Genomic DNA, 57,671 nt, shown 5'->3' with positions numbered 1-57,671 from the left:
GGGACATGCGCCAAGCGAAGATGATATCGCCCGCGCATCGGTGGCGGTCGGCGAAGCAAAGGTATTGACCACCGAGATCGCATTGCTCGCCAGTGAAAAGCTGTTCGAACTGGCGGGTACGCAGTCGACGCTTGCTGCGCACAACCTCGACCGCCACTGGCGCAATGCGCGCACGCATACGCTGCACGACCCAGTGCGCTGGAAGTATCACCTCGTGGGCAACTATTACTTGAATGGCATCAAGCCAGCGCGCCATCCGTGGAACTAGAACCAGGCCGTCGATAAACAGCGATGTTACGCATCGTCTGCCAAGTCGTACGGCTGCACGCTTTCAGTCTGACGTTGTCCCCATGCTTTCACCCCACGGAAACGGAAACCATCCTTCATGCTTAAACCTATCGGCCGTTTGTTAGCCGCCGCATTGCTTGCCGGCAGCATCTCCGCTTATGCAGCAGACGGCTTACCCAATGCTCCCGCGCCTTTCAATAAAGGCGGCGTCAGGATCGCGTTGGTCAACTATCTTTCGACCGGCGACTTCTTCCAGGCCTATGAGGCGGGTGCGCAAAAGCAGGCCAAGGCGCTTGGCATCGACTTGCGTATTTACGAGGGTCGCCAGGATGCCGCTCAGCAACGTGACCAGATCCAGCAGGCGATCAATCTGGGCGTTTCCGCGATCATCGTGAATCATGGTTTGCCGGAGTCCTTGAAGGACGTGGTGCAAGTGGCGCTCGATAAAGGCATCAAGGTGGTCGCGTTTGACGTTGACCTCGGCAATCCGAAAGTTCCGCAGATCGAGCAGAGCGACCACGATCTCGCGACATTGTTGCTCGATGAGGCAGTGAAAGATAACGGCGATGCGTTTGCCGCCGCGTATGTCTATGTGCCGGGTTTTGCTCCACTTGACCGGCGCGACGCGGTCTGGAAGGCGTTCAAGACAGCGCATCCGAAGGTCAGGGAGGAGGCGCGGTTCGGCACGGTGGATAATCCGGTTGCGCAGTCCGTGGCCAATCAGGCTGCGGCGGCTTATCGGGCGCATCCCGATGTGCGTGTGGTGTTCGCACCCTATGACGAGTTCGCTCGCGGCGCAAAGCTGGCTGCGGACGAGGCGGGTATTGCTTCGAAGGTCCGGATTTATAGCGCCGATATATCGACGGCTGATATAGAGGCGATCCGGGCGCCCGGGAGTCCGTGGGTTGCCACTGCCGCGACTAATCCGGCCGTAGTGGGAGCGGTGTCGGTGCGAGCCGCTGCGCTGCTGGTGGCGGGCCAGGATCCAGGGCACAGGATCGAAATAAAACCTGCGTTGATCACGCGCGACGACCTGGTCAAGGATGATATCCGCACGATTGCGGATCTTGAGTCCCGGTTTGTGGACTTCAGGCGGGCAGATGTGGCCAAGGCGGCCTGGATCCCCGAGGTTCGCGATTAAAGGATAGTTGATTCGCTATCCTTATGATACCCGGAACGACCTGTGAGCGCTCGCTCACTTGGCATTGGCCTGGCCGAGCGTCTTCTGCGCCTCCGCAGCGTTGTCCTTGCTGACAAGAATCGACGGCACATAGGTGGCAGGAGGTAAGGTGCGATCGCCTGCCAGATAGCGCGCTACGTTATCGACTGCCGTCTTGCCGATCAAATAAGGCTGTTGGGCTACCACAGCGGCAGCGCAGGATCGAGGATTCTTGACGAGCGCGACGAAGTCGGGACTGCCGTCTACCGCATAGGTCCTGATCTCCAGGCGATGCGCTGCATCAACAGCCTGCGTCGCGCCGATCTGCGGTATATCCCACCCTGCCCATATAGCCTGCACAGTGCCGATCGGATACTGGCTCAGTAACACGCTCACCTGCGAGTACGCGTCTTCCACGGTGTCGGGGATCACATCGACCAACTCCGGTTCAATGATCCTGATCTTCGGATACCACTTCAGCACCTCGCGCAGCTGGTCATAGCGCATCGCCATGACCGGCACGCCGTAGAAGCCGTTGAAGACGAGAATATTGCCTTCGCCATGCAGGTCGCTGACGAGCTTCAATGCAAGCTGCTCGCCGATATAGAAATTATCAGAGGTGGTTACGTTGATGCTCGAGGGGCTGGTGGTATCGACGGTAAATAGGGGGATGCCCGCTTCGCGGATTTTCTTGAGCCAGGGCTCGAGCACAGCCGCGGTACCAAGCTGCTCAATGATGGCGTCGGGTTTTTCCGCGATCAGCGCCTGAAGCTGGGCAATCTGCTGGCTATCCTTGCGGCCGCCGTCCAGCGCGATGGGTGTGCCGCCCAGTCGCTTCACTTCATCGATTTGTCCCTTATAGGCCTTCAAGTCCCAGTAGTGTTCGGTTCCTGCGACGGAGATGCCAATCCGCTTGCCCTTAAGCGACGGCACATCGGCCGCCGCCGGGGTACAGAACGCGGCGCTGGTCAGCAGTGCGGCCAGTATGGCGAGCACTTGTCTCCTGAACGCTTCATGCGTTTTCAGGGAAGAACGAAGCCGCTCTGTATTTTCGTCCTTATACATGTCAAATGAAATTCTGCGCAATGAATGAAGGGTGTAAAACCCAGCGTGGACCTTTCAATCCGATCATTGTTTTTTTCCTGGGCGTGCCAGCCTTGCGGAGCTTTGATGCTTCGCAGGGAATACATGTTGAGAATGACAGAAGGTTCGGTTCCGAACCATTGGTGTTGGCGCTGAGAAGCTTGCTGAAAACAGACTGGCCATCCGGGACGGGAGCTGGTTTTCAATCAGCTTATAACCTGACTAATCAGGATACCTTACAGGTCTGGAAGTTTTAAACTTGGGGAAGCCAAGAAAAATCCCGCGCAGGCGGCTCGCCTGCACGGGATTTTGGTCAAACGAACTGCCGTTGTTGTCACCCGGCGTAATAAACCTGCCGGCTTGGTGTGTCCGCGGCTAAACGGTTCGTCCTCGGCTAAAGAGTCGCAGGATCGCCAGCAGGATCACGGCGCCAATCAACGCAGTGATCAGCGACCCTATGATGCCGCCGCCCAGGTGCAGGCCGAGCACGCCTCCCAGCCACCCGCCAATGAACGCGCCGACAATGCCGACAATGATGTCTACAAACATTCCGAAACCGCCTCCATCAACGATTCGGCCAGCGAGCGCACCGGCAATTCCGCCAATGATCAGCCAGAAGATGATTCCGTGCGAAACAGGTTCCATAGCGTTCTCCGTCAGGTTAAATGCGCGTAGCAGGCTACCGGCATGGTGATGACAATATTTACGGGAGGCATCCCCGGTTAGGTGATGTCCATATTCCCCCTGAATCAATGGGCCTCTCGGCTGGAGCAAGCAGCGTGCCCGGAAGGGCCAATGCGGCAAGAACGACCGATTCACCAAGCTTGCACTGAACGCCGCCGGCCGTCATCCGGCTATACCCGAATTCGAACGGTGCCTCTAATGGCTTGAGATCCATTTCCGCAATCGGAATGTCAAATGTTCGATTTTTTGCCATGAAGAGCCCATAAAGAACGTCTATTTGTAAATCAGTATGTGCATAAAACAATAATTCCTCGTAGACACAAAGCGGCCCGATGAATCAGATCGATCTGGCCAGCCGAACTGAATGTCGCTGCGACGCGTTCGGCATCGGGCAACCGGCGCAGAGGCACGGACCGATCGATGGTTTGACGAGCTGCAACCCACGGCTCCTTCTCGAGCAAGCAGGAATATGGGGCCGATGGCGCATGCATGCCGCTGCGCCGTGCTATAAAAATAAGGCATCCTACATATTTATAGAAAATAGACCATTCGCGTTGTTCGCGCAGGTGCATAGATACCGTTAGATCGCATATGTTTTACCCTTGCCTAGACCTGGGTTTCGCTAAGCGGGCACCGCCTTCAGCAATTAAGTGCAGCGTTTCGTCGACAATTATTTACAAAAGTGCACCCCTTGATCTCATATATAAGGATGCCTACAGATAGGTTGACCGAGATTTATCCTGACCGGTAGATTTGTAACTCGATCAGGCAAACCAAAGCGGGCCTGTTGCAAGGGCCGAATACGAAGGTAGAGAGGACCCTGTATCAGTAACTCAGGCAATGCGTGCTTGACCGCAGCCATGCGGTTGCGCACGCGGATCGCCATCCCACCCATATCCCGTACCAGTTTGTTTGAATGTATCGAACCAGACTATTTATATAGAGTCCTAACTAAGTGAACTACGATTATATTATCGTTGGTGGTGGCTCTTCAGGCTGCGTCACTGCAACACGGCTGGTAAGGGAGTTGGGTGCGCGAGTCCTGTTGCTCGAGGCGGGAGGTAGGAAAACAAGTGCGATTATGAGTATGCCCGCGGGGTACATGAAATATTTGAGCCGGGACACTTATCTCACTTTGCACCAAATGGAGCCGCAAAGGCAGATTGATAATCGCGAGATCACCGTTGCGCAAGCAAGAGTGTTGGGCGGAGGGTCCAGTGTCAACGCGATGGTTTATATGCGCGGCCAACCCGCCGACTATGACCGGTGGGTGTCCAGCTACGGTGTAGAGGGATGGGGGTATGCAGATATCCTCCCTCATTTCAAAGCAATGGAGGGCAACGATCATCTGAATGACGCGGCGCATGGGATTGATGGTCCACTGCAGGTTTCATCGCCCTATCATCTTGCTCCCATGACCAATGCTTTCGTCAGTGCTCTGCAGGGAATGGGGGAGGTTTTTAATCCGGACTTCAATAGCGGTCGCCAGCGCGGCGTTGGCTTCATGCAGAGTACGATTGGCTCGAACAGACGGCGATGCAGCGCAGTCGACGCCTACTTGAAACAAGTTTTGGCGGACGTGCGTCTCACCTTGCTGACAGGCGCTACGGTATCTCGCGTATGTATCGAAAACGGCCGGGCGGTCGGGGTGGAATATACATACAAGGGGGAAAGCAGAACTGCCTTCGCAGACGCCGGGGTTATCCTCACCGCGGGAACCTACATCACGCCAAAGCTCCTGATGCTGTCAGGCATAGGCGAGGCGGATACCCTGGCGGCGCATGGCATCAAAACCGTCGCGGACCTTCCCGGCGTCGGGCGAAATCTTCAGGACCATTGCGAAGTGCCGGTCGTCGCAGCCAGTAATGGGCGCCACGGTTATTTTGGCCAGGATCGCGGCTGGAACATGATCCGCAATGGCTTCCAGTATCTGATGTTCAAGTCCGGCCCGGTTTCAACAATTGGTGTGGAAGCATGTGTCTTCACCAATCCCGATTCCGCGACAGATGACGCATCCCTGCAAATTTACTGCGTTCCGACCGTGTATCTCGACCGGGACGTCACCGCCATCAAACCCTGTGACGGCGTGACGTTGACCGTATGCCTGCTGCGACCCCGCTCCCGTGGAACCGTCCGTCTCGCGTCAGCAGATCCATCAGCACCGCCGTTGATTGACGGCGGCTTTCTGCGTGATCCCGAAGACGTCAGGTTGATGGTCGCAGGTCTGCGCTACGCGCGTGAAATTCTTGAATACTCGCCCATGCGCGAAAAAATTGCCCGCGAGATTCTTCCCGGGCCCACGGCGACCCTGGATTCATCACTCCACGACCACTGCAAGCAAACGGTCAAGACCAACTATCACCCCGTGGGAACGGCACGCATGGGTCACGAGAACGATCCGCTGGCCGTAGTCGACTCAAAGTTGCGCGTACGCGGTGTAGAGGGTTTGCGGGTCTTCGACTGCTCGGTGATGCCTGCCATCGTCAGTGGCAACACCAATGCCCCCGCTATGGCGATTGCACATCGCGCCTCTCAGTGGCTGATCAATACGAAGGATTGCAAATGAATTTGTCTAAAGACTCCCCCCTCGCGTGCATGCCCGGTCTGATGCACGTTCAGGATTCCGAGAGGTCAACAGGCGTCACCGATGTCGATCCTCGCTGCAGATCCGGCGACACGCAGACACGAAGCGGTCGGATGGTTCTCGAGATGTCGAATATATCGAAGACCTTCGGTTCGGTAAAAACGTTGAAAGACGTCGAACTCACTGTCTACGCCGGGGAAGTTCACGCAGTCATGGGCGAGAACGGCGCGGGCAAGTCGACCTTGATGAAGATCCTGGCAGGCGCGTACACGGCCGATCCCGGTGGCGAGATACGCATTGACGGTCAACTGGTGTCTATCGACGGGCCCCTATCCGCGAGAAAACATGGCATATCCATCATCTACCAGGAGTTGGCGCTCGCACCCAACCTGACGGTAGCGGCGAACATCTACCTTGGACGTGAAGCATCGCATGGCGGTGTCGTTCTGAAGAAGTGCATGGCGGATCAATGCAGGGACGTGTTGGCGCGGATTGGCGCCGACTTCTATCCCGATACCACGGTTGCTGAGCTCTCTCTTGCGCAACGCCAACTGGTCGAGATCGGCCGAGCCCTACACGCGCGCTCGAAGATAATCATCATGGATGAGCCCACGACCACGCTGTCATCGCGGGAGGCCGACCGGTTGTTCGACCTGATGAGGCAACTGCGCGACGACGGAGTTGCGATCATCTACATCTCGCATCGCATGGCAGAAGTGTACGAACTTGCCGACCACGTTTCCGTGCTGCGTGATGGTCAGTACGTCGGCACGCTCGCGCGCAAGGATGCGACACCCGCAGCGATTGTGCGGATGATGGTTGGGCGTGACCTGTCGTCCCTTTACAAGAAAGAACACAAGCCGGCCCGCGACCCTGTGCCCGCGCTCGAAGTACGCCATATAAGCGACGGTATCCGGGTGCGCGGTTGCTCTTTTGCGCTTCATCGCGGCGAAGTGCTCGGACTTGCGGGACTGATGGGCGCGGGAAGAACCGAACTCGCTTATTTGATCTGCGGCGCACGCACGAGATCGTCGGGGGAGATGCTCGTAGCAGGACGCAGGGTCGATTTCAGGACGCCGCGGCAGTCGCAGGATGCAGGCATTGCCTACCTCACCGAAGATCGAAAGGGTCTTGGCCTGTTTCTCGACATGACGGTTTCCGAGAACATCAATCTCGGGATCTGCGGCCGTGACGCATACGGCGGATGGATCCTCAACCGGAAGAGGGCGCGGCAGCGTGCGGCCCAAGCCATCGATTCCTTGCTCATACGTGTCAAGAGCGCGCGGACCCCAGTTGGAACGCTCTCGGGTGGCAACCAGCAGAAAGTGCTGCTGTCACGCCTTCTGGAGACCCGACCAAAGATCCTGATTCTGGACGAGCCCACGCGCGGCGTCGACATCGGCGCCAAGTCGGAGATCTATCGGATCGTGGACGACCTTGCCAAAGCGGGAGTCGCAGTCCTCGTCATTTCATCCGAGCTGACTGAGGTAATCGGAATGGCAGACCGCGTAATCGTGATGCGCGAGGGCGAGATTGCGGGGTCGCTCGGGCGCGGCAACCGCGCGATCACCGAGGAAAACATCATTGCGCTCGCAACAGGCGCGGGATGCATGCCACAACAGGGGAGGTCGAACTGATGAACCGTGCAATCGAAAGTAACGGCGTCATAAAAGCAGCGTGTGCGAGGTTGAGTCTGCGTGGGTTTGGAATGCTGCCTATTCTGGTCATTCTCGGCGTGCTCATGCAGGTCGTGACACTCTACGTGACGGGAGAAGGCAGCTTTCTCACGAGCCAGAATATGGGGATTGTCGCGCAGCAGGCGGCGATCAATGTCGTTCTCGCAGCAGGAATGACATTTGTCATTATCACAGGCGGCATTGATCTTTCCGTAGGGTCCATCCTCTCCGCCGCCGCGATGGTCGCGCTCATCGTTTCTCTGCATGCGGGACCCATGGCCATTCCCGCTGCGCTTGCAGCGGGCCTGGTTCTTGGTCTTTGCAACGGCGCGCTCATTGCATTCTTCGGCCTTCCCCCCTTTATTGTGACGCTCGGGTCGCTGACGGCCGTACGCGGTATCGCGCGGCTCGTCGGCGGTGACGCAACAGTCTTCAACGCAGAGCTGCCCTTCGCGTTTTTGGGCAACGGTTCCCTGACCATCATACCGGGCGTTTTTTCCGTCCCCTATCTTGCGATCATCGCGCTCGCGGTTGTTCTCGTGAGCTGGTTCATCCTGAAGCGAACGGTGCTTGGCATTCATATTTACGCGGTGGGCGGCAATGCTGATGCGGCGAGGCTCTCCGGGATCCGGCCGTGGGCCGTGCTGCTTTTCGTCTATGCCGTTTCGGGTCTGCTCGCCGGTCTGGGCGGCGCAATGTCCGCCGCTCGTCTCTATGCCGCAAACGGGTTGCAGCTAGGTCAATCCTACGAACTGGATGCGATCACCGCGGTCATTCTTGGCGGAACAAGTTTTGTTGGCGGCGTCGGTTCGATCTGGGGCACGCTTGTGGGGGCGCTGATCATTGCAGTCCTTTCGAACGGCCTGATCCTGATCGGCGTGTCCGACATCTGGCAATACATCATCAAAGGGCTGGTGATCATCGGTGCCGTGACATTGGACCGCTACCGTCTGAGGGAAAACGCGCGTACCTGATCCGCGGCATCAATTTTGCCAAAATCACGCAATAGAGGAAACGTATGATGCTTAAGCAAAAGTCACTGGTTGTTCTTGCTCTGGCGCTGTTTACAAGTGTCGCAGGAGCGCGCGATCTGAAATCGATTGGTGTCACGCTTGGATCGCTTGGTAATCCTTATTTTGTTGCGCTGACTCAAGGCGTAGAGAAGGAAGCAAAATCCATCAACCCTACCGTCAAGGTTATAGCGGTTTCAGCGGATTACGATTTCGCGAAACAGGTGAATCAGATCGACAACTTTATCGCGGCCGGCACGGATCTCATTCTGATCAATGCTGTCGACCCTCAGGTCATTGGCGCGGCGGTCAAGAAAGCGCAGGCGGCCGGTGTCATTGTGATTGCGGTGGATGCCCGCGCCGATCAGGTCGATGCAACAGTCCAGACCGACAACGTCCAGGCGGGGGAAATCGCTTGCGCATATATTGCCGACAAACTCCATGAAAAAGGCAACGTAATCATTCAGAACGGCCCACAACTTTCCGGTGTGACGGATCGTGTGAACGGTTGCAAATCGGTGTTCGCCAAGCATCCCGACATCAAGATCCTATCGGACGACCAGAACGGCAAGGCATCCCGTGAAGGCGGGTTGGCGGTCATGCAAGGCCTTTTAACGCGCTTCAGCAAGATCGACGCGATGTTTGCCATCAACGATCCACAGGCCGTTGGATCGGACCTTGCGATCAAGCAGTTCGGCCGTCGCGGCCTGTTTATCACATCGGTCGATGGATCGCCTGAAGTCGATGCCGCGCTCAGGAGCGGCAATTCGTCTATCGAAGCTTCCGCTAGTCAGAATCCATTTGCTATCGGGCAGCAAGCCGTCAAAGTCGGCTATGACATCATGAACGGAAAAAGGCCGAAGAGCAGCGTCCAGCTCGTGCCTTCAACGCTCGTGACGAAGGCAAATGTCTCCAGTTACAAGGGATGGACGATTCAACCCTGATGTTCGAGCGCGTATCGGACGCAAGCGCTGCGCCCTTAAGCGATTCGCTTTCGCTATCGCACCATCGCATAGTCGGATTGTTATGCTATGGCACGGCCCGTATAGTTCATGCAATAGCAAAATACTCATATAAGGAGACACGATGAACCAGATCGACCTGGCTGGACGGACCGTGGTGATCACCGGTGGCGCACGCGGTATTGGCTATGCAGTGGCGCAACGCGCGCTCGCCTCCGGCGCTGAAGTCGCTCTGTGGGACATCGACGCCGAACGCCTTGAGCGAGCCCGCGGCGAACTCGCAAAGGCCGGCAAGGTCAGCGTCGCCGTGGTCGAGTTGACGGAAGAGGCGTCGGTCGAGCAAGCAACGCAAAAGACGCTGGAAGCGCATCGAAAGATTGATGTGTTGATCAACTGCGCGGGCATCACCGGCGGCAACGGCACGACCTGGGAACTGGCGCCGGACGTATGGCGCCGTGTGATCGACGTGAACCTGATTGGCCCGTATCTCACGTGCCGCGCCGTCGTGCCGCACATGTTGAAGGAAGGCTACGGCCGGATCGTGAATATTGCTTCGGTCGCAGGCAAGGAAGGCAATCCGAATGCCTCGCACTATAGCGCCTCGAAAGCGGGCCTGATCGGGCTCACGAAGTCGCTCGGCAAGGAACTCGCCACGCGTGGCATCCTGGTGAACGCGGTGACGCCGGCTGCAGCGAAAACCGAGATTTTCGATTCCATGGCGCAGCAGCATATCGACTACATGCTCTCCAAGATTCCAATGAACCGCTTCCTGTTGCCGGAGGAAGCGGCGTCGCTCATCCTATGGCTCAGCTCGGAAGACTGCGCTTTCAGCACGGCGTCGGTGTTCGATCTGTCCGGTGGCCGCGCGACCTACTGAAGCCGCTCTGGGTGTTCCAAGAGGCGCGCCCGCCAAATAAAAATATCTGGAGACACGCATGAGCGATACCGCTACTGCGGAGGACGCCGTCGTCGCCCGTGTGATGCGTCGCCTGCTGCCGTTCCTGCTGCTGATGTACATGCTGGCGTTTCTCGATCGGGCAAATATCGGCTTCGCGCAGAAAGCGCTGCAGCACGATACGGGCCTTTCGAATGCGGCCTTTGCGTTCGGGGCGGGCGTGTTTTTCGTCGGCTATGCGCTCTTTGAAGTCCCGAGCAACTTGCTGCTGCATCGCGTGGGGGCAAAACTCTGGATGTGCCGGATCATGGTGACATGGGGAGTTGTTTCCGCCGCCATGGCGTTCGCGCATACGGCGACCACGTTCTATGTCCTGCGTTTCTCGCTCGGTGTGGCTGAGGCAGGTTTTTTCCCAGGTATTGTGTATTACCTCACGCGCTGGTTTCCTCAATCAGCGCGAGCGAGGGCGCTAGGCGTGTTTTATTTCGGCGCGCCGCTCGCTTTCATCTTCGGCAGCCCGTTGTCCGGCGCGTTGCTCGACTTGCATGGCGCGCTTGGTTTTGCAGGCTGGCAGTGGCTCTTCCTGGTGGAAGGCGTTCTTGCCTCCATCGTTGGCGTATGGGCATTCTGGTATCTCGACAACGATCCATCCAAGGCCCGCTGGTTAAGTGCCACCCAACGTGAACTGCTGCTTGCGCGGCTCTCGCAGGATGCACAGGCAGCGTCCGCGCATGGGCCGCGCGGCGTGCTTGCCGCATTGATTGATCCGCGGGTGCTGATCCTGTCGGGGGTGTATTTCCTTATTCAGATGTCCGTGTACGGCGTGATCTTTTATCTGCCGCAACAAGTGGCCGCATTGCTTGGCGCGAACGTGGGTGCGAAGGTCGGTTTTGTCACGGCCATCCCCTGGTTGTGCGCGGTGCTGGTTACGTGGGTGGTACCGCGGTATGCGGATCGTCATGGCCAGCATCGATGGCTCGCCGTGCTGATGCTGGTCGTGGCCGGTGCGGGTATCGCGATATCAGGACTGGCGGGTCAACCCGTGATTTCGCTGATCGCGTTGTGTTTCGCCGCGAGCGGCCTGATCGCAGCACAACCGCTGTTCTGGACCTTTCCCACGCATTACCTGACGGGCGCCGCTGCGGCCGGAGCCATCGCGCTGATCAATTCGCTCGGCAGCCTCGGCGGCTTCGTCGCGCCGATGGTGCGCACGGCCGCGGAACGCGTCTATGTATCGACGAGCGCCGGCCTCGTGTTGCTCGGATTTGTCGCCGTGCTTGCAGCGTTGGCAATCATCGTGTTCGTGCGGCCTGCTCATGCGTCGGTGTTTCCGTATGACAAGCCCCACGACAAGCGTGCCAAAGCGTCCTGAACATTAGAACCTTAACGGAGTCCGATCATGTCCATGCCTACCATCCGCCACGTTCGCGCGTTCACCGTCCGCGGCGGTGGCGCCGATTATCACGACCAGGGCGCCGATCACTGGATCGACGATCATATCTCCACGCCAATGGGGCGTTACCCCGAGTATCGGCAAAGCCGCCAGTCGTTCGGCATCAACGTGCTCGGGTCGCTGGTTGTCGAGATTGAAGCGAGCGATGGCACAGTCGGCTTCGCGGTCACCACCGGCGGCGAGATCGGCGCGTTTATCGTGGAGAAACATCTGGCGCGGTTTCTCGAAGGGCAACGGGTAACCGACATCGAAAAGATGTGGGACCAGATGTATTTCGCCACGCTCTACTACGGGCGCAAAGGCATTGTGCTGAATGCGATCTCGGGCGTTGATCTTGCATTGTGGGATCTGCTCGCGAAGGTTCGCAAGGAGCCGGTGTTTCATCTTTTAGGCGGACCTGTACGCGACGAACTGCAGTTCTATGCAACCGGCGCACGTCCAGACCTGGCGAAGGAGATGGGTTTTATCGGCGGCAAGATGCCGTTGCAGCACGGACCCGCGGAAGGGGAGGAAGGGCTCGCGAAGAACATTGCGAAGCTTGCCGATATGCGTGCGAAAGTAGGCGATGATTTCTGGCTGATGTTCGACTGCTGGATGAGCCTTGACCTGAACTACGCAACGCGGCTTGCGCACGCGGCGAAGGAATACGGTCTGAAGTGGCTCGAAGAAGCGCTGCCGCCGGATGACTATTGGGGTTACGCCGAACTGCGGCGCTCGGTGCCGCGCGGCATGATGGTGACGACCGGTGAACATGAAGCCACGCGCTGGGGTTTTCGCATGCTGTTTGAAATGGGCTGCGCCGATCTGGTTCAGCCTGATGTGGGTTGGTGTGGCGGCATCACGGAACTGATCAAGATCTCCGCGCTCGCTGATGCCCATAACGTGCTGGTCGTGCCGCACGGTTCCTCGGTCTATAGCTATCACTTCGTGGTGACGCGGCACAATTCGCCGTTCGCGGAGTTCCTGATGATGGCGCCGAAAGCCGACGAAGTCGTACCCATGTTCAACCCGCTGCTGCTCGATGAACCCGTGCCCGTGAATGGCCGGATGAAGGTGCCCGAGACGCCGGGTTTTGGCGTACGGCTCAATCCCGAATGCACCCTTGTGCGTCCTTATTCACATTGAGACACTGAAACGCTGAGGTTACCGTGCTGCTCGACAACAAAGTGGTGATTGTCACAGGCGGATCGCGAGGCATTGGCCGCGCGATTGCCGTGGCGTGCGCGAAGGAAGGCGCGGACGTCGTACTGAACTATTGGGGCGATAACGACCGCTCGTATGGAAGGCTGTCGGCCGTGCAAGAGGTGGTCGGCGAGATAGAGACACTCGGCCGGCGAGTGATCGCTGTCGAAGGAAACGTCGCGCAGCGTGAGACAGGGCTAGAACTGGTAAAGCAGGCCGTCGACGCGTTCGGTCACGTTGATGTCCTCGCTAGCAACGCCGGTATCTGTCCTTTCCACTCGTTCCTCGATATGCCGGCGTCGGTGTATGAAGCGACCGTCGGCGTCAACCTGAACGGTGCGTTTTATGTGACGCAGGCCGTTGCAAACCAGATGAAACTGCAAGGAACAGGGGGTGCCATCGTCGCGACGAGTTCGATCAGCGCGCTCGTTGGCGGCGGCATGCAGACGCATTACACGCCGACCAAGGCGGGCGTTCATTCGTTGATGCAGTCGTGTGCGGTCGCGCTTGGGCCTTATGGCATCCGCTGCAACTCGGTGATGCCCGGCACCATTGCGACGGACCTGAACGCTGAAGATCTCGCCGATACCGAGAAGCGCGCGTATTTTGAAAAACGCATTCCGCTTGGACGCCTGGGCGAGCCCGACGACGTCGCGCAGTGCGTGACGTTCCTCGCATCGGATCGGGCACGCTATGTGACCGGTGCGTCGCTTTTGGTGGACGGCGGCCTGTTCGTCAACCTTCAGTGAACGAGCCGGCCGAGTATTTGCGCAGCAGCGCGATGCAGTATTCGGCGGGTTCGCTAAGCGTTTCATGTTTGCGCCGCAACAAGCCGAAGCCCGAAAGGCTTTTGCCGATTTCGATGGGCAGTTCGATCAGCAAATGCGCCCGCAGGTAATCGCGTACGACGGACTCGGGCAGCATGGCGACAGCGTCGCTATTCTGCAGAAGCTGAAGCGTGGCGAAGATCGACGCGCACTCGACCACGTTGGAAGGAGAAGCAAGCCCGGCCCGCGCAAGCTCTTCTTCGAACAGCGCGCGGGCCGGGCTGGTGATTGGTTGCAGGATCCAGGGCCAGGAGATCAGCGCGTCAAGCGATAGCGTGGTTTCATGAGCGAGCGGATGCGCGGCGCGCACGACCAGCCGCATGGCCTCGCGCGAGAGCGGTTCGAAGTCGAAGTCGTTGTGCTGGAGCGGCGTGGTGAGACGGCCGAGCGCGAGATCCACTTCGCGGCGGTGCAGCAATTGCACCACCTGGTCGCTGGTCTCTCCAAGAATACGAACGTTGAGCAACGGCCGCTCGCTTTTAAGTTCGGCGATGGCCATGGCAAGGACGTCGGGCGCCGCGCCCATGATCGCGCCTACAGTCAGCTGACCGTGACCGCCGCGCCGCTTGCTTTCGAGGTCGGCGGCGAAGCGTGTGAGGTCGGCAAGCGAGCGGCGCGCGTAGGCGAGGGTGGCGACTCCGAGCGGCGTGGGCTGCATGCCGCGGGCGTTGCGTTCGAACAAGAGGAAGCCGAACGCTTCTTCGATGTCGCTCAGCATGCGGCTGGCACTGGGCTGGGCGACATTAATGGCCTCGGCTGCCTGGTGCAGGTTGCGGGCGTCGTCGAGGGCGACGAGCAGCGCGAGATGCTTGAATTTCAGGCGATTGACGAGGGCAATCTGGGAGACGTTCTGGGTCATCGGGCGTCCTCGTGTGTCCGTTATGCGATTCGGTTTTGCGATCGGCTGATCCTGACTTCGGATTGTCATGTTATCAGTCGGCGAATTATAGTCGTAGCGCAAAGGCCGGGATTCAACCGGTTTCAACACCTATAAAAGGCAAGCCGCAATGGAGACGATTGCGTTCAGGATGACCCTCAAACCGGGCCAGCGCGATGAATACGAGCGGCGTCATCGCGACATATGGCCCGAGCTGGCCGAGGCGTTAAGTCACGCCGGGATCCGCGATTACTGGATCTTCCTCGACGAAACCACCGGGCACCTGTTCGCCACCCTCAAGCGTGAGCGCGACCACACCATGGACGCCTTGCCCGATCTGCCCATCATGCGCAAATGGTGGGACAGCATGGCCGACCTGATGGAAACAAACCCTGACCGCTCGCCGGTGCAAGCCGCGCTCGTGCCAGTCTTTCATCTACCCTGACGCTTTTGGTTCAGCCTTTGCGGCACGAGGACATATCCATGCAGGTTGTCGATCCGCACATTCACCTTTGGGATCTGAAGACGCATCACTATCCGTGGCTGGCGAACCCGGGTAAGTCGTTCGTCGGCGATGCACGCGAGTTGAAGCACGACTACCTGATCGGTGACTTGCTGCGCGATGCCGGGCCGCTCCAGGTGCTCAAGCTCGTGCATGTGGATGCCAATCACGATCCCGCCGATCCAGTGGAAGAAACGCGCTGGCTGCAAGATGTTGCCGATCACGAGGGCCACGGGTTACCGAATGCGATCGTTGCGGGCGCGGATTTATCGGCGGACAACGCTCACGAAGTGCTCGAAGGGCACGCGGCATTCGCCAACACGCGAGGTATCCGGCAAATACTCAACGTGCACGCCAATCCGCTTTACGACTACGTGGGCCGGCACTACATGCGTGAATCGCAATGGCGCAAGAACTTCGACTTGCTGAAGCGGTATTCGATGTCATTCGATCTGCAGCTCTATCCATCGCAGATGAAAGAAGCGGCTGAGCTTGCGCAGGAACACCCCGACACGCAGTTCATCGTGAATCATGCCGGCATGTTCGTGGATCGTTCCTCGGTGGAGGGGTTTCGAGCATGGCGTGACGGGCTGCGTGCGCTTGCTGCATGTCCGAATGTAGCGGTGAAGATCAGCGGGCTCGCCATGTTCGATCATCAATGGAGCATCGAAAGTTTTCGGCCATATGTGCTGGAGACCATCGATACGTTTGGTTGCGAGCGCGCCATGTTCGCGTCGAACTTTCCGGTCGATCGTTTGTTCGCCACGTATGGAGGGTTGTGGAACGCGTATGCATCGATTGTCAAAGACCTGAGAGATACAGAAAAAGAAGCCCTCTTCAAAAGCAACGCAGAACGTATATATCGCATCTGAAGGAGACAGTATGGGCAATAACAATCCGCCTCGGCTTGAGCTAAGGCACGCGAGCAAGTCGTTTGGCCGCGTGCGTGCGCTCGGGGACGGCAGCCTCGCGCTATGGCCGGGTGAAGTGCATGCGTTGCTCGGCGAGAACGGCGCAGGCAAGTCGACCCTCGTCAAGCTGCTTGCGGGTGTTTACCAGCCGGACGCGGGCGAATTGCTGGTCGACGGACAGGCGCGTACGTTCGCGAATCCCGCTGAAGCGCGCGATGCGGGTCTCGCTGTGATCTATCAGGAACCTACGTTGTTCGCTGACCTGTCCATCGCGGAAAACATCTACATGGGACGTCAGCCGCGCGACCGGATCGGCCGGATTCGCTACGACGAAATGAATCGCGAAGTGGACGCGCTGTTGCAATCGCTTGGTGTCAATCTGCGCGCGGAGCGCCTCGTGCGCGGTTTGTCCATCGCCGATCAGCAAGTGGTCGAGATCGCCAAAGCGCTTTCTCTGAACGCGAATGTGCTGATCATGGACGAGCCGACAGCGGCGTTGTCGCTGACCGAAGTGGAGCGCCTGTTCTCCATCGTGCGCGCATTGCGTGAGCGAGACGCCGCCATTCTTTTCATCACACACCGGCTCGACGAGGTGTTCGCGCTGACACAGCGCCTGACGATCATGCGCGATGGCCTGAAGGTCTTCGACGCCATGACCGCCGACATGACCATCGATTCGATCGTCAGCAAGATGGTCGGTCGTGATCTCGATACCTTCTATCCGAAAGCCGATGTCGCACCGGGCGAGGTTCGTCTTTCAGTTCGTAACCTGACGCGCGACGGCGTGTTCAAGAACGTCTCGTTCGAGGTCCGCGCAGGCGAGATCGTGGCGCTGGCGGGGCTGGTTGGCGCAGGGCGCAGCGAAGTGGCGCGCGCGATCTTCGGCATCGACCACGTTGATGCAGGCGAGGTTCACATCGCGGGCAAGCCCTTGCAACTCGGCCGGCCGCAGGCGGCAGTCCGCGCGGGGCTCGCGCTGGTGCCGGAGGACCGCCGTGCGCAAGGTCTTGCGCTGGAACTCAGCATTGCGCGCAACGCGTCGTTGACGGTGCTGGGACGCCTCGTCAAACACGGGTTGATCTCGTCACGCAGTGAGAATACGCTCGCCGCCGACTGGGGCAAACGCCTGCGTCTTAAAGCGAGCGATCTGGACGCGCCGGTCGGCACGCTGTCGGGTGGCAACCAGCAGAAGGTCGTACTCGGAAAGTGGCTGGCCACAGGGCCTAAAGTGCTGATCATCGACGAACCGACCCGCGGTATCGATGTCGGGGCCAAGGCGGAGGTGTATCGAACACTCGCCGAACTGGTCCGCGAAGGCATGGCCGTCCTGATGATTTCAAGCGAGCTGCCCGAAGTGCTCGGCATGGCCGATCGTATCCTTGTCATGCACGAAGGGCGCATCAGCGCCGACATCGCACGTGCCGATGCAAACGAAGAACGCGTGATGAGCGCCGCACTCGGCGCATCGCCCTCCCTGTTGGGGAAGGCGGCATGATGACACGACATTCTCCCGCCATGCCCGCCGTGCACGCACCCAAGCCCAAACGCCGCAACCTGCTGGCGGACCTGGTTCGCAGCCGCGAAGCGACCTTGTTTGTCGTGCTGATTGCGCTGGTCGCAGCTACCGCCGCGGTGAAACCCGAGTTCCTGAACCTGCAGAACCTGCGCGACGTCCTGCTTAATGTATCGATCATCGGCTTGCTCACCGCTGGCATGACGGTCGTGATGCTGATGCGGCATATCGATCTGTCGGTAGCGTCCGTTGTCGGTGTCAGTGCGTATTCGGTCGGCAGCCTTTTCGTGATGTTCCCGCACATGCCGATCGCGGTCGCGATGCTCGCGGGCATAACCATTGGCCTTGCGATTGGTGCGGTGAACGGCACGCTGATCACGTTCGGGCGCGTGCCTTCGCTGGTGGCAACGTTGTCAACGCTGTATATCGTGCGTGGCGCCGATTACGCCTGGGTTCACGGCGGCCAGATCAACGCGACCAGCCTTCCGGATGCGTTTTCGCGCATCGCGACGGGTTCGCTGCTCGGCTTGCCGAACCTGGTGCTGATAGCGGTGGTCGTATTGTTCGCGATGGGCGTCTATCTCAAGCAATATCGCGGCGGCCGTGAGCATTACGCGATTGGTTCGAACCCGGAAGCCGCACGGCTTGCAGGTATTCGCGTAGAGCGTCGGGTGATGATCGGTTTCCTGTTGTCGGGCGCCATTGCGGGCTTGGCTGGTGTGTTGTGGCTGGCGCGTTTTGGTACGGTCGAAGCGAGCACCGCGAAGGGTATCGAATTGCAGGTGGTGGCCGCAGCCGTGGTGGGCAGCGTGGCGATCACCGGCGGCGTGGGCACCATCCTCGGCGCGACGCTCGGTGCGCTCGTGCTTGGCGTGATCAACATCGCGCTGGTGGTGTTGCGCGTATCGCCATTCTGGCAGCAGGCCATTCAAGGGGCACTGATCGTCGCGGCGATCACACTCGACACACTGCTGGCGCGTTCAGTCGCTCGGCGCATGATGAGGAAACGCGATCATGTCTAAACCCGATTCCGCACTCGCTTTGACCAAGCGCAGGCATCTCTCGTGGGAAACAATGCTGGTGGTTGTGTTAGTGCTGGGACTGATCCTCGGGCGCGTGTTGTCGCCGGTGTTTCTATCGAGCGCCAACCTCTCGAACATGCTAGCTGACTTCACTGAGATCGCGCTGATCGCCTTGCCGATGACATTGATCATTGTCGCGGCGGAGATCGATTTGTCGGTGGCGTCCGTGCTCGGCGCGTCGAGTGCGCTGATGGGCGTGCTCTGGCACATGGGCCTGCCCATGCCGCTCGTGATCGCGATCGTATTGGTCGCGGGAACGCTTGCCGGTCTTTTCAACGGGCTTGTGATCGTGCGCTTCAATCTTCCCTCACTGGCTGTCACCATCGGCACCCTGGCGCTGTTTCGCGGCCTGGCGTACGTCCTGCTGGGTGACCAGGCTGTCGCGGACTTTCCCGCGTCCTATACGGCGTTCGGGATGGATACCGTCGCCGCGTTCCTGCCCATGCCGTTTGTCCTTGTCATCATTGGGGCCGTCGTTTTCACTGTGCTGCTGCAGGCCACGCCGTTCGGACGCAGCCTCTACGCGATTGGTGCGAATCCCGTTGCCGCGCAATTTTCCGGTATCGACGTGGCGCGTACGAAGCTCAAGCTTTTCATGCTGTCCGGCGCGATGAGCGCGCTCGCGGGCGTGGTCTACACGTTGCGCTTCACCAGCGCTCGCGGTGACAACGGCGAGGGCTTCGAACTGTCGGTGATCGCGGCTGTGCTGTTCGGCGGTGTGAGCATCTTCGGTGGACGCGGGTCGATGATCGGCGTACTTCTGTCGTTGCTGATCATCGGCGTGTTGCGCAATGCGTTGACGCTCTCGGATGTGTCGAGCGAGACGCTGACCATTGTGACCGGTGGTTTGTTGTTGTCGTCGGTGCTGATTCCGAATCTTGTTGCACGTTGGCGTGTCATGCGCGAAAAGCGCTTGATGACGCAGACGCTTATCTGAAGCTTGGCTTTTTAAAACCAGCGTGAAGACTCCGGCCATTCATTGAACCGGAGCAGCGCGCGACATCAGGAGACACAAGCATGTTCAAACCCTTTAAGTCCATTCGCGGTCCGGCGCTATGCGCCGCGCTGATCGCGGTGTCCGCGGCGGCGATGATTCCGGTCAGCGCGAGCGCCGCGGATCTGAAGAAAGACCTGAAAATAGCGTTCCTGCCCAAGCAGATCAACAACCCATACGAAGTTATCGCCGACGACGGCGGTCTGGCGGCTATCAAGGAGATGGGCGGCCAGGGCAAGGTAGTGGGACCGTCGGATGCGGGCGCGTCGTCGCAGGTTCAGTACATCAACACGCTGATCACGCAGCGCCAGGACGCGATCGTGATTGCCGCCAACGATGCCAATGCGGTCGTTCCGTACCTGAAGAAGGCGATGGCGCAGGGCGTGAAGGTTGTCACGTTCGACTCCGATACCGCACCCGACGGCCGCCAGATTTTCGTCAATCAGGCGAACTCTGAAGGGATCGGACGGGGGCAGGTGCAGTTGATGTCGAAGCTGATAGGAGGCGAGGGTGAGTTCGCGATCCTCTCGGCTACGCCAAACGCCACGAACCAGAATACCTGGATCAAGTGGATGGAGGAGGAACTGAAGAAGCCGGAATACTCGAAGATGAAGTTGGTGAAGATTGCCTACGGTAACGACGACGACCAGAAATCGTTCGTTGAAACGCAGGGTCTGTTGCAGGCATATCCGAACCTGAAGGGCATCATCTCCCCGACGACCGTGGGTATTGCAGCGGCGGCGCGTTACATCTCGACGTCACCGGCCAAGGGCAAGGTCGAAGTGACCGGCCTCGGCACGCCGAACCAGATGCGCGCGTTCATCAAGAACGGCACCGTGAAGGCGTTCCAGTTGTGGGATCCGGGTCAACTCGGCTACCTTGCGGCGTACGCAGCGGCTAACCTTGCTTCAGGCACGATCACGGGCAAGGAAGGCGATAGCTTCGACGCAGGCAAGCTGGGCAAGCGCACGGTGGGCAAGAGCGGCGAAGTCGTGCTTGGACCGCCGACCACGTTTGATTCGTCGAATATCGACAACTTCAATTTCTAGAGCGAAGCCCGCCGAAGAAGGAGGGCGCACCTAAAGGCCGGTGCTCGATCATGGATTGGGCACCGGCCTTTTTAGCAAAGCCGCGCAAACACCTGGACCAAATCCGAACGATCACATATTCGGATAATTCGGCCCACCGCCACCTTCTGGCGGCACCCACACGATGTTCTGCGTCGGGTCTTTAATATCGCAGGTCTTGCAGTGCACGCAGTTCTGCGCGTTGATCTGCAAGCGCTCGCTCCCGTCATCGTTCTTCACAAATTCGTATACCTGCGCCGGGCAATACCGTCCTTCCGGCCCGGCATAGGTCCTTAAATTCACATCCACCGGCACCGATGCATCCTTCAGCGTCAAATGCGCCGGCTGGTTTTCCTCGTGATTCGTATTCGATATGAACACCGACGCCAACCGGTCAAACGTCAGCTTTCCATCCGGCTTCGGATACACGATCGGCTTGCATTGCGACGCCGGTTTAAGCGTTTCGTTATCCGCGTGCTGATGATGCAGCGTCCAGGGCACATTGCCGCCCAACACCTTCTGCTCGAGCCCGACCATGAACGTGCCCAGGTACAGGCCCTTGCTCATCCACTGCTTGAAATTACGTGCCCGATAGAGCTCGGTCTTGAGCCACGAACTATCGAACGCTTCGGGGTAGGCGCTGAGTTCATCGGCTTGACGACCGGCTTGCACAGCGTCGAACGCGGCTTCAGCGGCCATCTTGCCGGACTTGATCGCGGCGTGACTGCCCTTGATCCGTGAAGCATTCAGGAACCCGGCATCGTCGCCAGCCAGCGCTCCGCCCGGGAACACCAGCTTAGGCAACGACATCAAGCCACCGGCCGTGATCGCTCGCGCGCCATACGACACGCGCTTGCCGCCCTCAAGGAACGTGCGGATAGCCGGATGCGTCTTGTAGCGCTGGAATTCCTCAAACGGCGACAAGTACGGATTCGAATACCCCAGCCCGACGACAAAACCCACCATCACCTGGTTATCGTCCATGTGATAGAGGAACGAGCCGCCGTAGGTATCGGTTTCCAGCGGCCAGCCAGCGGTGTGAATCACGAGCCCCGGCTTGTGTTTCGAGGGATCGATCTGCCACAGCTCCTTGATGCCGAGGCCGTAGACTTGCGGATCGGCATCGCGGCCGAGCTTGAATTTATCCATGAGCTGGCGGCCCAGGTTGCCGCGTGCGCCTTCGCAGAACAGCGTGTATTTCGCGTGCAACTCCATGCCGAGCTGGAAGTTGCCGGTCGGCTCGCCGTCCTTGCCCACGCCCATGTTGCCCGTCGCCACCCCGCGCACGGCGCCGTTTTCGGTGTAGAGCACTTCGGCCGCAGGAAAGCCCGGGAATATTTCCACGCCCAGCGCTTCAGCCTGTTGCCCCAGCCAGCGCGTGACGTTCGCCAGGCTCACGACATAGTTACCGTGGTTCTTGAAGTTATCCGGAAGCAGCCAGTTCGGCACCTGTTTTGCGCTGTCCTTCGACAAGAACAGGAAACGGTCCTCGGTGACTTCCACATCGAGCGGTGCGCCCTGGGTCTTCCAGTCGGGGAGCAATTCGCTTAAACCCCGCGGGTCCATCACGGCGCCCGAAAGGATGTGCGCACCGATCTCGGAGCCTTTCTCCAGCACGCAGACACCCAGCTCCACGCCTTTTTCCTGCGCGAGCTGCTTCAGCCGGATAGCCGCCGATAGCCCCGCAGGACCGCCGCCCACGATCACGACATCGTACTCCATGGATTCACGGGGACCGTACTGCTCGATGAGTGCGTGGTTATCCATGGCGCTTATCGAGGAGCTACGTGATCTATTGCAATTGACACAAGCTGTGCGCCGGGACCGTGCGGCTTCATATCGATGTCTTCGTGCAAGCCATCGAGCCAGATGCCCGTGAGCGGACGCAGCGAGACGTCGCGTAACAACGCGCTTTCGATAGACCATTGCCCAGCTACGCAAAACAGGATCTGCGATGACGCGGACGTGATGCGCGCGGAATGCGTCGCCACGCTCACGCGGGAGCGGTAGGTGTCGCGGCGAGTCATGACGTTCAATACGTTGACCGGACGCGCGGGCAGCGTGACCCAGACGTGCAGGTCGCCAGAAAAATGCACGGGCTGTCCCGCGCAGGCGTTTAACTGGCCGTCTTGGGAGTGAAGATCAACAGTCTCATCGCCGACCAGGGTCAGGGTGCGATCGAAGCCCGCGAACTGCGAGAACTTCGCCGCGCCGCTCAACTCCGCAAGGCTCACGCGCCATGCACCCTCCGTTGCGCGCGCGATGGTACGGGTCGTACCCGCACCGTTCGCCCATGCTTCCGGTGCGATCCGCGTGCAATCGAAGAAGCGTACCGACGCTTGCTCCTCGAAACGTTCTTCAGAGAAAACCGCATTCATTGGGCATCCCCCGTTGCTCGCGCGTGAGCATCGAGTTCGCCCAAGACATCGAAAAGATCGCCAACGATGCCATAATCCGCTACTGAAAAAATCGGTGCGTCTGGGTCCTTGTTCACGGCCACGATGATCTGTGAGTCCTTCATCCCGGCCAGATGCTGGATTGCGCCAGAGATGCCGAACGCGAGATAGATATCGGGCGCCACGGTCTTGCCCGTTTGCCCGACCTGCGCGGCATTGGGCGCATAACCTGCATCCACTGCCGCACGCGACGCACCGAGCGCTGCGCCCATATTTCGGGCCAACGTGCCGAGCGTGTCCATGTTTTCTTTCGACGCCAGCCCTCGCCCTCCTGCCACCACGACGCTGGCGCTCGCCAGATCGCTCCCGTCTTGCATCGCGGCCTGCCGATCTATCAGTACGGTTGCGGTGAACGGCGCGATGGGTTCGAGCGCTACGATTGAAGCCTCACCGCCGGTTGCGCAAGCGGGCGCGAACGATGACGTCCTGATAGTGGCAAAGAGCGTGGCGCCCGTACTTTCGATTGTCGCGACCACACTGCCTGCGTAGAGACCGCGCACGAAACGCTGAGCCGTCACGACACGCGTGATGTCCGCGAGAAACGCGTTGCCGGTCAACGCGGCGGCGCGGGGAAGGGCTGCGCGACCCGCGGTGCGGTGGCTCGCAGCAATCATAGAGTAATCCGAAGCAATATGCTGAAGAAACGCGGCAAGTGTTTCGGGATTGGGTACGTCGTCCGATGCCAGCAGCACGCGCTCGACGCCGTCGACGCACACAGCCGCATTCGCCATGACAGACGAAAACGTGAGCACGTCCACCGGTACGCCACGCTCACTCACCGCCCTGATCACGCGCAAGGTTGCATCGGCGATCGCGCCGTCTTTCCATTCTCCTACGACAAGACTTCTCATGGTCATGCCCCCACGTTCTGAAATAGCCGCCCGCTACCGATGGCGCCAAGCAGCGCGGTGGTATCGGCGACCTTGATACCGGGCTGGCGGACCGGCGGCTCGGCCATATCCACGATGCGTATTTGTGTGCCGAGTGGGACGTTGAAAGTAGAGGCATCGACTGTGCGCAGCGGCTTTTGTTTAGCCTTCACGATGCTCGGCAGCGTGACGCGGCGAGGCTCGGCCAAGCGCAGGTCCGCACTGACCACGGCAGGCCCGTCAAGGCGCCAGGTGGCCGTTCCCGCATCGTCGCCGCAGGTGACCAGCCAACCGCGTGCTGCCGCTTCCATCGCGGATGCGTTGAGCGCTTGTGGCCAGCCGAGCAACGCGGCGAGCATTGCCGCGACGCCGCCAATGTCGTCATCGATCGCCTGCTTGCCGCACAGCACGAGACCGTAGGCGTCGGTATCGGTATCGGTATCGGTATCGGTATCGGTATCGGCAGTAATGAATGCATGCAGCAGACGCGCTATGCCGAGTGAGTCCGGCGAAGCATTGGCTGTATCGATCAGCACGGCGTTGTCCGCACCCATCGCCAATGCGGTGCGCAGCACATCCTGACAAACGGGCCGGCCGCAGGTAAGCACGGTCACGCTCGACGCCACGCCCGCTTCGCGCAGACGCAAGGCCTGCTCGACAGCGCATTCATCGAACGGGTTGAGCGACATTTTCAGGCCTGCCGTATCGACACCGCCCGCGCTGCCGATGCGAACGCGCACGTTGGCATCGACGACCCGTTTCACAGGGACGAGAATTTTCATGGTCATTTCAGGGTTACCGTCGAAGCGATCAGGACACTGCGCCTGAACCGTATTTGCCGACCAGCAACGCACCGCTCGCGAAACGATCGAGCGAGTAGGGCGCGAGCGAGACGTCGCTCGCGTGGCCCAGCGCGTGCTGCGCGAGAATCTTGCCGATTCCCGGCGACAGCTTGAAGCCGTGCCCGGAGAAACCGAACCCGACCGTCAATCCTTCTATATCCCCGACTGGGCCGAGCACGGGGTTCCAGTCCGGCGTGACGTCGTACACCCCGGTCCACGATGAAGCGAGCCCCGCCATTTCGTATGCGGTAAAACGTTCTGCAACCTGGGCACCGACCTCGCCGACATAGTCGAGCGAGATGTCGCCTTGCTCGGTCTCAGGGGCGTTCAACGTTTCACCGACCACGCCTTCGGACACGAGCATCTGGCTGCCGCCGTAGCTGCGGAAATACAGCATGCCCGGCGAGCCGAGATCCTTGAAGGCCGGCATGTTGAATGTATACGGCGCGGCGTCGCACTCCAGAGCGAGCACAGTATGGCGTTCCGGCTTGACGGGCAACGGCACGCCAATCCACCCCGCGAGTTCCGGTGTCCAGATGTTCTGCGTGCTGATCAGCGCCCCGCAACTGAAGGTGCCGGCCGATGTTTCGATGCCGGTCACCCGCCGGCCATCACGCACGAGGCCGGTCACGGTCGTGTTCTCCATGATCTTCACACCGCGCCGGCGAGCTGAACGCGCGAAGCCGGTTGCGACAAGATACGCATCGGCGAAACCCGCTTCGGGTTCATAGCCGATCAACGCGGCATCGTCGAATTGAGCGATCGGCAAACGCTCGCGCGCTTCAGCCTTCGAGAGCAGTTGCACCTCGATGCCCATGCCTTGCTGCGCATCGAGCGAAGCTTGCAACGGCGCGAGCTTGTCCCCTTCGGGCGCGCAGATCATATAACCGCATTTCACGAGACCGCATGAGGCTTCATCGTCATCCACGTAATCCGCGAAGTTGTTGAACGCGTGCCACGACGAACGCGCGAGTTCCACGTTCTGCCGCACGGAATAGTGCGTGCGCAATAGCCCCGATGACTGCGACGTCGTGCCCGCTCCGATCGTGCCGCGATCCACGACCAGCACGCTTTTGGCACCCAGCGCAGCGAGATGATGGGCAACCGATGCGCCGATGACCCCGGCGCCGATCACGATGAAGTCGTAATGGCTCATGGCACTTCCTGAAAGAAGATCGATGAGCGGATTGTAGGAAGGAGAAATGCTAAGCCGCTTTGTATTAATAAAACTTATGCAGAGCGCGCGGATTGATGCAGACTTCAGGCGGCGCTCATCGTCGTTACGATGCCCACTTGCGGCCTGGAAGGCTTCAGCCGCATTCCGGGTTCGCCTTAAGCGAGAAGGTTCAAATGGCGGCGATGCAATCAATCTCTATGTCGAAATTCCCCGCCCATGCGGGAACGCAGACGAAGATTCGAGCCGGTGGATCCTGGGGAAAGTAGCGAACGTAGACCGCGTTGATGGCCGCAAACTTCTCGACCGACGTGCAATACACGTTGCACTTCAAAACGTTCTCCAACGACGACCCTGCTGTTTCGAGGCAAAGCTTCATTTGCTCGAGCGCCAACTCGGTCTGACGTTCGATCGACGCGTTGACAACCTCTCCCGTGTCGGGATCGAACGGAGGAAGGCCCGAAAGATACAGGGTATCGCCATGTCTCGTCATGACGGAGGCTGGTGCTTTCCATTTTTCCAGATACGAGGAAAGGGGCTCGACGCGGATGATCTGCCTTTTCATTGGAACGCTCCTGCGGTGCGGGGCTCGGATGAAAGCAGATTACCCTCGCCTTGCCGACCAACGTTTCAGCCCGTCATGAAATGAGAACTGCACGGAGAGCACGAACGTGCCCCCACGTTCATCGCGCACTTTGCATAAGCGCTAGTGATGAACTTTATAAGCGAGCCACCCGGCAGCGTGCCTCGACGCACCAAGCAGGGCAAACAGCGCACCGCCGTAAGGCGGTCGTGTTTCCCTGTACTGCCATCCGTGCTACCCCTCATGCTGGCTGGATGGTTTCCTGTCATGAACTTTTAGTTCTCAATGGGAAACGTGGCACGATCATTGCATTGCTATGTCGGTGAGTGTTCGGAGCCTTCATTCGGCTGCGGTCGGTGGGTACAGGATGATCGACAGGAACTGGATGGGCATCTTGATCAGCTTTTCCGGACCGTGCGGAACATCGCCCTGGAACGTGAGGGTGTCGCCCGGATGCAGGACATAGGTTTGCTGGCCGTGCCGGTATTCAATCACACCTTTCAGCATGTGGATGAATTCGGTGCCCGGATGCTCGAAGATTGGAAATCGTTCAGCTTCGTCATCCATTGTGATGAGAAACGGTTCGAAGATTTTCTTGGGGCCTTGGTCATAGGCAAGCAGGTGATAGGTGTGGCCGCGTTTCGTCCCTTTGCGGACCACTTCCATGCCGGCCCCTTTTTTGACGAACTGGGCACCACCGTCGGGAGTGTCGTAATTGCGAAACAGGGCCGACATGGACACGCCGAGGGCCTGGGCGATCCGGTTGAGAACATCGAGTCCGGTCGACGTCTGGGCATTTTCGATCTTCGACAACATGCCGCGGCTGATGCCGGCCTGCTCGCAAACCTGGGCAATGGTCAAGCCATGGCGCTGGCGAAGTTCGCGGATGGTCGCGCCAAGGTAATGCTCCAGCGGATTCTTGCGGTCATCCTCGGTTTGCATTGCACGCCTCATGAGAAAACGGCAGGTTAGCAGATCAGTTGAGGTAGGTACGTGCCAGATGTTTCATGGCATGAATTATTGTTGCATATCAATAAATTCGTGCACATACTACGAACTTGCTTGGCAGAGCACCGGGACGGGTGATTTTCGAGCGGGTCGTAGTCGGGCCATGCAAAAGAGCATGGCGTTTTCAACCAACGATAGACGATGCAAGGAGTCACGATGAACCTGAACGATGGCGGCAAAGCGCCGGTCGCGGAGCTTGGCACCGAGCTTGGCACGGTCCCGCGCTTTGAATCCGCGCAGGATGCGCAAAGCTGGCTCGTGCAGCAAGGTGTGAAATACGTGCTGGCGCAGTTCGTCGATATTCACGGCGTGGCCAAGGCCAAGTCAGTGCCGGTCGCGCACCTCAACAGCATTCTCACCGCGGGTGCCGGGTTCGCGGGTTTCGCGATCTGGGGCGTGGGCATCGAGCCGAATGGCCCGGACTTCATGGCGGTAGGCGATCTCTCGACCCTCACCACCGTGCCCTGGCAAAGCGGTACGGCGCGCATTGTGTGCGAGGGCCATGTCAAGGGCGAACCCTGGGCCTACGATGCACGCGTGACGCTTAAAAAGCAGATAGCGCGCCTGACGGAGCGCAAATGGACCTTGTTTACCGGGCTTGAACCGGAATTCTCGCTGCTCAAGCGAACGGTGACGGGGGTTATCGAGCCGTGCGATGCCAGCGATACGCTCGCCAAACCCTGCTACGACTACAAGGGTTTGTCGCGTACGCGTGCGTTCCTGGAAAAGCTCACCGAGTCGATGCGCGCTGCGGGAATCGATGTCTATCAGATCGATCACGAGGACGCGAACGGCCAGTTCGAAATCAACTATACGTACACGGATTGCCTGACCTCCTGCGATCACTACGTGTTCTTCAAGATGGCGGCCTCCGAGATCGCGAACGAGATGGGCCTGATTTGCTCGTTCATGCCCAAGCCGTTCGCGAACCGGCCCGGCAACGGCATGCACATGCACATGTCCATTGGCGATGGCGTGAGCAATCTTTTCTCAGACAAAAGCGATCCGTCTGGCATGGGCTTGTCGAAGCTTGCGTATCACTTCACGGCGGGTTTGCTGGCCCACGCACCGGCGCTCACCGCGCTGTGCAACCCGACCGTGAACTCATACAAGCGGCTGGTGGTAGGCCGTTCGCTGACCGGTGCAACCTGGGCGCCCGCGTACATCAGCTACGGCGACAACAACCGCTCGACGATGGTGCGCGTGCCGGGCGAGCGCATTGAACTGCGCCTGCCCGACGGTGCGTGCAATCCGTATCTGGCGACAGCCGCAGTGATTGCGGCAGGTCTCGACGGCGTGGAACGCGAGCTGTCGCCCGGCGCACCTGCGAATGAAAACCTCTACGAGTGGTCGCCGGCCAAGCTGCGCGAACACGGCATTGGCGTATTGCCGCAGAACCTCGAGCATGCGCTGGATGCACTCGAGAGCGACCGCCTGATCTGCGATGCGCTCGGCCCTGTCGCCGATGAATTCCTCAAGCTCAAGCGTATGGAATGGCTCGAATACATGCGGCATGTGTCGGATTGGGAAATGAAGAGTTATCTGGAATTTTTCTGAGGAGAAGCACGATGTGCGGAATCGTAGGTTTGCTGGTGAAAACGCCGGCACTGCGCGAGCAGCTTGGGGCATTGATGGTGCCGATGCTGATCGGCATGACCGAGCGCGGCCCCGACTCGGCCGGGCTGGCGGTGTTCAGCCAGCCGCTGGACGCGGCCAAGCGAAAACTCAGCCTGTATTCGGGGTTCACCCCCGAGGGCGATCGGTTCGACTGGAACGGGATGACCGCTGCATTGAACGGCGCAATGAATGCGCACGCGCAGGTCGACGCGCAAGGCAATCACGCGATCCTGACCTTGAAAGGTGACCCGGAAACCGTGAAGACCTGGCTGCGCGCCGCGTATCCTAAGGTGTCCCTGCTCTCCACGGGACGTTCCATCGATTTGTACAAGGACATCGGCACGCCGGCGCAAGTGGCGGCGCGTTACGACTTCGCGAATCTGAAGGGCTCGCATCTTGTCGGCCATACACGCATGGCGACCGAGTCGGCGGTGACACCCGATCGCGCGCACCCGTTCACGGCCGGCGAGGATTTTTGCCTGGTTCACAACGGCTCGCTGTCGAATCCCTATGGCGTGCGCCGCATGCTTGAACCGCAAGGCATTCACTTCGATACCGACAATGACACCGAAGCCGCCTGCCGCTTTCTCGAATGGCGGCTGCGCGAAGGCGATGAATTGCCGGTAGCGCTGCAAAAGGGCTTCGAGGAACTCGACGGTTTCTACACCTTCCTGATGGGCACATCGACGGAATTGGCGTTGATTCGCGATCCGTTTGCCTGCAAGCCGGCGGTGGTGGCCGAGACCGACGACTACGTCGCGATCGCATCGGAATTCCGGTCGCTCGCGCACTTGCCCGATATCAAGCATGCCAAAGTGTTTGAACCTGCACCCGAGGAGATGTATGTATGGAAAGCGTGATCTTTGACCTGGAGAAAGCGACGGTCCGCGAGGTCAACCAGTTTCTTCACGGTGCGCCCGAGACGCTCGAAGGCCGGCAGGTGACGGTCGTTTCTCCGAACGGTGCTCACAACCTGGCGGTTGGCGTGGATGCCCCGGTTCAGGTCCTGATCGACGGACACGCCGGTTACTACGCGGGCGGCATGAACAAACACGCGACCATCATTGTGGAAGGCAGCGCGGGCACAGGTGTCGCCGAGAACATGATGAGCGGCAAGGTCCACGTGAAGGGTTTCGCGTCGAATGGCGCGGGGGCATCGGCGCATGGTGGCCTGCTCGTGATCGACGGCGACGCGGGCCTGCGCTGCGGAATCTCGCTGAAAGGTGGCGACATTGTGGTCGGCGGGTCGGTCGGCAGTTTCTCGGCGTTCATGGCGCAGGCGGGCCGCATGGTGATCTGCGGCGACGCCGGCGATGCTCTTGGCGACTCCCTCTATGAAGCGGTGCTCTACGTGCGCGGCTCGGTGAAGTCGCTCGGCGCTGACGCGCGGTACGAAGAGATGACCGACGCCGACGTCTCCACCGTTCGCGATCTGCTGAAAGCCGCGGGACTGAATCACGATCCGATGTCGTTCAGACGCATTGCTTCGGCGCGCACCCTCTACCACTGGAACGCCGACGCGAACCAGGAATATTGACATTCCGTTTTTCTGAGAAGGTCCCCATGGAAGCCAAACCGGTTCATTTCGCCCGGCTGCAGCAAGAAGAGTCAGCAGGTTATGACCGCAGCACGATCGACTATATCCACACCGCGGCACAGCGCGGCCTGTACGAAATCCGCGGTCTTGGTGCGAAGCGCAAGGTGCCGCATTTCGATGACCTGCTGTTTCTCGGCGCATCGCTTTCGCGTTATCCGCTTGAAGGCTATCGCGAGAAATGTGCGACCAGGACCGTGCTCGGTACGCGCTTTGCGAAGAAGCCCATCGTGCTGGATATCCCGATCACGATTGCAGGAATGAGTTTCGGCGCGCTCTCGGCGAACGTGAAAGAAGCGCTCGGGCAAGCCGCGACCGCGATGGGCACGTCTACCACGACCGGCGATGGCGGCATGACGCAGGAAGAACGCCGCTCATCCAAGACGCTGGTGTACCAGTGCCTGCCGTCACGCTATGGCTGGAATCCCGACGACGTGCGCCGCGCTGATGCAATAGAAATAGTCATCGGGCAGGGTGCGAAGCCGGGCGGCGGCGGCATGTTGCTCGGGCAGAAGGTCAACCCGCGCGTGGCTGCCATGCGCACGCTCCCCGCGGGTATCGACCAGCGTTCGGCAAGCCGTCATCCCGATTGGACTGGTCCCGACGACCTCTTGATCAAGATCCAGGAGTTACGCGAGATCACGGATTGGGAAAAGCCGATTTATGTGAAGGTCGGCGCAACGCGCACCTTCAACGACGTGAAGCTTGCCGTTCACGCCGGCGCCGATGTAGTCGTGATCGATGGCATGCAGGGTGGCACGGCCGCGACGCAGACATGTTTTATCGAGAACGTCGGCATTCCGACGCTGGCGGCCGTTCGTCAGGCGGTGGACGCGCTTGAAGATCTGAACATGAAGGGGCAGGTGCAATTGATCGTGTCGGGCGGGATTCGCACCGGTGCCGACATTGCGAAGGCCCTGGCGATGGGTGCGGATGCCGTGGCGATCGGGCAAGGCATGTTGATGGCGCTGGGTTGCAACAGCGATACGTATTTTCAAAACGGTGGCCTGCATTCGGCAGCGGTGGATTATGCGGCGCTGGGTACATCGGCCGGTTTTTGCCATCATTGTCATACCGGCAAATGCCCGGTCGGCGTCACGACCCAGGACACGTTGCTTGAACAGCGCGTGCAGCCCGAAGAAGGCTCGCGTCGGGTACGCAATTATCTCAAGACGCTGAACATGGAACTGACGACGATCGCGCGGGCTTGCGGCAAGCAGAATGTCCATCACCTCGAGCCTGAGGATCTGGTGGCACTGACGGTAGAAGCCGCGGCCATGGCGCGGGTGCCGTTGGCCGGTACGTCCTGGATTCCGGGATTGACCTGAATAGAAACAGAGCGCATCAGTCGAGACATGAAGGATCTTGAATCGCGGTTATCAGCAGTTCGAGAAACGCGTTCACGGCCTTGGGTAAGGTACGCCCGGCCATGGTTTGAACCTGAAGTGTCCGCTGATGCAACTCAGGATTGCTGATAGGCACAGCAGCGAGATTGTCCGGCTTCAGGCGGCTGCGAACCGTCAGGTAACCGACCAGCGTGACCGCTTTGGTTTGCTGCACGAAGGTCTGCAGGGCGCTGCCATAGTTGCTCACGAACACGGGCTCGAAGCTCAGGCCTTCCAGGCTGCAGGCGATATCGAATAATTGTCTGACGATTACGCCCTCGTGATAGATCGCAAGCGGCCATGGTTTCAGGTCGGCAAGCGACACGGACTTCTGCTGCGCGAGGGGATGGTCCCGTGCGACCAGTGCAAAGATCGGCGCTCGCTGCGCGTAGTGCACGTTGACGTCCTTCTCAGGCGCGACGCTGAAACACACGGCAATGTCGGCGGTACCGTCACGCACTCGCTGCGTGGCTTCGGACGGCCCATCCACATCAAGTTGAAAATGCGCCGCTGGCCAGGTCTTCAGGAAGTGCACGAACACCTGCGGCAGGAAATCCCGGGCGACCCCTTCCGAACTCGATACGCGGATCGTGGCGCGACGATCCGTCGTCAGGCCGCGAATCTCCTCGGTCACCCGATCCTGCTCCATCAGGCTGCGATGCGCATGCGCGGCCAGGAGGCGTCCTGCCTCGCTCAGCACCATGCCTCGTGGCCGCCGCTCGAACAGCGGCACGCCCATCTCATCCTCCAGCTTTGCAATCTGGCGGCTCAGTGCCGATACGGCGACGAACAGCCGCTCGGACGCACGGCTTAGCGAACCGCTTCGGGCGACCTCAAGGAAATAACGCAGCGCGGTGGTTTGCATGATGCATGCCTCGTGGGAGCTTTGCCTTTTCGGCAACGGAAAGTGCCAAATATTGTCATTGTCCATAAATATCGGCGGTATCAAGATCGCGTCATCGATTTCCCGGATTAGAAGTCTCATCGCCTTTGGCATGCTTCATCGGAGATAAATAAGTGACACGCGAGTCCGCTATTCAAGCTGCAGCCGATCTGTACGATTCCGGCGTTTTTCTCGAAGACCTGCGCCGCCGCGTGGCAATGCGAACGGAGAGCCAGGAGCCTGAAAGCGGTCCGTTGTTAATCGCGTATCTCAACGAAGAGATCGCGCCTGTGCTGGCCGAACTCGGCTTCACCTCCAGGCTGGTCGACAACCCCGCGAAGGGCGCAGGGCCGTTCCTGATCGCGCATCGTCACGAAAGCGATGACCTGCCGACGGTCCTGACCTACGGCCATGGAGACGTTGTACGGGGCTACGACGCGCAGTGGCGCGATGGGTTGTCACCGTGGCAAGTCACCGTTGCAGGGGATCACTGGTACGGCCGCGGCACCGCCGACAACAAAGGCCAGCACAGCATCAACCTGGCCGCGCTCAAGGCCGTGCTCAATGCACGCGGCGGCAGGCTCGGTTTCAATTTGAAACTGCTGGTCGAAACCGGCGAAGAAGTGGGCTCGCCCGGCCTGCATGCGGTGTGCGAGACGCTTCGCGACGAATTGAGCGCTGACGTATTGATCGCGTCCGATGGCCCGCGCCTGGGCGCCGCGCACCCAACGATCTTTCTCGGTTCCCGCGGCGTGGTGAACTTCAAGCTCGATGTGAACCTGCGCGAAGGCGGCCATCATTCGGGCAACTGGGGCGGCTTGTTGCGCAATCCCGGCGTGGTGCTGGCCAGCGCGATTGCGTCGATGGTCGATGCCAACGGGCGCATCCTTGTTGAAGGTCTCAGACCACCGGAAGTACCGCAAGCGGTGCGGCGTGCGCTGGAGGGCATTAGCGTTGGCGGCAATCCGGGCGAGCCGGAAGTCGACACTGATTATGGTGAACCCGGCCTCACGCCGGCTGAACGTGTATTCGGCTGGAACAACATGGAGGTACTGGCGTTCCGGACCGGCAATCCCGAGAAGCCGGTCAATGCAATCCCGCCGCACGCGTTTGCCTACATGCAGATCCGCTTCGTGGTCGGAACGGACTGGAAAAATCTCGAGCAGATCGTGCGTCGCCATCTGGATGAACGGGGCTTCGAGAGGGTTCGCGTCGAGGTGGACCGGGGCACGCCGGCCACGCGCGTGGACCCTGACAACCCCTGGGTGCAGTGGGCCGTGCGCTCGCTCAAGCAGACCACCGGGCGGGCGCCCGTGCTCCTGCCGAACCTTGGCGGTACGCTGCCCAATGATGTCTTCGCGGACATCCTCGGCATGCCCACGCTATGGGTGCCGCATTCGTATCCCGGCTGTTCGCAGCACGCACCCGACGAGCATTTGCTTGGACCGGTCGTGCGAGAGGGTCTGCGCATCATGGCTGGGCTGTTCTGGGATCTGGGCCAACCCGGTGGATCTGAGTACCCCGCCTTCGAGCGGAGGAGCGCCCGATGAGCACGGAATCCGCCACCACCGTTTTGCCCGGCGCACAGCGACATGCCAGCATCTACAAGCTGATTGCCGCGACATCGATAGGCAATGCGCTCGAGTTCTACGATCTCGTGGTCTATGGTTATTTCGCGTCGACGTTATCGAAACTGTTCTTTCCGACCACCGATAAAACGGTGTCGTTGCTGCTGACGCTCGGCACTTTCGCGCTCTCGTATCTCGCGCGTCCGGTGGGCGCGTTCGTGCTGGGCTCGTATAGCGACCGCAAGGGCCGCAAGGCGTCACTAACACTCTCCATTGCCATGATGACGCTTGGAACCGGCATGGTCGCGCTGATGCCCGGCTACGCGACCATTGGCTTACTCGCGCCCATCGGCATCTTCGCGTCGCGGGTGTTGCAGGGATTCTCGGCGGGTGGTGAGTTCGGCAGTTCGACGGCTTTCCTCACCGAGCATGCGCCCGCGCGCAGCGGTTTCATGGCGAGCTGGCAGTTCGCGAGCCAGGGAGCAAGCGTACTGGTTGCATCGGCGTTCGGCGCGGTGCTGACTAGCACGCTCACGCCGGCGCAACTCGAAGGCTGGGGTTGGCGCATCCCGTTCCTCTTCGGCCTCTCGATTGGCCCGGTGGGTTGGTATATCCGCCGCCATGTCGATGAAACGCCGGAGTTCGAACGCACGGAACGCTCCGCTTCGCCCATTCGTGAAGTGATGGCCACGCAGAAGGAACGATTGCTGGTGTGCATCGGTTCGCTGGTGCTGACGACCACCGCCAATTACATGCTGCTCTACATGCCGACGTATGCAACCAGGCAACTGGGGCTTGCGCCGTCGTATGGATTTATTGCGACGCTGGCGGCGGGTTTTATCGTCATGGTCCTGACGCCGGTGGTCGGCCATTGGTCCGACAAAGTGGGCCGCACCCGCATCATGCTGGGCGCTGGATCAGTGTTTTTCTTGACCATCTATCCGGCGTTCATGTTCATGAACGCGCATCCCTCGCTACTGACGTTGCTCGCCGCGATCATCTGGGTTGCCGTACTCAAGGCCATCTATTTCGCGCCCATTCCCGCGTTGATGTCGGACCTGTTTCCGGTCCGTACGCGGACCACCGGCATGGCAGTGGGCTACAACGTTGGCACTACGGTCTTCGGCGGTTTCACACCGCTTGCGGTCGCTTCGCTGATCGCGGTGACCGGCAATAACCTGGCGCCCGGCCTCTATCTGATGCTCGCGGCCATCATCAGTCTCTTCACGCTGCTGTGGGCGCGAACGCGCCTGAAAGTGCATTGAACCGTTGGATGAACAATTGGACATGACCGAAATGAAGGATTTGCAGCAAGCCATACAGTTCTCGATAGATCATGAAAGCCTCTGGGACCGCAATGTGGATGGCGCCTGGGGCGTACATGTGAACGATCCGCCGCCGTGGAACCGGCTGCTGGGTCCTGTGCATGACCGCGGTCCGGTTTCCGGTGCCATCTCCGTCGATGGCCAAGTGCTCACTACATGGGGGGAGCCTGATCGCGCCGACTTGACGTTTAGCATTGCCAAGACCTACCTCGCCTTGCTGGCCGGCGTGGCGTTTGATCGGGGCTTGCTGCCGAACGTGAGCGAGCCGGTGCATATACGCGTACCGGGTATCGGATTCGATGATGAGCACAATGCCCGCATTACCTGGGCGCATCTGCTTCAACAAACCAGTGAATGGCGAGGTGAGTGTTTCGGACTGTCGGACCAGGCGGACCACTTTCGCGCGGTGACATTCGGCCGCGCGCCCGATGGCAAGAAGGGCGACCTTCGAAGGGTGCAGGCACCTGGAACGTACTGGGAATACAACGACGTCCGCATCAACCAGTTCTCACTGGCGCTGCTGCATTTGTTTGGCCGGCCGCTGCCGGAGATATTTCGCGAGGCGATCATGCAGCCGCTTGGGGCCAGTGAAGACTGGCAATGGGTGGGGTATGACAATGCGTGGGTCGATCTCAACGGGCAACGCATGCAGTCAGTTCCGGGCGGAACGCACTGGGGCGGGGGGCTGTCGATCAGCGCGAACGATCAGCTCAAGGTGGCTCGTCTTTTTGTCGATGATGGAATGGTGGACGGGCGCCGGATCATCTCGAGTGAATGGCTGGCGCGTATGAGAACGCCTTGCGCGCTTGCGCCTTACTATGGTTATCTGGTGTGGCTCAATCACGAACGCCGCGTGTTTCCGAGCGTGCCGGCGTCGAGCTACTTTGCAATTGGCGCGGGTAGTTCGTTCACGTGGATCGAACCCGAGCGAAAGATGGCGGTGGTGGTCCGCTGGCTGAATTCCGCTCACGCCAATGAGTTTTTCGGGCTGGTGTTGAACGCGGTGGACGGGTAGTGGCACGTTGAGAGTGAGATATCAGTGAACAGCTTGCGAACGTGGGGATGCAACCGGGTTTGCCGCGCGCACTGAATATCGTACGATCTGGGCGACGACAAAAAAGGAGACGCCCGTGAGACTCGTCGCCGTGATCATCACGTTTTTTTTCCTGCTTGCCGCGCCAGCCATTGCCGCTGATGTCGGATTCGAAGAGGTCAGGATAGCGAATGGCACGCAGCCGCCGCTAACGGCCGGGATCTGGTATCCGACTAACGCAATGGCGACACCGCATTCCTTGGGAGATTCCACCCAGACTGTCGCGCAGGGCGGTCCGGTCGAAGGCCGTGGCCTGCCGCTTATCGTGATGTCGCATGGCGGTGGCGGATGGTACGACGGTCATTACGACACGGCTCTCGCCCTCGCACACGCGGGCTTCGTGGTGGCAGCGGTCAGTCACGTCGGCGACACATTCAACGATCAGAGCCGGGTCTTGCAACTGTGGCGCCGTCCCGCCCAGCTTCGCCAACTGGTGGACTACATGCTTGACGAATGGCCTTCGCATGCGCGGCTGAATGCGGGCCGCGTCGGCGCGTTCGGTTTTTCCAATGGTGGGTTTACCGTGCTCGTGGCCGCAGGCGGGATTCCGGACCTTTCGAAGATCGGTCCGTATTGCGAGGCCCACCCGGATCATGACTTGTGCGAGGCACTGAAGCACGCAGGCGTCGATCCTCGCTCGGGCACGGAGATTCCCGCGGGCGCCTGGATTCACGATCCGCGGATCAAGGCCGTGGTCATCGCCGCGCCGGCGTTCGGCTTCACCTTCGGACGCGCGGGATTGAGCCGCGTGCGCGCTCCGATCCAGCTCTGGCGAGCCGCCGACGACCGTCATCAGCCCCACCCCTACTATGAGGAGGCGGTACGCGCCGACCTGCCTCGAGCGCCCGAATATCACGTGATCGCCAACGCCGGGCACTACGACTTTCTGCCGCCCTGCAGTGCGCGTCTGTCCCGGAAGATGCCAGACGTCTGCAACAGCCAACCAGGCTTCGACCGCGCGATGTTCCATGAACAATTCAACGCGGAAGTAGTGCGGTTTTTGCAGGCAAAGCTGCGATAGGGAAATCCCGCTTCCATGCTGTTTGACGTTCTTGACTGATTTCGAACCTGATCCTGCCGTTCGTCGCCCATTCCGGCAGACGGCAGCTTCCGAAATACAGCAGTCATTCTTGGTGGCGTAGCGTGCTTCCAGCATGTGGCCACATAACTGGATCGGACCGGAAAAAGGATCGTGTTCAGTGCGTCGTACGCCTGACGCGGTTCTCGAAAATTTTGATTAGGAATGCTTTGGTTATCTCGCATATTCAATCATGCTGACGGACGAGCGCTCGACTAGTATCTCGCCGTTTTATTACAATCCGAATTAGCAATAATATTACCTACGCACGCTTTTGCTTGTGTATATCGCTTGTGGTAAGTGTCATTGTTCAATTTCTATCGCGCAGACATGCGGGAATATACTGAGATGTCGAAGTAATATTATGTATTAATATTATTACCTGGCGAGCCTGCCGTACCGCCTCGCGGCATCGGCTGCTGTCCGCGTTGGGCAGACAATCGACGCAATGACAATGGAGACGAGCATGGCGAATCTCAGAGCGCTGCAACGGGTGGTAGTGATGCTGGTGGCCGCTAGCCTCGTGTCCTAGCCACCACCGCCAGCGACAACGATGCAACCATTTTCGCGAGCCGTCGCAAGACCCCGCGTGACGGACCGCCAGTGCGGTTCGACAGCCCGTACGTCGAGCAGCTTGCTGGCATCTGTGTTGTCTATCAAACGATCAACTTCAAATTTCGAGCGTGGCGTGGCTGAGAGCAGTTTTTTCGACCACGAGTCGCACCCGTGCGGGATCGCGATCGAAAAAGCGTGCGATGAAGGCGCAGCATGGACCAGAGGTGCGTTGCGTTGCTCTGCAGCGCATGTGATAACCCTCCAAGAGTGAGTGACAGTTCCGAAGAGTACCTGCTTGATCAGTGTTGATTGTAAGTAAATACGTTCGTATAACTAAATTTTTCGATCTAATCAAAAAGCATGGTTTCATAGGAGGAGTTCATGATGTCCAGAGGAGTTGGATTGATTTCTGTTTTGTTGGCGATGACGGTCGCGCTCGCCGCATGTAACGGAGATAGTAGCGGCACGTCTGCATCTCAAGGCGCAGGCGTGTTGAACTCAAGTGCGTCAGCAACTGCTGCAGCCCAGCTGAACGACAGTGCATCAGCGGAAGCGGCAACGGCGTCTCCTCTACCTTGCGACGCCGCCGCAACAGCCAACACGCCGTGCTCGGCGGCTCATAGCGTGACACGCCTGCTGACAAAGAACTACAGGGGCCCGCTGTTCCAGGTTCAACGAGCGTCCGATAATACAACGTTGGACGTCTATCCCTATACGTCGGCTAACTTGCCGAATGGGGCCGACCACGCGCTGATCAGCTCGGCAAATGTCAAAAGCGCAAACTCGTTCTGCAACAATACAACCTGCTCCGTTACCTACATTTACGATCAGGTCGACCTGGTTGCACCTCTCAAGGGCGGCGCGTTCGGCAATGTGCCGGCCACCCTCACGCTCAACGCGAATGGAACAGAGTCGTTGACCGTTCCGAGCACCAGCACAGCGGCGCAGAAGGCGACGACTGTCCCGGTCCTCAACGGCTTTGCGACGATTACGCTCCCAGGAACCAGTGGGACACTGAGCGTTCAACTTCTCCAGCCTCCAACCCCGCTGACCACGCAGTCGCCGACCCACCAGATATCGATCGGTAATGATTTGCCGGCGCTGCCCGGTACGCCCGCCAAGCTCGGCTTCGTGCCGCTGCAAGGCGCCCAGATTCCGGCCTTGGGTACGTTGGCAGGACAGGCGTATCGCAACCGGTTCGGCACCGTGAACCAGTCGATCGGCGACTCGGACATTGCCGAATATATGGTGGCGGGAGCGCACTACAGCCAGTCCTCCACTTGCTGCGGGACTTACGGAAATATGGAGAGCAGTGCTAACCCCGGTACCTATGCACACGGAGAAGTCGAAGGCGAAATGTTCGCGCTGGCGTTCTCGAACGGCAACGCGGCGGTATTTGGATATTGTGACGGCAATTCGAGCCAGCCGCCAAACGTCAAGGACCCCGTATGCAACGCACTTGACATCAACTGGCCGGGCGTCGACGCAGAAGCGGGAGTGTATCTTTACGGCCCGCCGCAGCCCCCGAAGGAGAAGTTCGTCACGGTGCTCTCCAAATACTCGCCGGTGGCCGCGTCAAATATCTTCGCTGTCAAAGGCGGGTCTGCCTCGCAGAATGTACTCACGGCGCTCTACGACCAGGCGCCTCCGGAAGCGCTCAACTTTGGCAACGATGCGGGCCATGCATTCAACGGGCAATGGCAAGGCGGTCTGTCGCTCGGGGAAGGCGGTGACGGTAGCGCTGCGCCTATACAGTTCTTCGAAGGAGCGGTAATTACCAAAGCGACATCCGACCCGACCGATAACGCAATCCAGGCGAGCATTGCAAGCTTTTATGGGCCGCCGGCCGATAAGGCCGTGGCAGCCTGCTATGCAAACAATCTGGTCAATTCGCCACTCAGTCTCGCGACACCGGATGCATGGGCGCAACAAAATGGCGGGACCGCCGTGCCTGCGACTGACATCTCGGGAGTGAACAGGGGGGCCGCAACGGTTACCAGTACGAATGGCTCGTCGGTCTCGAACATCCGCGAAATCATCAGGGTTCAGGGCGGCCAATCATATAGTTTCACCGACTATGTCCTTGCTACCACGAACGCGACGGTCTTTCCTGGCGGATCAATCCAGACCGATGACCCGAACGGCTCCGAGTTTGCGTGGGTTCTCAATACGAATACGGGCGCTATAGTTCGAGGGACATGGGGCTCTGGACAGGCGACGTCGCTCACCGCGGTGAAATCGGGCAACTGGTGGAAGGTGACGATGACGCTGACCGCTCCCGCGGGATCGAACAACGCGCAAGTGTTTATCGATCCGCCGACGTCTAGCGCTTCTGGTGTCCGCTCACAGCAAGCGCCGTACTTGAGTGCAACGCACTATTGTCCAAGCCTGGCAATCGTGACTGCCTCGGCAACGTAGGTGTGAAAAGGCATCGCTTTTCCGCAGACGCCAGCACTTGAGAGCATGAAGCCTCGGAGACACCAGGAAGAAGTCAGCGAGGTAGTCGCCACATGTGTACGCGGCAAGCGGTGTACGCGCAAGCGGTTCGGATGGTGGCTTAGCGCCATCGGAACGTGAGGCGCAATGAACGCAGCCCCGGCCAGGTAATCACATGCCTTCGACCAGGATGCACCGATAGTCCGAACCCACGAACCGGTGCATTGATGCATCCTGATACTCCGGGTCGTGATACCACGCGCGGGCGGCATCGAATGAAGGGAATTCGAGGATCCAAACGCCCTCCGCGTTCGGACCTTCGAGTATTTCATGACGGCCGTTGTACGCGCGAAATGTCACGGGATGATTCGCGAAGACGGGCTGCGCTTTTTCCTTGTAACGGTCCAACTGATCGGCGTCGCGTGTTTTCTCGCGGATGAAAATGACGTAGGCGGGCATAGGGTTCCAGTGGTTCGTTGGCGGCGCGGGATTGATCCGGTGAAGTTCATGGTACGTTTAACTCCTGTCAAATACTGTCAGGAGTCAGGGTGTCACGAACCACTCGTTTATTGACCTTGCTGGAGAGGCTGCGCGCGAAGCGTGTGCCGGTGACCGCATCCGAACTCGCGTCGGACTTGGCTGTGTCCGAGCGCACGCTGTATCGCGACATTGCGACGCTGATTGAACAGGGCGCGCCGATACACGGCGAAGCAGGCATAGGGTACGTGCTCAGGCCGGGGTTGTTCCTGCCGCCTCTGATGTTGAGCGAAGACGAGATCGACGCCGTGGTGCTTGGTCTGCGGTATGTAGACCAACGCGGCGATGAGGTTCTACGCAAGGCCGCGGCTCAGGCGCTAGCGAAGATTGATGCTGTATTGAACGCGTCGGGCAAGGATGCCATGCTTGCCCCGACCGTTCATTCCGGCCCTCCAGTCCCGGATTTCCCCGTCAACGCCGTGCCGCTCACGAGCCTGCGCGCGGCCATTCGCGGCCAGTGCAAGCTGCGGATCGGGTATTTGGACGCGCAAGGCGAGCCGTCGGATCGAGTCGTCTGGCCGGTCGTGCTCGGCTTCCTGGACAATGTCCGCATTCTTGGCGCGTGGTGCGAAAAGCGCCGGGATTTCCGTAGTTTTCGCACCGACAGGATCGCGTCAGCCGATGAAACGGGCGAGCGGTATCCAGGGGCGAGGGCGGTGCTATTGAGCAGGTACCGGACGCATCTGGCGAAGTCGACGCCTTGGTAGGCGCGCAGTAATTCGCTTAAGCGTGGTCGGTATGCAGGTCTTCGCTTACCTGTTTCTCGCGTTGATCTCCTGCTCCGCGCTTTGCACAACCTGAGCGGAATAGAGTCCGAGAACGTCGACCACGACCAGCGCCGATGTTTTGCGTTCCGTCAAATCGACGGACGGATTCCGCGTGGACATGCGAACGGCGGCTTCACCCCGAAATCAGACCGTCGCACTTCCATGGCAACTGCTGCGTCGTCGGCCGAAGCAGGCCACCCGGGTGCAGACAGTAAGTGCCAGCCAGTGACCGCACCGTATACGGCACGTCAGGGCGAAAAGCGCTGCGAGACCACGCGCTATGCCGATCCCGCAGTCTCAACAATTTTTGTGAATCACTAGAGATCGGGAGTCATCTTTCTCGCGTCCAAAGGATAGCGTGCGATGTGGAGTTACCCGCGATTTGGCCGCGCTCGGTGATCCCGACAGCTTCGCTGAAGTCGTCCCCAGGGAGCGTGCCCAGGTCGGTCATCACTCCGCGTTCAAACAGAAAGGCGTGCGGGGAGTACGCGTTGTTCCCGATATCCGACTCGCCAACCACCTGGCCGCGATTGTTGATTCCAAAAGCGCTACTGTTGCTGCGGCCGGGAAGCGTGCCCAAGTCAGTCATCACCCCGTTTTCAAATAGAAAGGCGTGCACGAACCCGCTTGCGGTAGACGACACACCGACCACCTGGCCACGATCGTTGATCGCCTGAGCATGGCTGAGGCCGCCAACGGAGAGCGTGCCCAGGTCGGTCATCACACCATGCTCAAATAGAAAGGCGTGCTCGATCCCGCTTGCGGTGGACGAGTAGCCGACCACCTGGCCGCGATTGTTGATTCCCAAAGCTCCGCTTTCGTTGCCACCGGGGAGCGTGCCCAGGTCGGTCACCACCCCGTTTTCAAACAGAGCAGCGTGCACGTACCCGCGCAGGTTGGACGAGTTACCGACCACCTGGCCGCGTTCGTTGACCGCGGCAGCTGAGCTGGAGTTGCCACCGGGGAGCGTGCCCAGGTCGGTCATCACCCCGTGTTCGAACAGAAAGGCGTGGTCGTTCCCGCGTGCGGTGGTGGAGGCACCGACCACCTGGGCGCGGTTGTTGACCGCGGCGGCTGAGCTGAAGTTGCCACCGGGGAGTGTGCCCAGGTTGGTCACCACCCCGTTTTCAAACAGAGTAGCGTACGTGTTCCCGCTCGCGCCGATTGAGTAGCCGACCACCTGATCGCGCTCGTTGATCCCGAGAGCGTTGCTGTAGTTGCCACCGGGGAGCGCGCCGAGATCCTTGATGGTGAAACTTTGGCCTGCGGCAGGCTGGAATGCGGCGACCGCGAGCAGGGTGAAAGCAATCAGGGCGCGGTGGACAAAGTGCACACTGCCAATCCCCTTTCCTGGGACATAACCTGGATTGCGACCGGCCACTTGGCCGCAAGCGTGCCGAATGCTTTTTGACCAAGGCGCAGCCAATAAGAGGGAGGCAATCCTCACTGTCCCCTCTACGACCTTGGGCAAGCAACGGCGTGAAGCCACGAGTGAACGTTTAATCATGTTGACGTCTCCATTTAGCTGAAAGACTATTGGGTGTCGGTAAAGCCGAGGGGCGGCAAGCGTTTGTTTAGCTTCAGGTGCGTTCTGCGGATTTTCAGTGCCATCATTACCGTTTCAATGAAAACGGGCTCTCACAAGCAAAGAGAACCAAAGGCGGGCAGGCGCCAGATGCCTGCCAAAGCTAGCTGAACTTCCGACAACGCGCTACCGGACAGTCACGGGCATATGCACCAACATCGGCACGACTTCGATTGATTTGCGGTACAACGCGGTACACCTTGCGTCTCGATCCAGGCGCAGGTCGATAGAAATTCGAATTTTCTGGTAAATAATAAAAACCAGTCCATATGCCGTTCTCGCATCTGTATCGAGATAGATTGCGCTGGCTTGCACTAGAAAGCGCACATGGCTAGTTCGAGTTGCTGGCCAGCACAACCCGGACATGAGAACTGATCCACCATGGATCATCGTGGTCAATGACGAGGTCGCCCCTTATCCGCATGCCGTATTGGAAATTAGGAAATGTGTACAGATGGAAGCTATGGAGCAGTCTAGTCTATGGAATGCTTTTTTCAACTTATTAAATAGAGAGGCAGAATAATGACAATCAAAAATTGCGATGACTTACATTTGCTCGATAGTGGGTTAAACGACAACCAGGGTTGAGCGCTCGACCCACTCGACCTCTTACGCCCAATGCACTCGTTCATCGCTATCTACAAGACACGCGCGCCGGTGTCGCGAAACATCAAGTGCGTGATTCAAGACTCAGTAGATTAAATTGGCCGCGCTTGTGCAAACCGGCCGTGGGGCGGTTATAAAGCGAGTGGAATTGGACGCGATCTCTCGCGTGCGGGACTCGATGAATACACTGAACTGAAACATGCCTATGACAACTTCGAACCCAAGGCCATGGGCCGGTTTCGATCGACGTCAAAGGGTTCGACAACGCTTGATCGAAGAGCATGAAACGGCTTAGAAAAAAACCATGACAAACGAGTTTCACGAGAAAAACCGTCTTTCCTGGAACGCCGCTACGGCAGCGCATAACAGTCACAAGGGCGATCAGGCTGCATTTTTTCGTAATGGCGGTTCAACGTTGTTCCCCGAGGAAGTCGAGTTGCTTGGCGGCATAGACGGACTGGACCTGCTTCATCTGCAGTGCAATTCGGGACAGGACACCTTGAGTCTTGCGCGTCTAGGCGCCAACGTGACCGGTGTCGATATATCGGAAGAAGCCATTCGCTTCGCGCGAGACTTGTCGGCGCAAGCGCACATCCCGGCGACATTCCACCGCGCTGACTTGCTGACCTATTTCACCGAACAGGCACGGACGCCGGGCCGGTATGACCGCGTGTTCGCTTCTTATGGAACCCTGTGCTGGCTCTCCGATATCGACGCGTGGGCGCAAGGCGTCGCGCACTCCCTGAAGCCCGGTGGACGCTTCGTACTCGTTGAATTCCATCCTTTCCTGATGATCTTCGACGAGCAATGGGAAATGCGATACGACTATTTCGACCATTCGCCGATCGCAAGCGACGGGGTCAGCGATTACGTTGCGCTGTCACGCGAAGGACTGGTACCCGACGGCTACGAGGCCGGCTTTGAGGCCTTCGTGAACCCGCATCCGAGCGTCGAATTCTTTTGGGGAATCGGGGACGTTGTCTCGGCGTTGGCCAAAAGCGGACTGCTCATCGAGCAACTTCGAGAGTACCCGTACGCAAATGGTTGGAAGGGTTTTGACGGCATGCACGACAGCGGTGGTCGCCGCATGGTGCCTCCGCAAGACACGGTGCGCTTGCCGCTGATGTACGGAATCGCGGCGCGAAGACCGGAGTGATGAACGGGTCTTCCTGACACTTTGACACCGCTGCTTAGCTTTGGCGAAATCCGCGCAAGTGATGCCCGGTCTAATGAGTTGAGCGCGCAAGTCATGACTGGTGTTTAACAATCCACTTAACTTGCAAATGCGGGGCCGATCTGCTCGTGTTATTTTTCAGGAAAACGCATCCCATCACCTTACTTCCTGGAGAACGCCGATGACCGCCTTAGCCGCCGTTGCCGCCATACTTGCCGCGCTGTTAATGGGGGCGATGAGCCCGGGTCCGAGCTTTGTGCTGGTCGCACGCAACGCGATCGGATTGTCACGTGCGGACGGATTGGCGACCGCACTCGGTATGGGCGTGGGCGGCGTTTTCTTTAGCGGCGTCGCGCTTGCGGGGCTTTATACGCTGCTGTCGGCGGTGGAGTGGTTATATGTCGGCCTGAAGGTTGCCGGTGGGCTTTACCTGATCTACATCGCCTCGAAGATCTGGCGTGGAGCATCCAGTCCGCTGGTCGTGGATGACGGGCGGGACGCGCAACACCACAACTTGCGTAAATCATTCTGGATCGGCCTCACGACGCAACTCAGCAATCCGAAAACTGCCATCTGGTACGGCAGTATCTTCGCTGCCTTGTTGCCGCAACATCCTCCGCTCTGGTGTTACCTCATCCTGCCGCCTATGATCTTCGCGATAGAAGCAGGGTGGTACACCGTTGTCGCCTTGAGTTTCTCCAGCCGCCGTCCGCGCGAGCTTTATCTGCGGGCCAAGAAATGGATTGATCATTTTGCTGCAGGCGCAATTACCGCGCTGGGCCTTCGATTGATTTTCACCGCGCATAAAGCGGGTATCTGACGGCTATGCAACAACAGCCGCTGGCGGGCCCTCGTTAAGCGAGCAGTCCTGGTGGCTGATCATCCATGGCCGGCCGGCGGCTGTACGCGGCGCCGCTTGCGCCTCGGCGGGGTGCGGTAGTTTGATCTTGCCCGAGCAGCAACCGCAACCCGCTCCGTGGGCAGACGAAAGAACCGGCTCAAGCGCCGAACGTTCATTCACTGCATGCGCCGATCACTTGACACCGGAATGCGAGGACAACTGCGGCAAGAGGCTGGTGGCGCGCATCGCAGGTGGGGCGAATCGCGGCACCTGGATCGTGGTTTTCGAGGAGCATGACGACGGGCGCGATACGGCAGATCTGGCGCTGCGTTTCGGGCTGGCGCAGCGCGAGGCGGAGGTGTTGCTGTGGTCGTCGCGAGGCAAGACGAATCGCGATATCAGCGAAATTCTCGGGATGAAACCGCGGACTGTAAAGAAACACCTGGGCATATCTTTGAGAAGTTGGGGTGCAGACACGTACTGCTGCAGCGGCTACGGCAGTGAGCGAGGGCGGTGGGTTGGATCCGTAGTATAGACAGCGACAGGCGCTGCGATTCATTAGTGACTTGTTCCTGCCTGGAACCTTGAAAATTCGAGGTCAACTCAAATAAAGCTTGTTTGGAAGCTCGATTCCTCAAAAGATTTTCGCCGTCATCTGGCAATGCTGCCATCCACCGCTACCAAGATTTTCTTTCATTCGCACCAAAAAAATTTCTTGTATATACCGATTTTGTTGTCCTAGACTCGAGGCTATTCTCTTGTATAGACAAGCCGCAGCCAAAGACAGAAAAGGACGACCCGATGATCAAGCTCACCCCCGGCAAACTCACATTGCCCCAACTGCGCCGCATCGCGCGGGAACGCGTCCAGCTGTCACTGGATCCGGCAAGTCACGCGGTCATCGACGCATGCGCGAAAGCGGTGGAGGAGATCGCTGCGAAGGGTTTGCCGGCCTACGGGATCAATACGGGTTTCGGGCGGCTGGCAAACACTCACATTCCCGCCGATCAGCTTGAACTGTTGCAGCGCAATCTCGTGTTGTCTCATGCCGTGGGCGTGGGTGAGCCAATGGCGGCGCCGGTCGTTCGCCTGCTGATGGCGTTGAAACTATCGAGCCTCGGGCGCGGCCACTCGGGGATCAGGCGCGTTGTAATGGATGCGATGATCACGTTATTCAACGCAGATATCCTGCCGGTCATCCCGGTGAAAGGTTCTGTCGGTGCATCGGGCGACCTCGCGCCGCTCGCGCATATGTCGGGCGTGTTGCTGGGCATTGGTGAGGTGTTTATCGAAGGCAAGCAGGCTCCTGCACTCGATGGACTGAAAGCCGCCGGCCTCGAACCGCTGACGCTGCAGGCTAAAGAATGTCTCGCGCTGCTCAACGGCACGCAGGCTTCCACGGCGCTCGCGTTGTACAACATGTTCGCGATCGAAGACCTGTACCGCACGGGGCTGGTGTCCGGCGCGTTGTCGGTGGATGCCGCGATGGGTTCCGTCGTTCCGTTCGACGCCCGCATTCACACGCTGCGCGGTCACGCCGGACAGATCGATGCGGCGGCTGCCTATCGCACGTTGCTGGAAGGTTCAGCGATCAACTTGTCGCATCAGGATTGCGACAAGGTTCAGGACCCGTACAGCCTGCGTTGCCAGCCGCAAGTCATGGGCGCGTGCCTCGACCAGATGCGCCATGCGGCCGATGTTCTATTGATCGAAGCGAATGCCGTATCGGACAATCCGCTGATCTTCCCGGACACCGGCGAAGTGCTCTCTGGCGGCAATTTCCACGCGGAACCGGTTGCATTCGCCGCCGATAACCTCGCTATCGCCGCTGCGGAAATTGGTGCGCTGGCGGAGCGCCGGATCGCGTTGCTGATCGATGCGACGCTTTCCGGTTTGCCACCGTTTCTCGTACGCGATGGCGGCGTGAATTCGGGCTTCATGATCGCGCATGTGACGGCTGCGGCGCTGGCGTCGGAGAACAAGACCTACGCGCATCCGGCATCGGTCGATTCATTGCCGACATCGGCGAATCAGGAAGATCACGTCTCCATGGCGACGTTCGCCGCCCGCAAGCTCGGTTATATTGCGGAAAACGTCGCGCATATTCTTGCCATCGAATTGCTGGCGGCCGCGCAAGGCGTGGACCTTCGCGCGCCACATCAAACCAGCCCGCGCCTGCAGCCAGTCATGCAATCGATTCGCGCGGAGGTCGAGCATTATTCGCTCGATCACTACTTCGCACCGGACATAGTGGCCGTGACGAAGCAGGTAACAAGCGGAATGATTGCCGCATTCTGCCCGCTGCACTTCGCATCGGAAGGGGTGGCCTGAATTTTGAACGCGTGCGACAGCAGCGGTGATCAACCTTGCCGCTGCATGTTGTCGGCGCTGAACCTGCATCCCAACCGAGACCGTGTACCCGGATGCACGAAGCGCGCGATCATCAGATGCAAGCTTGCAATGGTTAGGCGTTCTTCAGGCTGCAGTTGTTGGTAAGCAGTTTTTTCGGACATCGCGACACCTTATACGAGACAGGTGTTGCAGATCACTTTTGAGGCCGCCAATCTAATCCGTCATGCGCGCTTATTGCACCGCATACGCGGTCTTGCTCAGTTCCTCAAACTTCTGCCGGCGCTCCTGTTCGCTTTGCAGGCGAGCCCATGTGCGCTCGTCCACCCGGTAACGGGAGTCGATGTAGGACGTGTCGCCTTGCGCCGGCCCATCGGTATGCACGGTCCTGATGGTATCGCCTCGCAGATTGCGCACCTCCAGCGTGTGTTCACCGGTCGCGGTGAGATAGAAGCCGTCCGGCAACAGCAGTGCCGCCTGGTTACGGTTGAGCCAGTCCACGGTCTGCTGCTGCTGATCGCGAGTGGCCTCGCGCATGAACGAGTTCGTGTCTTCATAAGATGTGGATGCGCTGGGAATATGCGTCGCAAAGTAAGTGGCGCCGGCCGGGAGCGCCGAATCCGGATCTTTGTCGAATTCATACTGGGTTCGTGCGCTGCCTGCGGTGTTGTCGTAGTACAGGTTGATGCTTTTCGGCGGCGCATAGGACTTGTTGCTGCCGTCGGTCAGCTTCCACTGCGAATAGTCGCTGTCGTAGTCCGCGCTGCTCACATACGCATAGCCCGCGTAGGAATAGCTGAGCACCTTGTGGTCTTCTTCGTGAATCAGGTGGTTGTCCGTGTAGCGGAACACGCCATTCTTGTTCTGCGGATCCGTGGGCGCATAGTCGAGATACAGGTAACCGTTGCTGCCCACCCGCAGGACTTCGTCTTCGCCCAATACCTTGGTGTGAAACCGGCCGTCGTCACCCATTCGGAACGCGTAATAACCGCTCACGTCGGCTGCGCTGTTCGTTACCGTGACGTCGGTGTCGTTGGGGCCGTTGGGGTGGAATAGCTGCCCCGGCGGCATATGCACGTTGCCCTGTAGCGTGCCGTAGGCGCCGTTGTGGGAGACGAGTTTCACTGTCCCGCGATAGTCGAGGCCTTGAGCCTGCTGGTCGCTCAGGTAACGGATTTTTTCCAGCGCGTGGTTGTAGAAGCTCGCCTGGGTCAGGTTTGGCTCTTGCCGCGGCGAAAAGACGGTTTTGCCGTCATGCTGCTGCGCCGTGGCGAACGGTCGATGCGCGCTGTCGCCCCAGGCCGGGTCGGTGCCGGCGAAGCGCGACAACTGTGGCTGGGCGCCAGCGGTGCGGGTCTGGTCGTAGACGTCCCAGCGATAGTCGGGATTAGCCGTGAATTTCCCGAGTTTGCCGTTTTCCATTTTTTGCCAGCCGCGAATCTGCGTGTAGTCGATGCGGCCCAGCGCGGCGACTTCGCCGGTGCCGGGACGACGGGCATTGGGGCCGAGCGTGGCATTGACGTCGATCATGTTGGGCGTGGGCGCGACCGCGTAGACGTAGCCGTTCTTTGCGTCGGTGAGTGCCGGATTCTGCTGCGCTGTCTCGGGCTTGCGGAAGGTGCCGAGATAGCCGGCACCGTCGATCACCGAGGGGTCGGCGGCGACGTCGAAGTTGTGCATATCGACGTTGACCTGGCCGAGTGGCGTCTGCTCGGCGCTGAAGCCGCCGAGTTTCTTCAGGTCTGCCGGCGAGACGACGGAGGGGCGGTACAGCGCCATTGGCTGGCGCTCGCTGTCGGTGTCGGCGCTACGCTTCAGGTCGTGGTGCGGCGGTTGGTAACCGGACGGACCTGGCTGGTCGAAGTCGGGTAGTCGCGGCAGGTCCGCCCGAGGTGGCGTGAGGGAAGGGATGGGGATGGGTAGAGGCGCAGGTTCGGGCCGGTCCGGCTGCGGGGACACGAGGGGCGGCGCGGGGATGGGTAGAGCGGGTGGTATTCCGTAGCTTCCACCTACGTCACCGAGGCGTTGTTGCGCCATCGGGTGCTGCAGCACATTCTGCATCGCGTAGTACGACGTGCTCGCCGATGTGAAGCCGCCGAGTCCGGGATAGGCCGCTTCATAGTAGTGGCTTAACGCGTATGTCATTTGACCGAAATTGTCGTAGCGCAATGCGCCTTGGCTTGGGTCATAGAGCGTGTAAGCGTCGTTGCGATAGTCGCCGGTCGCATGTAAGCGTTGAACGCAGAGCGCATGCGCCGGGCGTTCAACCGAAAAGACGCCACTGGGAGAGTTTGACAACGAGAGTCCGATCAGGGCAAACGTGTTGGGCTGTCCCATCGTTCGGCCCGGTGTGGTGTAAGGCGTGGCGAAATGGTCCTCGAGATCGGAGACCAGTTGAAGGCCACTTCGCAGCCCGTTGGTGCCGGGGTGCCGGGTATAGCCGGGCAACTCACGTGAGTCACCGCTCCATTGTCCGCTGCTCTGCAAGCTTCTGATGGAGCTGAGTACGGCTGATCTTATCTGTCCGCCTCGAGCATAAATTTTTCTCACCGCGTTGGCCGAATCGAACAGGTTCGCTCCGCGTGTGCTTGAGGCGGCGCCACGCATGACCAGCAATGTACAGCCGAGGCAACCCGATTCGATTCGACGCCCTTGCGCGACGGCTTGAACCCTTGGATTGCTTGCCATGTCGTCCTGGTTAAGATAAGACGACGTGACACCGCTTGCCGCTGACGCGGGCCGATAAAGCGTGTCCGCAATCGCGAACCGGGCCGCCTCTTCCGGCGTCGGATGAGCTGGTGCCAGGCTTGGACGCAGATTCACGGTCAAGCCGTGAAACTGAACGCTGGTGGCGCCAGCTGGAATGCCGGCAGGTGCTGGCGGCGGCGAAGTTGGCGAGCGCGGTATGCGGCCGTTTTCGCTGGAGGCGGCATGCAGCATGCGCTCGTCAGTCTGATAAGACGACGTGACGCCGCTTGCCGCTGACGCGGGCCGATAAAGCGTGTCCGCAACCCCGGACTGGGCCGCCTGTTCCGGCGTTGGTTGAGCTGGTGCCAGGCTTGGACGCGGATTCACGGTCAAGCCGTGAATCTGAACGCTGGTGGCGCCAGCTGGAATACCGGAAGGTCCTGGCGGCGAAGTTGGTGAGCGCGGTATGCGGCCGTTTTCGCTGGCGGCTGCATTCAGGATGCGCTCGTAAGTCTCTTTGGGCGATGGTTGTTTGCGATCGACCACTTCGCTTGGGAGACTCCCCGCGTCGGCGGGCCTCAGGGGGCGCCGGGTGTCCGACGAAGCCGCATCGTCTATGGGCTCGCCGGTGATGGCAATTTCTCTATAGCTGTCAACGCGCATGGAAACTTCCTGATCTTCGAAATGATGAAATCACGTCAAGCCGCGCAGGCGTTTCGCCCTCAGCCGCGGCGCCCGGGATCTGCCTTTATCTGCTTTTGCATCGTTCGTGTCGTTGCTTTTAGACCGCGTTACGCGTTCGTCTAGCCCGTCTTGCTTGGCTCCTCAAACGGTTGCCTGGACTTCTTTCGCTCTGCAGGAAGGGGAGCGATGCGCTCGTGGTAGATCCTTCAACTCGCATGACATGTACCTCCGGTTGTCGGGCCACATCGAGTCAGGATTGGATGCCGGCCCGGTTTCAATATTGATCAGTCTTGCATATTAAAAATGGCGGGGTGAGATACCGGGTTAGTGCGGCGCAAGGCGCTGCAATCATCGCTATCCGAGGGATGCGGGGAATGGCTCGCGCCAAAGAAAAAGGCACGTCCGCAGACGTGCCTTTTTACGAGCGCTGCAAAACTGAGGCCAGTTTATTTCACGCGCATGCCCGGCTTCGCGCCGCTATCCGGCTCGAGCATGTAGAGGCCCGGTTCGGTTTTTTCGTCGGTGGCCGAGGCCGCCAGCGCCATCCCTTCGGACAGGCTGAACTTCATCTTGCTTTCACGGCTCACAAAGCCGGTATCTGACGGCGATGCAACAACAGCCACCGGCGAGCCTTCGTTTCGCGGGCCCGTCAGGCGGCTGACGATCCACGCCTGGTTAACGGATATTCCTCGACATCGCCGCCACGAAAATTGGCACGTTGGCGCGGCGCCGGATCGCATGGCTGACCGATGCGACGCTTTGCGCCGATGTCGCACGCGCTCGAGTTCAAGTTCATGTTCAAGTGGTCAACTCTGCCGCTGCATATTGTCGGCGCTGAACCTGCATCCCAACCGATACCGCGTGCCCGGATGCACGAAGCGCGCGAACGTCACCGCTACGTTATTCGCCCAGGTCCGCCGCACGAGCGTGAGACATGGCTGGTCCGGGCCGATCTCAAGTAGTTTCGCATCCGCACGCGAGGGCAGCACCGCGTCAACTACGTGCTCGACCTCGTGCGCCGGCACGGTATTGAACAGATACTCCGAGGGCCGCACCGTCGCGAAATCCTGCTCGAGAAAATGCGGGGCGACGTCAGGATTCACGTAACGGTCTTCGAGCTGAACCGGAACGCCGTTCTCGCGATGGACGCACACAACATGGAATACCGACGCACCCGGTGCGAGTCCGAGTGCCGCCGATACATCACTGGCCGCCGCCTCACGCGCAGCGTGCACGATCGTATAGCCGTACTCGTGTCCGCGTGCGCGAATTTCATCGCCTATGTGCGCGATCATCAGCAGCGTCGACTGCGGTTTTTCTTCCGCGATAAACGTTCCCACGCCTGAGAAGCGCGTCAGCACGCCTTGCTCGGTGAGCTCGCGCAACGCGCGGTTGATCGTCATGCGCGACACGCCCAGCTCGCCGACCAAGGTCATCTCCGATGGAATCCGGTCGCCGGGACGCCACTCGCCGGAGAGGATGCGCGTGCGGATATGTTCCTTCACACGCTCGTAGCGCGCGAGCGGCGCGGTGGCGGATGCCGGATTCGAAAGGCTGGTTGTATTCATGTCTCGCTCAGGTATGGCTCAGGTATGGCTCAGTTTTCGTTATATCCCGCTGGTTCGGTACTCACGTGGACCGCACTCGCCGACGGTTCCTCACGTCGCGCCCAGAACGCGTTCCGGTCGAGATAGTTCTGCAGGAACTGTTTAAGCCTCGGCTGTTGCGCGTTGTGAAACACGTCTTCGGGCGATCCTTGCGCCTCAATTTTGCCATGATCGATGAAGACGACCGTATCCGCGACCTGCGCGGCGAAGCCCATTTCATGCGTGACGATCACCATCGTCATACCGTCGTTCGCGAGGTTCTTCATCACTTGCAGCACTTCGCCGACCAACTCGGGATCGAGTGCGGAGGTGGGTTCGTCGAACAGCATGATGTGCGGTTCCATTGCCAGCGCGCGGGCAATGGCCACACGCTGCTGTTGCCCGCCGGAGAGCCGTGCCGGATGATTGTCCGGGCGATCGGCGAGACCGACCTTGTCGAGCATGGCCAGCGCGCGCTTGCGAGCCTCGGCCTTGGGAAGCTTGCGCACGCGCACCAGCGCCTCGGCCACGTTCTCAACGGCCGTCATATGAGGCCATAAGTTGAACTGCTGGAACACCATGCCCACGTTGCGCCGCACGCGGTTGATCTCGGCTTGCGGCGCCCGCACGCGCCGGCCGTTGCGATCGGTGACGTAACCGATCAATTCGCCTTCAATATAGATCTCGCCTTCGCTATATTCCTCGAGGAATGCAAGCGAGCGCAGCAGGGTGCTTTTTCCCGAACCCGACGGTCCGATGATGCAGGTCACCTCCGACTTGCGCACGGCGAGCGACACGTCGTCGAGCACTTTCAGCGCGCCGAAATGCTTGCCGACATGCCGCGCATCGACAAGATATTCGGCGGGCGTCAGCGTGTTTTCAGAATTCGGTTTCTTCATGACGGGTTCTTCGTGATTCAGCGCTCGGTTTGATGGGGGTCTAAGCGTATTCACCGTGTGAGGAAGCGGCCTACGCGGATCTCGACCCACTGTCCGGCTCGCGACGCCACTTCCACGAGCACGAGATAACACACGCACAGTGCGAGCAAGGTTTCGACGAACGCAAACCGCTCCGAGCCAATACCGGTCAGCACGAACGTCAGCTCCGGCACGGTGACGACCGACAACACTGCAGTTTCCTTGCTCAGCACAATGATCAGGTTGGTCAGCGCCGGCACGATGATGACGAGCATCTGCGGCAACTGTACGCGCATGATGACTTGCAGCCGCGTGAAGCCGAGACACTCGGCGGCTTCTATGTGACCGCGCGGCACCGAGGTAAAACCGGAGCGGAACGCTTCCGCGAAATATGCGCTGCCATAGAGCCCTAGCCCGACAATGCCTGCCGTCAGTGGCTCAAGTGAAAGCCCAAGCGAAGGGCCGCCGTAATACAGCACGAAAAGCTGCACGAGAAACGGCGTTCCCCGGAACACCTCTATGTAGGCACGCAAGAATCCGCGGACCCATTTGCCGCAGAAAATTTGCAGCAGGGCGATGGCGAAACCGATCGCCATGCCGATCAACACGCCGCCAATCCACACGGCGATGGTTGTCGCAAACCCTTCGGCGAGGGCGGGAAGGGAGTCGGTGAGGACCGTAGGGTCGAATTGAATGGCCATGGGTATGCCTTCCTATGCCCGTTCCATGCGGCGTTCTGCGCGATGCCCGGCCAGCGACAACGCCCCGTTGATGACCAGGTACACCAGCCCGGCGGCAACATACGCCTCCAGCGGCCGATACGTGCTGGCGGCAATGTTCTGCGCGGTGCGCGTGATATCAGCGACACCGACGACTGAAATCAACGACGACGCTTTCACCAGCATCACCATCTCATTGACGAGCGAGGGCATCGTCGTGCGCAGCGCCTGAGGCACCTGGATACGCAGCACGGCATGCAACCGTGATAAACCGAGCAACTGCGCCGCTTCGAGCTGTCCATGCGGAATGCCGATAAATCCACCCCGCAGGATCTCCGCAAGATAAGCGGCTTCGCATAGCGAAACGGCGGCGGCGGCGGCCACGAGCGGCGGCACGTTGATGCCGATGAAGGGCAGGAAATAGTAAGTGAGCAAAAGCTGCACGAGCAACGGTACGCCGCGAAAGAAGCCGACATACGCGCCGCCCAGCTTCGAGACGAAGCGGTTCTTCGAGAGCCGGGCGCTGCACACGGCGATCGCGACAATGAAGCCGACCACCAACCCAACGAGTGAAATCAGGATCGTGGCTTGCGCAGCCTTGATCAGATAGGGAAGGGCATCAAGCAACGCGTGAAGGCTGAACATGGGCTGTCCGGCAAGGAGCAAGGCGCTCAAGCGCCCTGCAGGGCATCAATGGTTCGCTGATTCAGCAGTTCAATAGTTAGGCGAAGGCATGGTGGTGGGCGTGTCCATTGTTACGCCGAACCACTTCTTTTGCAGAGCAGCGAGACGGCCATCACCGTGCATCTTGACGATCGCCTGATTGATCGCGTCGATGAGCGGCTTGCTGTCCGCGTCCTTGCGGCCGAGATAAGCGAAATACACCTTCGTGCCGAACGGAGGCTGAACGACAGCAAATGTGTCCGGACGCTGGCGCGCCACATAAGCGATGTTCGGCAACGAATTGCCCACGGCAACAATCCGGCCAGCGGCAAGGTCCGCATAGGCCTGGTTGTTGTCGATGTATTCACGCACGCTCGTCTTGCCCGGCAGCGTCGCAACGTACTGCTTCAACTGGTCGAGTTGCGCCGAACCCTTGCCGCCGCCGACTGCCTTGCCGGCGACGTCGGCGTTCGTCTTGATGCTGGAGTCGTTCGCGCGTTTGAGCAACGCGACGGTGCCGTCGGCAATCGGCAGGGTGAACTCATAACGCTCCATGCGCGCCTTGGTGATCGTCACCGGGCCGCTGACAATATCGAACTTGCCGGCTTCGAGACCCGGCAGCACGCTTGGCCACGGCAGGTCGATGGAGCGTACTTTCACACCCAGTTCCTTCGACAACTCGGCGAAGAAGTCTTTATTGAAGCCTTGTTGCTGACCGTTTTCCAGGAAGTCGAACGGTGCGAACTGCATCTCGGTTCCGACCACCAGTTCGCCAGCCTTCTTGACCTTCGCCAACTGGTCTTCCGCGTGCGCCGAAACCGCTGTCGCGACCAGTGCGGCCACGAGCAGACGACCCTTCCACTTCGAGAAAAAATTCATTGTTGAACTCCCTTGGTTAAAGTGCTCCCGGCTTGGGCAAAGATGCGAACCGGTGCGCCGACCTGCATGTGGTGCGATTCAGTATATACCGTCAATTTGCGTTGCCAAGCGTGTCAAAAATACTTCTTGCCGCACCATTCCAAGGCTTACGGACTTCGCGAAAACGCCGGGTTGCGCTCGGCTAATTGGCGGTATATACAGACACTTGATCCGGATTTCGGCGGGCGCTCACGGCTTATCCGCAGACGCTTGCGCGCAGGTCTGGGCAGCGCGGAGCCGGTCATGACGGGTTCCGCGCAGACACTGCATGACGACGCGCGGGTAAAACGTTTTTTGGATCGGCCGCGCGTCTTGCGCCGGTTCGGCACGATGCCCGTCACACATGCGAAGAGGCCCGTTCGGCCCGCACGGTATAGACGGCGATAAAACTTCGGAGCACCTGGATGACCTCGATTTCTCAC

At 59.5% G+C, this 57,671-nt stretch carries 52 protein-coding genes and 1 pseudogene (2 of these 53 only partly in view); 32 read left to right on the top strand and 21 right to left on the bottom strand.

Translation table 11 applies throughout. The features are described from left to right. A protein-coding gene (locus BSU04_RS17085) for an SfnB family sulfur acquisition oxidoreductase (protein WP_089161700.1) crosses the window boundary here: on the top strand, window positions 1–268 show its 3' end. It extends 992 nt beyond the left edge of the window; the window shows 268 of its 1,260 coding nt (coding positions 993–1,260); the start codon falls outside the window, past its left edge; the stop codon is at window positions 266–268. Between the two features lie 117 nt (window positions 269–385). Further along, window positions 386–1,429, top strand: a complete 1,044-nt coding sequence (locus BSU04_RS17080; RefSeq protein WP_089161699.1) for a substrate-binding domain-containing protein — start codon at window positions 386–388, stop codon at window positions 1,427–1,429. A gap of 54 nt (window positions 1,430–1,483) precedes the next feature. Here the strand turns inward: BSU04_RS17080 and BSU04_RS17075 are convergent, their stop codons facing one another. Both BSU04_RS17075 and BSU04_RS17070 read right to left on the bottom strand, forming a co-directional pair. Continuing rightward, window positions 1,484–2,443 carry a sugar ABC transporter substrate-binding protein gene (locus tag BSU04_RS17075; RefSeq protein ID WP_373452839.1) on the bottom strand — a complete coding sequence of 320 codons (960 nt, stop codon included), beginning with the start codon at window positions 2,441–2,443 and terminating at the stop codon, window positions 1,484–1,486. A gap of 462 nt (window positions 2,444–2,905) precedes the next feature. Continuing rightward, complete coding sequence (locus BSU04_RS17070) at window positions 2,906–3,175, bottom strand: GlsB/YeaQ/YmgE family stress response membrane protein (RefSeq protein WP_089161697.1); 270 nt, start codon at window positions 3,173–3,175, stop codon at window positions 2,906–2,908. Between the two features lie 994 nt (window positions 3,176–4,169). Here BSU04_RS17070 and BSU04_RS17065 point away from each other — a divergent pair. The 8 genes from BSU04_RS17065 (at window position 4,170) to BSU04_RS17030 (ending at window position 13,725) form a co-directional block, all read left to right on the top strand. Next, window positions 4,170–5,780 (top strand): GMC family oxidoreductase, encoded by a 1,611-nt coding sequence (locus BSU04_RS17065; RefSeq protein ID WP_089161696.1) that lies wholly within the window; start codon window positions 4,170–4,172, stop codon window positions 5,778–5,780. Between the two features lie 131 nt (window positions 5,781–5,911). Continuing rightward, the gene (locus tag BSU04_RS17060) at window positions 5,912–7,435 is read left to right on the top strand and encodes a sugar ABC transporter ATP-binding protein (protein ID WP_089161695.1); all 1,524 of its coding nucleotides are present in this window, start codon (window positions 5,912–5,914) and stop codon (window positions 7,433–7,435) included. Continuing rightward, a complete protein-coding gene (locus tag BSU04_RS17055) occupies window positions 7,435–8,448 on the top strand; it encodes an ABC transporter permease subunit (protein WP_089161724.1) in 1,014 nt (337 codons plus the stop codon). Before BSU04_RS17060 ends, BSU04_RS17055 begins: the two co-directional genes overlap by 1 nt. A 47-nt stretch (window positions 8,449–8,495) precedes the next feature. Beyond that, entirely contained in the window at window positions 8,496–9,428 is a 933-nt protein-coding gene (locus tag BSU04_RS17050) for an ABC transporter substrate-binding protein (protein WP_089161694.1), read from the top strand. 142 nt (window positions 9,429–9,570) lie between these two features. Next, the gene (locus BSU04_RS17045; protein ID WP_089161693.1) at window positions 9,571–10,323 is read left to right on the top strand and encodes an SDR family NAD(P)-dependent oxidoreductase; all 753 of its coding nucleotides are present in this window, start codon (window positions 9,571–9,573) and stop codon (window positions 10,321–10,323) included. A 58-nt stretch (window positions 10,324–10,381) separates the two neighbouring features. Then, window positions 10,382–11,713, top strand: coding sequence for an MFS transporter (locus BSU04_RS17040; protein WP_089161692.1), 1,332 nt, complete (start codon window positions 10,382–10,384; stop codon window positions 11,711–11,713). A 27-nt stretch (window positions 11,714–11,740) separates the two neighbouring features. Beyond that, the gene (gene rhmD, locus BSU04_RS17035; RefSeq protein WP_089161691.1) at window positions 11,741–12,919 is read left to right on the top strand and encodes an L-rhamnonate dehydratase; all 1,179 of its coding nucleotides are present in this window, start codon (window positions 11,741–11,743) and stop codon (window positions 12,917–12,919) included. A 23-nt stretch (window positions 12,920–12,942) separates the two neighbouring features. Beyond that, complete coding sequence (locus BSU04_RS17030; protein ID WP_089161690.1) at window positions 12,943–13,725, top strand: SDR family NAD(P)-dependent oxidoreductase; 783 nt, start codon at window positions 12,943–12,945, stop codon at window positions 13,723–13,725. Here the strand turns inward: BSU04_RS17030 and BSU04_RS17025 are convergent. Then, the gene (locus BSU04_RS17025; RefSeq protein ID WP_089161689.1) at window positions 13,712–14,662 is read right to left on the bottom strand and encodes a LysR family transcriptional regulator; all 951 of its coding nucleotides are present in this window, start codon (window positions 14,660–14,662) and stop codon (window positions 13,712–13,714) included. The two genes, BSU04_RS17030 and BSU04_RS17025, sit on opposite strands and share 14 nt — an antisense overlap. A gap of 148 nt (window positions 14,663–14,810) precedes the next feature. Here BSU04_RS17025 and rhaM point away from each other — a divergent pair, with 148 nt between their 5' ends. From rhaM to rhaS, 6 genes are all read left to right on the top strand, one after another. After that, window positions 14,811–15,125, top strand: coding sequence for an L-rhamnose mutarotase (rhaM, locus tag BSU04_RS17020; protein ID WP_089161688.1), 315 nt, complete (start codon window positions 14,811–14,813; stop codon window positions 15,123–15,125). Between the two features lie 38 nt (window positions 15,126–15,163). Beyond that, window positions 15,164–16,054, top strand: a complete 891-nt coding sequence (locus BSU04_RS17015) for an amidohydrolase family protein (protein WP_089161687.1) — start codon at window positions 15,164–15,166, stop codon at window positions 16,052–16,054. A 10-nt stretch (window positions 16,055–16,064) separates the two neighbouring features. Continuing rightward, window positions 16,065–17,588 (top strand): sugar ABC transporter ATP-binding protein, encoded by a 1,524-nt coding sequence (locus tag BSU04_RS17010; RefSeq protein ID WP_089161686.1) that lies wholly within the window; start codon window positions 16,065–16,067, stop codon window positions 17,586–17,588. Then, window positions 17,588–18,628: an ABC transporter permease gene (locus tag BSU04_RS17005; protein ID WP_089161685.1), complete on the top strand. Its 1,041-nt coding sequence runs from the start codon at window positions 17,588–17,590 to the stop codon at window positions 18,626–18,628. Before BSU04_RS17010 ends, BSU04_RS17005 begins: the two co-directional genes overlap by 1 nt. After that, window positions 18,621–19,625 (top strand): ABC transporter permease, encoded by a 1,005-nt coding sequence (locus tag BSU04_RS17000; RefSeq protein ID WP_089161684.1) that lies wholly within the window; start codon window positions 18,621–18,623, stop codon window positions 19,623–19,625. The genes BSU04_RS17005 and BSU04_RS17000 overlap by 8 nt, the downstream gene beginning before the upstream one ends. Before the next feature lie 80 nt (window positions 19,626–19,705). Continuing rightward, complete coding sequence (gene rhaS / locus BSU04_RS16995; RefSeq protein ID WP_089161683.1) at window positions 19,706–20,731, top strand: rhamnose ABC transporter substrate-binding protein; 1,026 nt, start codon at window positions 19,706–19,708, stop codon at window positions 20,729–20,731. Window positions 20,732–20,842: 111 nt separating this feature from the next. On the opposite strand, the gene BSU04_RS16990 is transcribed toward rhaS, so the two are convergent. The 7 genes from BSU04_RS16990 to BSU04_RS16960 form a co-directional block, all read right to left on the bottom strand. Further along, entirely contained in the window at window positions 20,843–22,516 is a 1,674-nt protein-coding gene (locus BSU04_RS16990) for an electron transfer flavoprotein-ubiquinone oxidoreductase (RefSeq protein WP_089161682.1), read from the bottom strand. A gap of 5 nt (window positions 22,517–22,521) precedes the next feature. Continuing rightward, window positions 22,522–23,127, bottom strand: coding sequence for a HutD/Ves family protein (locus tag BSU04_RS16985; RefSeq protein ID WP_089161681.1), 606 nt, complete (start codon window positions 23,125–23,127; stop codon window positions 22,522–22,524). Further along, entirely contained in the window at window positions 23,124–24,062 is a 939-nt protein-coding gene (locus BSU04_RS16980) for an electron transfer flavoprotein subunit alpha/FixB family protein (RefSeq protein ID WP_256982891.1), read from the bottom strand. Before BSU04_RS16980 ends, BSU04_RS16985 begins: the two co-directional genes overlap by 4 nt. Continuing rightward, entirely contained in the window at window positions 24,059–24,856 is a 798-nt protein-coding gene (locus tag BSU04_RS16975; protein WP_089161723.1) for an electron transfer flavoprotein subunit beta/FixA family protein, read from the bottom strand. Before BSU04_RS16975 ends, BSU04_RS16980 begins: the two co-directional genes overlap by 4 nt. Before the next feature lie 28 nt (window positions 24,857–24,884). Continuing rightward, entirely contained in the window at window positions 24,885–26,072 is a 1,188-nt protein-coding gene (locus BSU04_RS16970) for an NAD(P)/FAD-dependent oxidoreductase (RefSeq protein ID WP_089161679.1), read from the bottom strand. A gap of 190 nt (window positions 26,073–26,262) precedes the next feature. Next, window positions 26,263–26,655: a RidA family protein gene (locus tag BSU04_RS16965; RefSeq protein ID WP_089161678.1), complete on the bottom strand. Its 393-nt coding sequence runs from the start codon at window positions 26,653–26,655 to the stop codon at window positions 26,263–26,265. A gap of 357 nt (window positions 26,656–27,012) precedes the next feature. Continuing rightward, a complete protein-coding gene (locus BSU04_RS16960) occupies window positions 27,013–27,615 on the bottom strand; it encodes a helix-turn-helix domain-containing protein (RefSeq protein WP_089161677.1) in 603 nt (200 codons plus the stop codon). A 222-nt stretch (window positions 27,616–27,837) separates the two neighbouring features. Between BSU04_RS16960 and glnT the strand changes: the two genes are divergently transcribed. From glnT to BSU04_RS16940, 4 genes are read left to right on the top strand one after another with little or no spacing between them, the layout of a single operon-like run. Next, window positions 27,838–29,238: a type III glutamate--ammonia ligase gene (gene glnT, locus BSU04_RS16955; RefSeq protein ID WP_089161676.1), complete on the top strand. Its 1,401-nt coding sequence runs from the start codon at window positions 27,838–27,840 to the stop codon at window positions 29,236–29,238. A gap of 11 nt (window positions 29,239–29,249) precedes the next feature. Further along, on the top strand, window positions 29,250–30,158 hold the full coding sequence (locus BSU04_RS16950; RefSeq protein ID WP_089161675.1) for a class II glutamine amidotransferase: 909 nt from the start codon (window positions 29,250–29,252) through the stop codon (window positions 30,156–30,158). After that, window positions 30,146–30,835, top strand: coding sequence for a protein glxC (locus tag BSU04_RS16945; protein ID WP_089161674.1), 690 nt, complete (start codon window positions 30,146–30,148; stop codon window positions 30,833–30,835). The genes BSU04_RS16950 and BSU04_RS16945 overlap by 13 nt, the downstream gene beginning before the upstream one ends. A gap of 26 nt (window positions 30,836–30,861) precedes the next feature. Then, window positions 30,862–32,220 carry an FMN-binding glutamate synthase family protein gene (locus BSU04_RS16940; RefSeq protein ID WP_089161673.1) on the top strand — a complete coding sequence of 453 codons (1,359 nt, stop codon included), beginning with the start codon at window positions 30,862–30,864 and terminating at the stop codon, window positions 32,218–32,220. A gap of 16 nt (window positions 32,221–32,236) precedes the next feature. Here BSU04_RS16940 and BSU04_RS16935 read toward each other — a convergent pair whose 3' ends face one another. Then, window positions 32,237–33,142, bottom strand: a complete 906-nt coding sequence (locus BSU04_RS16935; RefSeq protein WP_089161722.1) for a LysR family transcriptional regulator — start codon at window positions 33,140–33,142, stop codon at window positions 32,237–32,239. Window positions 33,143–33,294: 152 nt separating this feature from the next. On the opposite strand from BSU04_RS16935, the gene BSU04_RS16930 reads away from it, so the two are divergent. The 5 genes from BSU04_RS16930 to BSU04_RS16910 all read left to right on the top strand — a co-directional run bounded on the left by BSU04_RS16930 (window position 33,295) and on the right by BSU04_RS16910 (window position 41,197). Then, window positions 33,295–34,710 (top strand): M20 family metallopeptidase, encoded by a 1,416-nt coding sequence (locus tag BSU04_RS16930; RefSeq protein ID WP_089161672.1) that lies wholly within the window; start codon window positions 33,295–33,297, stop codon window positions 34,708–34,710. After that, entirely contained in the window at window positions 34,707–35,993 is a 1,287-nt protein-coding gene (locus BSU04_RS16925; protein ID WP_089161671.1) for an MFS transporter, read from the top strand. Before BSU04_RS16930 ends, BSU04_RS16925 begins: the two co-directional genes overlap by 4 nt. 22 nt (window positions 35,994–36,015) lie before the next feature. After that, complete coding sequence (locus BSU04_RS16920; protein WP_373452838.1) at window positions 36,016–37,068, top strand: serine hydrolase domain-containing protein; 1,053 nt, start codon at window positions 36,016–36,018, stop codon at window positions 37,066–37,068. Window positions 37,069–37,183: 115 nt separating this feature from the next. Then, a complete protein-coding gene (locus tag BSU04_RS16915; RefSeq protein WP_089161670.1) occupies window positions 37,184–38,167 on the top strand; it encodes an alpha/beta hydrolase family protein in 984 nt (327 codons plus the stop codon). A gap of 993 nt (window positions 38,168–39,160) precedes the next feature. After that, window positions 39,161–41,197, top strand: a complete 2,037-nt coding sequence (locus tag BSU04_RS16910) for an arabinofuranosidase catalytic domain-containing protein (protein WP_089161669.1) — start codon at window positions 39,161–39,163, stop codon at window positions 41,195–41,197. Window positions 41,198–41,386: 189 nt separating this feature from the next. Here the strand turns inward: BSU04_RS16910 and BSU04_RS16905 are convergent, their stop codons facing one another. Further along, window positions 41,387–41,674 (bottom strand): DUF1330 domain-containing protein, encoded by a 288-nt coding sequence (locus tag BSU04_RS16905; protein WP_089161668.1) that lies wholly within the window; start codon window positions 41,672–41,674, stop codon window positions 41,387–41,389. A gap of 89 nt (window positions 41,675–41,763) precedes the next feature. On the opposite strand from BSU04_RS16905, the gene BSU04_RS16900 reads away from it, so the two are divergent. Next, window positions 41,764–42,459: a helix-turn-helix transcriptional regulator gene (locus tag BSU04_RS16900; protein ID WP_089161667.1), complete on the top strand. Its 696-nt coding sequence runs from the start codon at window positions 41,764–41,766 to the stop codon at window positions 42,457–42,459. Between the two features lie 45 nt (window positions 42,460–42,504). On the opposite strand, the gene BSU04_RS47660 is transcribed toward BSU04_RS16900, so the two are convergent. Both BSU04_RS47660 and BSU04_RS16895 read right to left on the bottom strand, forming a co-directional pair. Next, a complete protein-coding gene (locus BSU04_RS47660) occupies window positions 42,505–42,639 on the bottom strand; it encodes a hypothetical protein (RefSeq protein ID WP_256982879.1) in 135 nt (44 codons plus the stop codon). Between the two features lie 211 nt (window positions 42,640–42,850). Continuing rightward, window positions 42,851–43,852, bottom strand: a complete 1,002-nt coding sequence (locus BSU04_RS16895) for an HAF repeat-containing protein (protein ID WP_256982878.1) — start codon at window positions 43,850–43,852, stop codon at window positions 42,851–42,853. Between the two features lie 954 nt (window positions 43,853–44,806). On the opposite strand from BSU04_RS16895, the gene BSU04_RS45485 reads away from it, so the two are divergent. The 5 genes and pseudogenes from BSU04_RS45485 to hutH all read left to right on the top strand — a co-directional run bounded on the left by BSU04_RS45485 (window position 44,807) and on the right by hutH (window position 49,056). Next, the gene (locus BSU04_RS45485) at window positions 44,807–44,995 is read left to right on the top strand and encodes an aldehyde dehydrogenase family protein (protein WP_256982900.1); all 189 of its coding nucleotides are present in this window, start codon (window positions 44,807–44,809) and stop codon (window positions 44,993–44,995) included. Window positions 44,996–45,014: 19 nt separating this feature from the next. After that, window positions 45,015–45,866, top strand: coding sequence for a class I SAM-dependent methyltransferase (locus BSU04_RS16890; protein WP_089161666.1), 852 nt, complete (start codon window positions 45,015–45,017; stop codon window positions 45,864–45,866). 199 nt (window positions 45,867–46,065) lie between these two features. Beyond that, a complete protein-coding gene (locus tag BSU04_RS16885) occupies window positions 46,066–46,704 on the top strand; it encodes a LysE family translocator (RefSeq protein WP_089161665.1) in 639 nt (212 codons plus the stop codon). Between the two features lie 358 nt (window positions 46,705–47,062). Further along, a pseudogene (locus tag BSU04_RS48800) lies at window positions 47,063–47,255 on the top strand (helix-turn-helix domain-containing protein); the annotation flags it as partial. A 271-nt stretch (window positions 47,256–47,526) separates the two neighbouring features. Further along, window positions 47,527–49,056, top strand: a complete 1,530-nt coding sequence (gene hutH / locus BSU04_RS16875; RefSeq protein WP_089161664.1) for a histidine ammonia-lyase — start codon at window positions 47,527–47,529, stop codon at window positions 49,054–49,056. A 252-nt stretch (window positions 49,057–49,308) separates the two neighbouring features. Here hutH and BSU04_RS16870 read toward each other — a convergent pair whose 3' ends face one another. From BSU04_RS16870 to BSU04_RS16845, 7 genes are all read right to left on the bottom strand, one after another. Beyond that, window positions 49,309–52,425: an enterotoxin A family protein gene (locus tag BSU04_RS16870; RefSeq protein WP_089161663.1), complete on the bottom strand. Its 3,117-nt coding sequence runs from the start codon at window positions 52,423–52,425 to the stop codon at window positions 49,309–49,311. Window positions 52,426–52,892: 467 nt separating this feature from the next. Continuing rightward, window positions 52,893–53,015, bottom strand: coding sequence for a hypothetical protein (locus tag BSU04_RS47655; protein ID WP_256982905.1), 123 nt, complete (start codon window positions 53,013–53,015; stop codon window positions 52,893–52,895). 237 nt (window positions 53,016–53,252) lie between these two features. Further along, on the bottom strand, window positions 53,253–54,014 hold the full coding sequence (hutC, locus tag BSU04_RS16865; protein ID WP_089161662.1) for a histidine utilization repressor: 762 nt from the start codon (window positions 54,012–54,014) through the stop codon (window positions 53,253–53,255). Window positions 54,015–54,043: 29 nt separating this feature from the next. After that, window positions 54,044–54,931 carry an amino acid ABC transporter ATP-binding protein gene (locus tag BSU04_RS16860; protein ID WP_089161661.1) on the bottom strand — a complete coding sequence of 296 codons (888 nt, stop codon included), beginning with the start codon at window positions 54,929–54,931 and terminating at the stop codon, window positions 54,044–54,046. Window positions 54,932–54,981: 50 nt separating this feature from the next. Then, window positions 54,982–55,650, bottom strand: a complete 669-nt coding sequence (locus tag BSU04_RS16855; protein WP_089161660.1) for an amino acid ABC transporter permease — start codon at window positions 55,648–55,650, stop codon at window positions 54,982–54,984. A gap of 12 nt (window positions 55,651–55,662) precedes the next feature. Next, window positions 55,663–56,313, bottom strand: a complete 651-nt coding sequence (locus BSU04_RS16850; protein WP_089161659.1) for an amino acid ABC transporter permease — start codon at window positions 56,311–56,313, stop codon at window positions 55,663–55,665. Between the two features lie 69 nt (window positions 56,314–56,382). Then, a complete protein-coding gene (locus BSU04_RS16845) occupies window positions 56,383–57,210 on the bottom strand; it encodes a transporter substrate-binding domain-containing protein (RefSeq protein ID WP_089161658.1) in 828 nt (275 codons plus the stop codon). Between the two features lie 443 nt (window positions 57,211–57,653). On the opposite strand from BSU04_RS16845, the gene BSU04_RS16840 reads away from it, so the two are divergent. Next, a protein-coding gene (locus tag BSU04_RS16840; RefSeq protein WP_089161657.1) for an isopenicillin N synthase family dioxygenase crosses the window boundary here: on the top strand, window positions 57,654–57,671 show its 5' end (the start). 954 nt of this gene lie beyond the right edge of the window; only the first 18 of its 972 coding nucleotides appear in the window; the start codon lies at window positions 57,654–57,656; the stop codon falls past the right edge of the window.

It is taken from the genome of Caballeronia sordidicola, from assembly GCF_002220365.1.
Lineage (GTDB): Bacteria > Pseudomonadota > Gammaproteobacteria > Burkholderiales > Burkholderiaceae > Caballeronia > Caballeronia sordidicola_C.
The sequence above is the reverse complement of the archived record's forward strand: the minus strand, read 5'-3'. Positions and strand labels throughout refer to the sequence as shown.

What these genes read in the sequence shown, in the direction of transcription:
- BSU04_RS47655 (WP_256982905.1), bottom strand. Translation starts at nt 53,015, where the DNA reads ATGAAGTTCAGCCTGTCCGAAGGGATGGCGCTGGCGGCCTCGGCCACC.
- BSU04_RS16925 (WP_089161671.1), top strand. Translation starts at nt 34,707, where the DNA reads ATGAGCACGGAATCCGCCACCACCGTTTTGCCCGGCGCACAGCGACAT.
- rhaS (WP_089161683.1), top strand. Translation starts at nt 19,706, where the DNA reads ATGTTCAAACCCTTTAAGTCCATTCGCGGTCCGGCGCTATGCGCCGCG.
- BSU04_RS16910 (WP_089161669.1), top strand. Translation starts at nt 39,161, where the DNA reads ATGATGTCCAGAGGAGTTGGATTGATTTCTGTTTTGTTGGCGATGACG.
- BSU04_RS17010 (WP_089161686.1), top strand. Translation starts at nt 16,065, where the DNA reads ATGGGCAATAACAATCCGCCTCGGCTTGAGCTAAGGCACGCGAGCAAG.
- BSU04_RS16905 (WP_089161668.1), bottom strand. Translation starts at nt 41,674, where the DNA reads ATGCCCGCCTACGTCATTTTCATCCGCGAGAAAACACGCGACGCCGAT.
- BSU04_RS16935 (WP_089161722.1), bottom strand. Translation starts at nt 33,142, where the DNA reads ATGCAAACCACCGCGCTGCGTTATTTCCTTGAGGTCGCCCGAAGCGGT.
- BSU04_RS17070 (WP_089161697.1), bottom strand. Translation starts at nt 3,175, where the DNA reads ATGGAACCTGTTTCGCACGGAATCATCTTCTGGCTGATCATTGGCGGA.
- rhmD (WP_089161691.1), top strand. Translation starts at nt 11,741, where the DNA reads ATGTCCATGCCTACCATCCGCCACGTTCGCGCGTTCACCGTCCGCGGC.
- hutH (WP_089161664.1), top strand. Translation starts at nt 47,527, where the DNA reads ATGATCAAGCTCACCCCCGGCAAACTCACATTGCCCCAACTGCGCCGC.
- BSU04_RS17025 (WP_089161689.1), bottom strand. Translation starts at nt 14,662, where the DNA reads ATGACCCAGAACGTCTCCCAGATTGCCCTCGTCAATCGCCTGAAATTC.
- BSU04_RS16940 (WP_089161673.1), top strand. Translation starts at nt 30,862, where the DNA reads ATGGAAGCCAAACCGGTTCATTTCGCCCGGCTGCAGCAAGAAGAGTCA.
- BSU04_RS16845 (WP_089161658.1), bottom strand. Translation starts at nt 57,210, where the DNA reads ATGAATTTTTTCTCGAAGTGGAAGGGTCGTCTGCTCGTGGCCGCACTG.
- BSU04_RS16885 (WP_089161665.1), top strand. Translation starts at nt 46,066, where the DNA reads ATGACCGCCTTAGCCGCCGTTGCCGCCATACTTGCCGCGCTGTTAATG.
- BSU04_RS16970 (WP_089161679.1), bottom strand. Translation starts at nt 26,072, where the DNA reads ATGAGCCATTACGACTTCATCGTGATCGGCGCCGGGGTCATCGGCGCA.
- BSU04_RS16860 (WP_089161661.1), bottom strand. Translation starts at nt 54,931, where the DNA reads ATGAAGAAACCGAATTCTGAAAACACGCTGACGCCCGCCGAATATCTT.
- BSU04_RS17080 (WP_089161699.1), top strand. Translation starts at nt 386, where the DNA reads ATGCTTAAACCTATCGGCCGTTTGTTAGCCGCCGCATTGCTTGCCGGC.
- BSU04_RS17040 (WP_089161692.1), top strand. Translation starts at nt 10,382, where the DNA reads ATGAGCGATACCGCTACTGCGGAGGACGCCGTCGTCGCCCGTGTGATG.
- BSU04_RS16965 (WP_089161678.1), bottom strand. Translation starts at nt 26,655, where the DNA reads ATGAAAAGGCAGATCATCCGCGTCGAGCCCCTTTCCTCGTATCTGGAA.
- BSU04_RS16945 (WP_089161674.1), top strand. Translation starts at nt 30,146, where the DNA reads ATGGAAAGCGTGATCTTTGACCTGGAGAAAGCGACGGTCCGCGAGGTC.
- BSU04_RS16870 (WP_089161663.1), bottom strand. Translation starts at nt 52,425, where the DNA reads ATGCGCGTTGACAGCTATAGAGAAATTGCCATCACCGGCGAGCCCATA.
- BSU04_RS16980 (WP_256982891.1), bottom strand. Translation starts at nt 24,062, where the DNA reads ATGACCATGAGAAGTCTTGTCGTAGGAGAATGGAAAGACGGCGCGATC.
- BSU04_RS16990 (WP_089161682.1), bottom strand. Translation starts at nt 22,516, where the DNA reads ATGGATAACCACGCACTCATCGAGCAGTACGGTCCCCGTGAATCCATG.
- BSU04_RS16975 (WP_089161723.1), bottom strand. Translation starts at nt 24,856, where the DNA reads ATGAAAATTCTCGTCCCTGTGAAACGGGTCGTCGATGCCAACGTGCGC.
- BSU04_RS17050 (WP_089161694.1), top strand. Translation starts at nt 8,496, where the DNA reads ATGCTTAAGCAAAAGTCACTGGTTGTTCTTGCTCTGGCGCTGTTTACA.
- hutC (WP_089161662.1), bottom strand. Translation starts at nt 54,014, where the DNA reads ATGAATACAACCAGCCTTTCGAATCCGGCATCCGCCACCGCGCCGCTC.
- BSU04_RS17015 (WP_089161687.1), top strand. Translation starts at nt 15,164, where the DNA reads ATGCAGGTTGTCGATCCGCACATTCACCTTTGGGATCTGAAGACGCAT.
- BSU04_RS17045 (WP_089161693.1), top strand. Translation starts at nt 9,571, where the DNA reads ATGAACCAGATCGACCTGGCTGGACGGACCGTGGTGATCACCGGTGGC.
- BSU04_RS16960 (WP_089161677.1), bottom strand. Translation starts at nt 27,615, where the DNA reads ATGCAAACCGAGGATGACCGCAAGAATCCGCTGGAGCATTACCTTGGC.
- BSU04_RS47660 (WP_256982879.1), bottom strand. Translation starts at nt 42,639, where the DNA reads ATGTCCACGCGGAATCCGTCCGTCGATTTGACGGAACGCAAAACATCG.
- BSU04_RS17060 (WP_089161695.1), top strand. Translation starts at nt 5,912, where the DNA reads ATGGTTCTCGAGATGTCGAATATATCGAAGACCTTCGGTTCGGTAAAA.
- BSU04_RS17005 (WP_089161685.1), top strand. Translation starts at nt 17,588, where the DNA reads ATGACACGACATTCTCCCGCCATGCCCGCCGTGCACGCACCCAAGCCC.
- BSU04_RS16850 (WP_089161659.1), bottom strand. Translation starts at nt 56,313, where the DNA reads ATGTTCAGCCTTCACGCGTTGCTTGATGCCCTTCCCTATCTGATCAAG.
- BSU04_RS16855 (WP_089161660.1), bottom strand. Translation starts at nt 55,650, where the DNA reads ATGGCCATTCAATTCGACCCTACGGTCCTCACCGACTCCCTTCCCGCC.
- BSU04_RS16890 (WP_089161666.1), top strand. Translation starts at nt 45,015, where the DNA reads ATGACAAACGAGTTTCACGAGAAAAACCGTCTTTCCTGGAACGCCGCT.
- BSU04_RS16985 (WP_089161681.1), bottom strand. Translation starts at nt 23,127, where the DNA reads ATGAATGCGGTTTTCTCTGAAGAACGTTTCGAGGAGCAAGCGTCGGTA.
- BSU04_RS16920 (WP_373452838.1), top strand. Translation starts at nt 36,016, where the DNA reads ATGACCGAAATGAAGGATTTGCAGCAAGCCATACAGTTCTCGATAGAT.
- glnT (WP_089161676.1), top strand. Translation starts at nt 27,838, where the DNA reads ATGAACCTGAACGATGGCGGCAAAGCGCCGGTCGCGGAGCTTGGCACC.
- BSU04_RS16950 (WP_089161675.1), top strand. Translation starts at nt 29,250, where the DNA reads ATGTGCGGAATCGTAGGTTTGCTGGTGAAAACGCCGGCACTGCGCGAG.
- BSU04_RS17000 (WP_089161684.1), top strand. Translation starts at nt 18,621, where the DNA reads ATGTCTAAACCCGATTCCGCACTCGCTTTGACCAAGCGCAGGCATCTC.
- BSU04_RS17055 (WP_089161724.1), top strand. Translation starts at nt 7,435, where the DNA reads ATGAACCGTGCAATCGAAAGTAACGGCGTCATAAAAGCAGCGTGTGCG.
- rhaM (WP_089161688.1), top strand. Translation starts at nt 14,811, where the DNA reads ATGGAGACGATTGCGTTCAGGATGACCCTCAAACCGGGCCAGCGCGAT.